Source organism: Rossellomorea sp. QJM3NY_18, from assembly GCF_056173145.1.
This window is the reverse complement of the sequence record NZ_CM149659.1, coordinates 1,529,711-1,587,381: the sequence shown is the minus strand read 5'-3', so window position 1 is coordinate 1,587,381 and position 57,671 is coordinate 1,529,711. Positions and strand designations below refer to the sequence as shown.

General features: G+C 41.9%; 50 protein-coding genes, 1 tRNA gene, 1 pseudogene and 4 riboswitches (1 of these 56 cut by a window edge). Of the genes and pseudogenes, 18 read left to right on the top strand and 34 right to left on the bottom strand.

The window, feature by feature from the left end; all coding sequences use genetic code 11:
* Positions 1-93: 93 nt before the first annotated feature.
* A riboswitch (SAM riboswitch) is annotated at positions 94-196 on the bottom strand.
* A gap of 48 nt (positions 197-244) precedes the next feature.
* Entirely contained in the window at positions 245-1,429 is a 1,185-nt protein-coding gene (locus AC0VXY_RS08145) for an aminotransferase class I/II-fold pyridoxal phosphate-dependent enzyme (RefSeq protein ID WP_475527499.1), read from the bottom strand.
* A gap of 121 nt (positions 1,430-1,550) precedes the next feature.
* Between AC0VXY_RS08145 and AC0VXY_RS08140 the strand changes: the two genes are divergently transcribed.
* From AC0VXY_RS08140 to mtnA, 3 genes are all read left to right on the top strand, one after another.
* A complete protein-coding gene (locus AC0VXY_RS08140; RefSeq protein ID WP_435991726.1) occupies positions 1,551-2,333 on the top strand; it encodes a carbon-nitrogen family hydrolase in 783 nt (260 codons plus the stop codon).
* 93 nt (positions 2,334-2,426) lie between these two features.
* Positions 2,427-2,582: riboswitch (SAM riboswitch) on the top strand.
* 117 nt (positions 2,583-2,699) lie between these two features.
* Positions 2,700-3,884 (top strand): S-methyl-5-thioribose kinase, encoded by a 1,185-nt coding sequence (gene mtnK, locus AC0VXY_RS08135; protein ID WP_475527498.1) that lies wholly within the window; start codon positions 2,700-2,702, stop codon positions 3,882-3,884.
* Positions 3,885-3,899: 15 nt separating this feature from the next.
* The gene (mtnA, locus tag AC0VXY_RS08130) at positions 3,900-4,952 is read left to right on the top strand and encodes an S-methyl-5-thioribose-1-phosphate isomerase (RefSeq protein WP_475527497.1); all 1,053 of its coding nucleotides are present in this window, start codon (positions 3,900-3,902) and stop codon (positions 4,950-4,952) included.
* 524 nt (positions 4,953-5,476) lie between these two features.
* Here the strand turns inward: mtnA and AC0VXY_RS08125 are convergent.
* The 3 genes from AC0VXY_RS08125 to AC0VXY_RS08115 all read right to left on the bottom strand — a co-directional run bounded on the left by AC0VXY_RS08125 (position 5,477) and on the right by AC0VXY_RS08115 (position 9,493).
* Positions 5,477-6,070: a DUF2087 domain-containing protein gene (locus AC0VXY_RS08125; protein ID WP_435994560.1), complete on the bottom strand. Its 594-nt coding sequence runs from the start codon at positions 6,068-6,070 to the stop codon at positions 5,477-5,479.
* A gap of 799 nt (positions 6,071-6,869) precedes the next feature.
* Positions 6,870-7,325, bottom strand: a complete 456-nt coding sequence (locus tag AC0VXY_RS08120; RefSeq protein WP_475527496.1) for a methylated-DNA--[protein]-cysteine S-methyltransferase — start codon at positions 7,323-7,325, stop codon at positions 6,870-6,872.
* A gap of 14 nt (positions 7,326-7,339) precedes the next feature.
* On the bottom strand, positions 7,340-9,493 hold the full coding sequence (locus AC0VXY_RS08115) for a PAS domain S-box protein (RefSeq protein ID WP_435991736.1): 2,154 nt from the start codon (positions 9,491-9,493) through the stop codon (positions 7,340-7,342).
* Between the two features lie 169 nt (positions 9,494-9,662).
* Between AC0VXY_RS08115 and AC0VXY_RS08110 the strand changes: the two genes are divergently transcribed.
* Both AC0VXY_RS08110 and AC0VXY_RS08105 read left to right on the top strand, forming a co-directional pair.
* The gene (locus tag AC0VXY_RS08110; RefSeq protein ID WP_435991738.1) at positions 9,663-10,688 is read left to right on the top strand and encodes an acyltransferase family protein; all 1,026 of its coding nucleotides are present in this window, start codon (positions 9,663-9,665) and stop codon (positions 10,686-10,688) included.
* A 347-nt stretch (positions 10,689-11,035) separates the two neighbouring features.
* The gene (locus AC0VXY_RS08105) at positions 11,036-12,763 is read left to right on the top strand and encodes a B12-binding domain-containing radical SAM protein (RefSeq protein WP_475527495.1); all 1,728 of its coding nucleotides are present in this window, start codon (positions 11,036-11,038) and stop codon (positions 12,761-12,763) included.
* A 29-nt stretch (positions 12,764-12,792) separates the two neighbouring features.
* Here the strand turns inward: AC0VXY_RS08105 and AC0VXY_RS08100 are convergent, their stop codons facing one another.
* Both AC0VXY_RS08100 and AC0VXY_RS08095 read right to left on the bottom strand, forming a co-directional pair.
* Positions 12,793-12,918, bottom strand: coding sequence for a hypothetical protein (locus AC0VXY_RS08100; protein WP_261751324.1), 126 nt, complete (start codon positions 12,916-12,918; stop codon positions 12,793-12,795).
* Positions 12,918-13,076: a hypothetical protein gene (locus AC0VXY_RS08095; RefSeq protein ID WP_435991742.1), complete on the bottom strand. Its 159-nt coding sequence runs from the start codon at positions 13,074-13,076 to the stop codon at positions 12,918-12,920. The genes AC0VXY_RS08100 and AC0VXY_RS08095 overlap by 1 nt, the downstream gene beginning before the upstream one ends.
* Before the next feature lie 282 nt (positions 13,077-13,358).
* Between AC0VXY_RS08095 and AC0VXY_RS08090 the strand changes: the two genes are divergently transcribed.
* Positions 13,359-13,742: a hypothetical protein gene (locus AC0VXY_RS08090; protein ID WP_475527494.1), complete on the top strand. Its 384-nt coding sequence runs from the start codon at positions 13,359-13,361 to the stop codon at positions 13,740-13,742.
* Positions 13,743-14,099: 357 nt separating this feature from the next.
* Here the strand turns inward: AC0VXY_RS08090 and AC0VXY_RS08085 are convergent, their stop codons facing one another.
* Entirely contained in the window at positions 14,100-15,452 is a 1,353-nt protein-coding gene (locus AC0VXY_RS08085) for a TrkH family potassium uptake protein (protein WP_435991744.1), read from the bottom strand.
* Positions 15,453-15,720: 268 nt separating this feature from the next.
* On the opposite strand from AC0VXY_RS08085, the gene AC0VXY_RS08080 reads away from it, so the two are divergent.
* Positions 15,721-15,921 carry an alpha/beta-type small acid-soluble spore protein gene (locus AC0VXY_RS08080; RefSeq protein WP_034763616.1) on the top strand — a complete coding sequence of 67 codons (201 nt, stop codon included), beginning with the start codon at positions 15,721-15,723 and terminating at the stop codon, positions 15,919-15,921.
* A 92-nt stretch (positions 15,922-16,013) separates the two neighbouring features.
* On the opposite strand, the gene AC0VXY_RS08075 is transcribed toward AC0VXY_RS08080, so the two are convergent.
* The 6 genes and pseudogenes from AC0VXY_RS08075 to AC0VXY_RS08050 form a co-directional block, all read right to left on the bottom strand.
* Positions 16,014-17,123, bottom strand: a complete 1,110-nt coding sequence (locus AC0VXY_RS08075; protein WP_435991746.1) for an anti-sigma factor domain-containing protein — start codon at positions 17,121-17,123, stop codon at positions 16,014-16,016.
* Positions 17,120-17,875: an RNA polymerase sigma factor SigI gene (gene sigI, locus AC0VXY_RS08070; protein WP_435991748.1), complete on the bottom strand. Its 756-nt coding sequence runs from the start codon at positions 17,873-17,875 to the stop codon at positions 17,120-17,122. Before sigI ends, AC0VXY_RS08075 begins: the two co-directional genes overlap by 4 nt.
* 310 nt (positions 17,876-18,185) lie before the next feature.
* A complete protein-coding gene (locus AC0VXY_RS08065) occupies positions 18,186-18,971 on the bottom strand; it encodes a TerC family protein (protein ID WP_475527493.1) in 786 nt (261 codons plus the stop codon).
* Positions 18,972-19,071: 100 nt separating this feature from the next.
* Positions 19,072-19,167, bottom strand: a riboswitch (yybP-ykoY riboswitch).
* Positions 19,168-19,229: 62 nt separating this feature from the next.
* Positions 19,230-19,691 (bottom strand): hypothetical protein, encoded by a 462-nt coding sequence (locus AC0VXY_RS08060; RefSeq protein ID WP_435991752.1) that lies wholly within the window; start codon positions 19,689-19,691, stop codon positions 19,230-19,232.
* Positions 19,692-19,894: 203 nt separating this feature from the next.
* Positions 19,895-20,983, bottom strand: a pseudogene (locus AC0VXY_RS08055) (SDR family oxidoreductase).
* 123 nt (positions 20,984-21,106) lie between these two features.
* Positions 21,107-24,196: an efflux RND transporter permease subunit gene (locus AC0VXY_RS08050; protein WP_475527492.1), complete on the bottom strand. Its 3,090-nt coding sequence runs from the start codon at positions 24,194-24,196 to the stop codon at positions 21,107-21,109.
* Positions 24,197-24,392: 196 nt separating this feature from the next.
* Between AC0VXY_RS08050 and AC0VXY_RS08045 the strand changes: the two genes are divergently transcribed.
* Positions 24,393-25,265: a hypothetical protein gene (locus AC0VXY_RS08045; RefSeq protein ID WP_475527491.1), complete on the top strand. Its 873-nt coding sequence runs from the start codon at positions 24,393-24,395 to the stop codon at positions 25,263-25,265.
* Between the two features lie 62 nt (positions 25,266-25,327).
* Here the strand turns inward: AC0VXY_RS08045 and nhaC are convergent, their stop codons facing one another.
* The 4 genes from nhaC to AC0VXY_RS08025 all read right to left on the bottom strand — a co-directional run bounded on the left by nhaC (position 25,328) and on the right by AC0VXY_RS08025 (position 30,617).
* Entirely contained in the window at positions 25,328-26,737 is a 1,410-nt protein-coding gene (gene nhaC / locus AC0VXY_RS08040) for a Na+/H+ antiporter NhaC (protein ID WP_475527490.1), read from the bottom strand.
* A gap of 526 nt (positions 26,738-27,263) precedes the next feature.
* Entirely contained in the window at positions 27,264-28,292 is a 1,029-nt protein-coding gene (locus tag AC0VXY_RS08035) for an EAL domain-containing protein (protein ID WP_475527489.1), read from the bottom strand.
* A 393-nt stretch (positions 28,293-28,685) separates the two neighbouring features.
* Complete coding sequence (locus AC0VXY_RS08030; RefSeq protein WP_475527488.1) at positions 28,686-30,254, bottom strand: peptide chain release factor 3; 1,569 nt, start codon at positions 30,252-30,254, stop codon at positions 28,686-28,688.
* A 129-nt stretch (positions 30,255-30,383) separates the two neighbouring features.
* Positions 30,384-30,617: a YueH family protein gene (locus AC0VXY_RS08025; RefSeq protein ID WP_435991766.1), complete on the bottom strand. Its 234-nt coding sequence runs from the start codon at positions 30,615-30,617 to the stop codon at positions 30,384-30,386.
* Positions 30,618-30,788: 171 nt separating this feature from the next.
* On the opposite strand from AC0VXY_RS08025, the gene AC0VXY_RS08020 reads away from it, so the two are divergent.
* On the top strand, positions 30,789-32,006 hold the full coding sequence (locus AC0VXY_RS08020) for a NupC/NupG family nucleoside CNT transporter (protein WP_435991768.1): 1,218 nt from the start codon (positions 30,789-30,791) through the stop codon (positions 32,004-32,006).
* 28 nt (positions 32,007-32,034) lie between these two features.
* On the opposite strand, the gene AC0VXY_RS08015 is transcribed toward AC0VXY_RS08020, so the two are convergent.
* From AC0VXY_RS08015 to AC0VXY_RS07995, 5 genes are all read right to left on the bottom strand, one after another.
* On the bottom strand, positions 32,035-33,117 hold the full coding sequence (locus AC0VXY_RS08015; protein ID WP_475527487.1) for a GGDEF domain-containing protein: 1,083 nt from the start codon (positions 33,115-33,117) through the stop codon (positions 32,035-32,037).
* Between the two features lie 124 nt (positions 33,118-33,241).
* Positions 33,242-34,717: a UDP-N-acetylmuramoyl-L-alanyl-D-glutamate--2,6-diaminopimelate ligase gene (locus AC0VXY_RS08010; protein WP_475527486.1), complete on the bottom strand. Its 1,476-nt coding sequence runs from the start codon at positions 34,715-34,717 to the stop codon at positions 33,242-33,244.
* 187 nt (positions 34,718-34,904) lie between these two features.
* On the bottom strand, positions 34,905-35,960 hold the full coding sequence (locus AC0VXY_RS08005) for a M42 family metallopeptidase (RefSeq protein WP_435991774.1): 1,056 nt from the start codon (positions 35,958-35,960) through the stop codon (positions 34,905-34,907).
* Between the two features lie 139 nt (positions 35,961-36,099).
* Positions 36,100-36,912, bottom strand: a complete 813-nt coding sequence (locus tag AC0VXY_RS08000) for a YihY/virulence factor BrkB family protein (protein ID WP_475527485.1) — start codon at positions 36,910-36,912, stop codon at positions 36,100-36,102.
* A 110-nt stretch (positions 36,913-37,022) separates the two neighbouring features.
* Positions 37,023-37,598: a GNAT family N-acetyltransferase gene (locus AC0VXY_RS07995; RefSeq protein WP_475527484.1), complete on the bottom strand. Its 576-nt coding sequence runs from the start codon at positions 37,596-37,598 to the stop codon at positions 37,023-37,025.
* A gap of 206 nt (positions 37,599-37,804) precedes the next feature.
* Here AC0VXY_RS07995 and kynA point away from each other — a divergent pair, with 206 nt between their 5' ends.
* The 3 genes from kynA (at position 37,805) to AC0VXY_RS07980 (ending at position 39,642) form a co-directional block, all read left to right on the top strand.
* On the top strand, positions 37,805-38,644 hold the full coding sequence (gene kynA, locus AC0VXY_RS07990) for a tryptophan 2,3-dioxygenase (protein ID WP_475527483.1): 840 nt from the start codon (positions 37,805-37,807) through the stop codon (positions 38,642-38,644).
* A 249-nt stretch (positions 38,645-38,893) separates the two neighbouring features.
* A complete protein-coding gene (locus tag AC0VXY_RS07985; protein WP_034763568.1) occupies positions 38,894-39,094 on the top strand; it encodes a cold-shock protein in 201 nt (66 codons plus the stop codon).
* 104 nt (positions 39,095-39,198) lie between these two features.
* The gene (locus tag AC0VXY_RS07980) at positions 39,199-39,642 is read left to right on the top strand and encodes an SACOL1771 family peroxiredoxin (RefSeq protein ID WP_435991783.1); all 444 of its coding nucleotides are present in this window, start codon (positions 39,199-39,201) and stop codon (positions 39,640-39,642) included.
* Between the two features lie 39 nt (positions 39,643-39,681).
* On the opposite strand, the gene AC0VXY_RS07975 is transcribed toward AC0VXY_RS07980, so the two are convergent.
* Positions 39,682-39,984, bottom strand: coding sequence for a DUF3243 domain-containing protein (locus AC0VXY_RS07975; RefSeq protein WP_475527839.1), 303 nt, complete (start codon positions 39,982-39,984; stop codon positions 39,682-39,684).
* A gap of 210 nt (positions 39,985-40,194) precedes the next feature.
* Here AC0VXY_RS07975 and AC0VXY_RS07970 point away from each other — a divergent pair, with 210 nt between their 5' ends.
* The gene (locus AC0VXY_RS07970; protein WP_435991787.1) at positions 40,195-40,932 is read left to right on the top strand and encodes an SDR family oxidoreductase; all 738 of its coding nucleotides are present in this window, start codon (positions 40,195-40,197) and stop codon (positions 40,930-40,932) included.
* Between the two features lie 21 nt (positions 40,933-40,953).
* Positions 40,954-42,420, top strand: coding sequence for an aldehyde dehydrogenase family protein (locus tag AC0VXY_RS07965; protein ID WP_435991789.1), 1,467 nt, complete (start codon positions 40,954-40,956; stop codon positions 42,418-42,420).
* Positions 42,421-42,461: 41 nt separating this feature from the next.
* Here the strand turns inward: AC0VXY_RS07965 and AC0VXY_RS07960 are convergent, their stop codons facing one another.
* Positions 42,462-43,499 (bottom strand): ribonucleotide-diphosphate reductase subunit beta, encoded by a 1,038-nt coding sequence (locus tag AC0VXY_RS07960; protein ID WP_435991791.1) that lies wholly within the window; start codon positions 43,497-43,499, stop codon positions 42,462-42,464.
* Positions 43,500-43,518: 19 nt separating this feature from the next.
* Positions 43,519-45,756: a ribonucleoside-diphosphate reductase subunit alpha gene (locus AC0VXY_RS07955; RefSeq protein WP_475527482.1), complete on the bottom strand. Its 2,238-nt coding sequence runs from the start codon at positions 45,754-45,756 to the stop codon at positions 43,519-43,521.
* A 144-nt stretch (positions 45,757-45,900) separates the two neighbouring features.
* Positions 45,901-46,080: riboswitch (cobalamin riboswitch) on the bottom strand.
* Between the two features lie 571 nt (positions 46,081-46,651).
* Between AC0VXY_RS07955 and AC0VXY_RS07950 the strand changes: the two genes are divergently transcribed.
* Both AC0VXY_RS07950 and AC0VXY_RS07945 read left to right on the top strand, forming a co-directional pair.
* Positions 46,652-47,422: a SurA N-terminal domain-containing protein gene (locus tag AC0VXY_RS07950; protein WP_475527481.1), complete on the top strand. Its 771-nt coding sequence runs from the start codon at positions 46,652-46,654 to the stop codon at positions 47,420-47,422.
* Between the two features lie 122 nt (positions 47,423-47,544).
* A complete protein-coding gene (locus AC0VXY_RS07945) occupies positions 47,545-47,706 on the top strand; it encodes a hypothetical protein (RefSeq protein ID WP_200908406.1) in 162 nt (53 codons plus the stop codon).
* 35 nt (positions 47,707-47,741) lie between these two features.
* Here the strand turns inward: AC0VXY_RS07945 and gndA are convergent, their stop codons facing one another.
* Entirely contained in the window at positions 47,742-49,154 is a 1,413-nt protein-coding gene (gene gndA / locus AC0VXY_RS07940) for an NADP-dependent phosphogluconate dehydrogenase (protein WP_475527480.1), read from the bottom strand.
* A gap of 163 nt (positions 49,155-49,317) precedes the next feature.
* Here gndA and AC0VXY_RS07935 point away from each other — a divergent pair, with 163 nt between their 5' ends.
* Positions 49,318-50,172: a MurR/RpiR family transcriptional regulator gene (locus tag AC0VXY_RS07935; RefSeq protein ID WP_435991800.1), complete on the top strand. Its 855-nt coding sequence runs from the start codon at positions 49,318-49,320 to the stop codon at positions 50,170-50,172.
* A gap of 42 nt (positions 50,173-50,214) precedes the next feature.
* Here AC0VXY_RS07935 and AC0VXY_RS07930 read toward each other — a convergent pair whose 3' ends face one another.
* From AC0VXY_RS07930 to AC0VXY_RS07915, 4 genes are all read right to left on the bottom strand, one after another.
* Positions 50,215-51,369: a thiolase family protein gene (locus AC0VXY_RS07930; RefSeq protein ID WP_475527479.1), complete on the bottom strand. Its 1,155-nt coding sequence runs from the start codon at positions 51,367-51,369 to the stop codon at positions 50,215-50,217.
* Positions 51,370-51,383: 14 nt separating this feature from the next.
* Positions 51,384-52,529 (bottom strand): acyl-CoA dehydrogenase family protein, encoded by a 1,146-nt coding sequence (locus tag AC0VXY_RS07925; protein WP_475527478.1) that lies wholly within the window; start codon positions 52,527-52,529, stop codon positions 51,384-51,386.
* Positions 52,530-52,619: 90 nt separating this feature from the next.
* Positions 52,620-53,387 (bottom strand): 3-hydroxyacyl-CoA dehydrogenase, encoded by a 768-nt coding sequence (locus AC0VXY_RS07920; RefSeq protein WP_475527477.1) that lies wholly within the window; start codon positions 53,385-53,387, stop codon positions 52,620-52,622.
* A 182-nt stretch (positions 53,388-53,569) separates the two neighbouring features.
* Positions 53,570-53,770, bottom strand: coding sequence for a cold-shock protein (locus AC0VXY_RS07915; RefSeq protein WP_034763533.1), 201 nt, complete (start codon positions 53,768-53,770; stop codon positions 53,570-53,572).
* Positions 53,771-54,143: 373 nt separating this feature from the next.
* On the opposite strand from AC0VXY_RS07915, the gene AC0VXY_RS07910 reads away from it, so the two are divergent.
* The gene (locus AC0VXY_RS07910; RefSeq protein ID WP_167562135.1) at positions 54,144-54,317 is read left to right on the top strand and encodes a hypothetical protein; all 174 of its coding nucleotides are present in this window, start codon (positions 54,144-54,146) and stop codon (positions 54,315-54,317) included.
* Between the two features lie 147 nt (positions 54,318-54,464).
* Here AC0VXY_RS07910 and AC0VXY_RS07905 read toward each other — a convergent pair.
* The 4 genes from AC0VXY_RS07905 to AC0VXY_RS07890 all read right to left on the bottom strand — a co-directional run.
* Positions 54,465-54,536 (bottom strand) — tRNA-Val (locus AC0VXY_RS07905).
* Between the two features lie 432 nt (positions 54,537-54,968).
* Positions 54,969-56,954, bottom strand: a complete 1,986-nt coding sequence (locus AC0VXY_RS07900; RefSeq protein ID WP_435991809.1) for a TRAP transporter permease — start codon at positions 56,952-56,954, stop codon at positions 54,969-54,971.
* Positions 56,941-57,462, bottom strand: a complete 522-nt coding sequence (locus AC0VXY_RS07895; protein ID WP_475527476.1) for a DUF1850 domain-containing protein — start codon at positions 57,460-57,462, stop codon at positions 56,941-56,943. The genes AC0VXY_RS07900 and AC0VXY_RS07895 overlap by 14 nt, the downstream gene beginning before the upstream one ends.
* A gap of 122 nt (positions 57,463-57,584) precedes the next feature.
* Positions 57,585-57,671: the 3' portion of a TAXI family TRAP transporter solute-binding subunit gene (locus AC0VXY_RS07890; RefSeq protein WP_475527475.1), read on the bottom strand. 909 nt of this gene lie beyond the right edge of the window; only the last 87 of its 996 coding nucleotides appear in the window; the start codon falls outside the window, past its right edge; the stop codon is at positions 57,585-57,587.

The window sequence follows — 57,671 nt, the reverse complement described above, 5'->3', positions numbered from 1 at the left end:
CTATGTAAAAACAATTTTCAACGGTTTGATTTCAGCAAGTTGCAAACAAAAAAAACCTCTTCCAGATAAGAAGAGGTTTATATTCGGCACTCTTTCTTATCTGTCAGCTTTATAGCTGCAAGAATTAGCACCGTGCTTAAATAAGTCGGTTGCCGGGCTTCATCGGGCTGGTCCCTCCGCCTGCTCTTGATAAGAATTTCATTCTATTAATTCAGTTGGATTATTGCACCAATTTCAACATATGTCAATCCCTTTTGTGAAATAATTCTAAACTTTCTATACGGGAAATCGCCTCTTTTATCCGTTCATTTGTAGTTAAAAGACCGACACGCACATACCCTTCTCCGTATTCACCAAAGCCTACACCAGGAGCAACGGCCACTTTGACTTTTTCAAGTAAATAGGTTGAGAACTCAACAGAAGTGAACCCTTCCGGCACCTTAAGCCAGGCAAAAAAGGAACCTTGCGGAGCTTTTACATCCCACCCTATTGCCTGGAGACCCGAGATCAGGAGTTGTCTTCGTTCTTCATATGTTGCAACCAGTTCCGTTACGCAATCCTGAGAACTCAGTATGGCCGTAGTGGCTGCTTCTTGAATCGCTCCGAACAGGCTTACGTAAAGGTGATCCTGGAGGAGGTTGATTGCTTCAATGACACTCTTATTCCCAACGGCAAAGCCGACTCTCCAGCCTGCCATATTATAGGTTTTCGATAATGTATATATCTCAATCCCGACATCCTTTGCACCTTCCGTCTCTAGAAAACTCACAGGCTTCTGTCCATCGAAACCGATCGCCCCATAAGCAAAGTCATGCACCACACAAATATCATGTTTTAACGCAAGTTCCACCGTGTCCTCAAAAAAGGATTTTGTGGCTGTCGCACCTGTTGGATTATTGGGGTAGTTGAGGAACATTAACTTTACCCTTTCCAATTCTTCACGGGAATGCACCCGATAGTCCGGGAGAAACCCATTTTCCTCTTTCAACGGCATCTTGATCATACTTGCTTCTGCCAATGCCACCCCCGATACATAATCCGGATAACCGGGATCAGGGACTAATACTCCGTCGCCGGGGTTCAATAAACATTGAGGGATTTCCACTAAACCCGCTTTTCCTCCGAAGAGAACCGCTACTTCGGTTTCTGGATCTATCTCCACACCGTATTCGCGGAAATAGAAGGCAGCGATTGCCTCTTTAAAGCTCGATAAACCACGAAATGGTGGATATTTGTGATTGGAAGGAGATTGAGCCGCTTCCGTTAATTTTTCCACAATATGTGAAGGCGTCGGCTGATCTGGATTTCCCTGCCCCAAATTAATGACGTCATGCCCCTCATTCACAACAGCATTCACTGTCCCTGCGAGGGAAGCGAAAAATTGTTCCGGTAATAATTCCAAGCGTTTTGCTTTTTCAAAGTGTTTCATACAATCACCCACTCATTTTTTTGAAAATTAATTACTTTCAAATTCTAGTCACAAATGATATAACGGAACATACAGAATGTAAAGGAATAATTGACAAAAAGTACATAACGAGGTGAAGGTAATGATTCAAAAGGTTGGTCTCGCCCAGATGGATATCGTGTTTGGAAAACCTGCAGAAAACAAAGTTAAAGTGGAACAGTGGGTAAAAAAAGCAAAGGAAGAAGGGTGCGGTACCGTCGTTCTTCCTGAGCTGTGGACGACAGGTTATGATCTTACACGGATAGATGAGATCGCAGATGAAGAAGCCGAAGACTCTTCCTCCTTCCTGACTTCACTTTCAAAAAAATATTCCATTCACATCGTTGGTGGTTCTGTTGCCAATAAATCAAAAGATGGGGTAAGGAATACACTATTGGTGGCGGATGCTAATGGTGTGTTGGTGAAACAGTATTCAAAGCTTCACTTATTCAAACTAATGAATGAACATCATTATTTACTTCCTGGACAGGAAGACGGGGCGTTCTCTCTTGATGATAACAGGATGGCAGGACTTATTTGTTACGATATACGTTTTCCTGAATGGTTCAGGAAACATGTCATGATGGGAGCGAAGATCGTCTTTGTGGTGGCTGAATGGCCGGCGGCAAGAATTGATCACTGGCAGACTCTCTTAAGGGCACGTGCAATTGAAAATCAATGTTTTGTGCTCGCATGCAACCGTGTGGGGAGTGACCCTGGTAACGAATTCGGCGGCACCTCCCTTATCATCGACCCATGGGGTGAAATCCTTGCAAAAGGAACCCAAAGTGAACAGCTGGTCTCTGCTGAAATCAATTTGCAGGAAGTAGAAAAGGTCCGTAAACAAATTCCGATCTTTCAAGATCGGAGACCGGACTTTTATTAGAAATTACTAAAAAACCGTTGACATGGAAAATACTTCAATGGTACCATTCAATTCAAATGAACATTCAGAATTTTAATTTAATAGCACACGCAACTCTTATCAAGAGCTGGCTGAGGGATTTGGCCCTATGAAGCCCAGCAACCGACCGTAATACCGTTGTAAAACGGGGCGCAGTATGCGCCGGATGATCAATCCAGTAAGGCACGGTGCTAATTCCAACAGAAAGATAGTCTTTCTGGGAGATAAGAGGCGAAGAAGATGACTCTTCAAGCCTCTTTCGAACATGGAAAGAGGCTTTTCTTATGCCACGGAAAAGCCTCCCTAACACCCCTACTTTCATAAGGGTGCACTAAAGGAGGAAAGAAAATGGCAATCACTAAACTCAATAAGTATCAACCACTGACGGAACAGTCGGCCATCGCTATGGCCGTACATTTAGGAATCTTTGAAGATGGTTCACTTTTAACATGTGAAGAAATCGGGGATGGGAACTTGAATCTGGTTTTTCATGTAGTTGAAAGGGATACAGATAAAGGAATCATCATCAAACAGGCCCTACCCTATGCAAAGGTTGTAGGTGAAAGCTGGCCACTTACGATCGAACGGGCAAGAATTGAAGCGGGTGCCCTACTCCTTCAGCGCTCATTTGTAGGAGACCTCGTCCCGGAAGTGTATCATTCTGATCCCTCCCTCGCCGTCACAGTGATGGAGGATTTAAGCAACCTCACAATCGCTCGTACCGGCTTGATCAATGGGAATAAGTACCCCCGATTATCTGATGACATTGGTACATTTCTTGCAAATACACTGTATTTCACATCTGATTATGCCCTTCATCCATTTAAGAAAAAGGAGTATGTGAAGGAATTTTCCAATCCTGAACTATGCAAAATCACAGAGGACCTGGTATTCACGGATCCATTTTTTAACAGTGAAACGAATGAGTTTGAGGAGGAATTATCCGGGGATGTGCAACAATTATGGGATGATTTCACTTTAAAGCTTGAGGTGGCGAAGCTCAAAAAGAGTTTCTTAACAGAAGGGGAAGCCCTGCTTCATGGAGACCTCCATACGGGCAGTATCTTTGTGGATGACCAACACACAAAAGTCATCGACCCGGAATTTGCTTTTTATGGACCGATCGGTTTCGATATCGGTCAGTTTATTGCAAACCTTATTTTCCAAGTGATCGCGAGTCCAGGTGAAAAGGAACCCGTCCTCCACCATATCGAGAATACTTGGAACGTCTTCTCTGCTACGTTCTCCAGACATTGGAAGGAAAGTGGCGGCGCTTACACAAAGGTGAGTGGGTACCTTGAGTATGTATTGGAGAAGAGCTTTCAGGACAGCATCGGTTTTGCAGGATGCGAGTGCATAAGAAGGACGATCGGTCTTGCACACGTGGATGACCTCGAGAGCATCGAAGATAAAGAACAAAGATTAAAGACCAAACGGGCATGCCTCAACCTTGGAAAAAAACTGATTGTAAATCGGAAACACATTCTTTCCATTGAAGAGCTTTTGACTTTAGTACGGTCACATTCTGAATAATTAAAGGAGATACTCATGACACATACACCAACCATTCCAACTTCACTCGAGTGGCGTGAAGATCATTTACTGATTCTTAATCAACAAAAGCTGCCGAACACTGTGGAATATCTAACGCTAACGAACATTACAGACTATTACGAAGCCATCGTTTCACTTAAAGTGAGAGGTGCCCCGGCAATCGGGATCACAGCTGCCTATGGATTGGCTCATGCTGCTTGCCATTATGAAACAGACAATCTGACAGAATTCAATAACCTTTTCAGGAGGGATAAAGAATATCTCGCTGACTCGAGGCCGACGGCAGTCAACCTGGTCTGGGCATTGAATCGGTTGGAACAAGTTCTTGCCCTTGCACAATCCGTTAATGAAGCCAAGACCAACCTGCTTCATACTGCCATCCAGATCCACACTGAGGATGAGGAAGTATGCAGGATGATCGGCGAATACGCATTGGATGTATTAGATAACAAGAGGAAAATTATGACCATCTGTAATGCGGGATCTATTGCAACGAGTAAATATGGAACGGCACTTGCTCCCTTTCACCTAGGCCGGGAAAGGGGATTAGGGTTTCACGTATACGCCTGTGAAACACGCCCGGTCCTTCAGGGCGCACGACTTACTGCATGGGAGCTTCAGCAATCAGGTGTCGAAGTGACCCTCATTACTGACAGCATGGCCGCCCATACTATAAAAGAAAAAGGTGTGGAGGCCGTGATCGTCGGTGCAGACCGGATTTCTGCGAATGGGGATACCGCGAACAAAATCGGTACGTCCATGCTTTCAATCCTATGTCACCATTACAATATTCCATTTTACGTGGCTGCCCCTTCTTCGACTTTCGATCTCACCTCTAGAAACGGCGATGATATCCTGATTGAAGAAAGGGGCCCAGACGAAATCACGACGATGGCTGGCTCAATGATCGCACCCGAACATGTTCCTGTTTATAATCCAGCCTTTGATGTGACTTCTCATGAGTTGATCACAGGCATCATCACAGAAAAGGGCGTGCTGTATCCTCGTTTTCAAGAAAGCATCCAACTGACCATGAACCTATCATAATCATGTTGAAAGAGGGTGGGACGAAAGTATTTAGTTGAAAGAAAATCCGAATGATCATTCGAAATTCTTTTTTGAAAATCGAAATCGTTCGGATTTTTCATTGGATGTTACTCTATTAGTGGCAGTGACCTTAACCGTTACTTATATAAATACTCTTTCTAAACAGATGTGAATGATTCATTCTGCTTCGACACACCCCAAATGATCGAAAATGAAAAAACTACAGTCTGTGTACGAATAACACCTATCTTGGTGAATGACCCTTTGTTATCATTGCTAAAGCACATTCAGTATATATAGCAGGATCTAGCTTTTGATTGGAGTGCAAGACGAAGACTCCTACGGGAAAAGCGGAATAGGTGAGACCCCACAGGAGCGAAAAGCGACGAGGAGGCTCGCCTTCCGCCCGAGGAAAGCGAAGTCTTGCACGGAAATCAAAAGCGGTGTAGCAAGCAATCCTAACTAATTTATGATTGTTCGCCTTTAGAAGAAATGGATTTAGTTATGTCCCAGCCTCGTTCTTTTTAATCTGAAAGTTTAGTAGATGCCCACATTTCTTTCGGATTCACCTCATAGATGCCGTTTTCCCGATACATGAACTGGTGGATGATGAACTCTCTCCTCAAGGTGGCGAAATCTTCATGAAATTGGAGAATGTACTCATTCAACTCTTTTTCCTTATACTTTTCACCCACCTTCAGACCTTCCACGAGATGTTCAAGAATGAATAATTTTTTCTTTTGCTGGGCGGGAATACTTTTGATCCGTCCATTTTTCTCCAGAAAATTATTCTTCACTTTCTGTTTTTCTTTCACTAACTTCTCTGACATCGTCCTCTCCCCTTTCTCTTCTTGAGCAAACCTGTGAAGAACATCCCCGTGATGACTTAATACTTTTTTATTCAAATAGTAGTAAACCGTGTTCTTCTCTCTCCGTGAATAAACAAGATTGCACTCTTTCAGTTTCGTTAAATGGTGGGAGATCGTTGGCGCAGTAAGTCCCAGCTTTCCGGCTATGGCTCCCACATGCAAACTCTCTTCTGCCAATAAATAAACAATCTTGATACGGGTCGGGTCCCCCATCGTCTTATGAAACGCTATCTGCTTACTTAATTGCAACATTACTCCCCCTATCTTTTTCGACTTATATCTAATTAGATGATAATCTAAACAGATTGAATTATCAATTATTATTTTCAGAACCCCCCCCATAATTGTGTCACAAAAAATAAAAACGAGGCTGTGACAAAAGTATTTAGGCAAAAGAAAATCCGAACAATCATTCGAAATTCTTTTTTGAAAATCGAAATTGTTCGGATTGATCATTTGACTGTATACGTAATTGTTACTTTTGGATGTAGTAAGTAGTGGTTGATTTCCGCTCCAGGTGCTCGCTTTCCGCGGGGCGTGAGTTGAGCACCTTCCGCTCCAATCAACTTCCAAGCGTAAGGTTTCACTATAACAATGTAATGTCGAAATTGCTTCACCTATTGCATACATCAACTCTTATCTCTTAGTTGCAGTGACCGTAAGCGTTAATTATATAAATTCTCTTTCTAACTTGATGTGAATGACTCATTTTGCTTCGACAGACCCAAAATAATCGAACATTCGAAAACTATAGTCTGTGTACGAATAACAAAAACCTTGATGAATGACCCTTTTATTATTATTGCTAAAGCATTCAGTATATATAGCCGGATCTAGCTTTTGATTGGAGTGCAAGACGAAGACTCCTACGGGAAAAGCGGAATAGGTGAGACCCCGCAGGAACGACAGTGACGAGGAGGCTCGCCTTCCGCCCGAGGAAAGCGAAGTCTTGCACGGAAATCAAAAGCGGTGTAGCGAGTGACCCACGAATTTTTAATTATTCGTCTTTAAAGGAAATGGATTTATTTATGCCCCAGTCTCGTTCCTATTATCGCTCTAATGATAGTAACGTTTCTTTTTTATCAATTTGCTTCCCTGCATAACCGGTGAGCATCTTATTTTTCCCAATGACACGATGGCAAGGGATAATGACGGGAAAACGGTTGGCTTTATTCGCCTGTCCCACAGCTCGAACCGCTTTCGGTCTTTGTATGGCTTGTGCCACATCCTGATACGACCAGGTTTCGCCATAAGGTATTTTCTGCAGGATATTCCATACTTCCTTTTGAAACAAGGTCCCTTCGATTTTCAAAGGAAGATCAAATGCTCTTCTATCACCTTTAAAAAATTCCTGGATCTGTTCCTTTGCTCTAGTCAAAATGGGATGATCCGTTTCGATGTAAGCTTCTTCCTCAACAAACTGCACAGAAAGCAATTGGGTGGGATCGGCAATGAGCTTCAAATTCCCAATGGGACTATCGATTATAATCGCATGAATGGTCATTATACAGGACTCCTTTATGATTTAGGCAGATAGATATGGAAAACGGTTCCCTGTCCAACAATGCTTTCAACCTGAACGCTGCCTTTATGTTCTTTAATAATCTTAAAGCTTACCATAAGTCCAAGTCCAGTCCCTCTTTCTTTTGTTGTATAAAAAGGTTCGCCGAGCTTCTTGATTTTATCCTTTGAGATTCCGCCTCCCTGGTCCTTAATCTCGATATGGATCAACCCGTCCTCTGTCTCACCGATGCTGATGGAAATCACTCCTCCATCCGACATGACTTCAATCGCATTCTTAATGACATTAATGAATACCTGTTTTAACTGATTGGGTTCAGCTACTATGGTAGGAAGGTCTTCCTGATACCTTTCCGCATACTGAACATTATGCATGACAGCCTGTGCACTCAGTAATTCAACCGTATCTTTCATGATCCTGATTAAATTCGTCTCCTGGTATTGGATTGCCTGAGGTTTGGCCAATACGAGAAACTCCGTGATGATTGACTCGATACGCTGGAATTCAGAAGTGATCACATTAAAGTACATCTCGTGATCTTCCCCGACGCTGTTTTCAAGCAATTGAATGAATCCTTTTAGTGCAGTCATCGGGTTTCTGATCTCATGAGCGATCCCTGCAGCAAGCTCACCTACCACACTTAATGTGTCAGATTTTCTTAATTGTTCCTGCATCTCAATTTGATCGGTAATGTCCCGGATGATGGTCAAATTCAAGTTAGAGAGCAAATTATATTTCGAAGATAATTCAACGTATTGAATTCTGTCCCTGGATGATGTCAGCGCTTTTAAAAATGTCGCCTGACCTTCCTCCTTCAATTGATGCAGATAATCGTCATAAGCTTCTTCACCCGGCTCAATATTCAATATTTCCCGTACGTCTTTACCAATAAGTTGATCTTTATCCAACTTAATGATGTTACTCACTTCGGGATTCGCATCAACAACGACATAATTGTGATTGGTCAGAAGCAATCCATCCAATGAACCTTCGAATATCTTCCGGAACCTTTCCTCACTCTCCCGCAGCTCCTTTTCCATTTGATATCGTTCACTTACATTACGGAATATGGTCATATTATAACCATCTACGGAATGAAGCTTCGAGGTGAATTCCAAATGTTTCAGCTGATTGTTCGGCATGAGAAACAACACCTCATCCCTTACAGCCCCGCTTCTGTATAATTGTTCCATGACCAGATCGAACTTCTGGCTTTCCAAAGGATAAACGAAATCCCTGATTTTTTTGGAGAGAAGCTCTGAAAGTGTGCATTCGAATATTTTCAGTGCTGAAGAGTTCGCTTTAAGTACCCTTCCGTCCTGATCCCATAATACAATGGCGTCAATCGCTTCTTCAAACAATCCTTTGAACAATTCTTCATTTCGCTTCAGTTGGATCTCCATCTGCCTTTTTTCCGTTACATCTCTAAGAATGGCCATATGGAGCTTATGATGGACGTACGGACTTGTCGTAAATTCCACGATTGAAATACTTTGTGATTTCTTGATTGGAATTTCACCACGGGCTTTTTTATTTTGAGAAATCAATTCTTTGATTTTATCAACTCTATAATGGGCATTTTTCGGAATGAAGGAGCTGATATTCCTCTTGGTGATTTCATCCTTATCAAGCCCCACTTGCAAACTGAATGCATGATTCACATCATTGATATTCCCCTCAATGTCAAATAACACGATCCCCTCTGAAGCATTCTGGAAAATGTTCGATAGTAAATGTACATTTAAATGATCTTTCCGTTCCTTCTCCTTCAGTTCCGTTACATCCTTAAAGTATAAATAAGCGTTAGGTGAAATGGTCGATTTTTTCAGCAAAAGTTCGACGTGAATGATTTTCTTCTCATTTGCATTCATCAGGGTTTCGTCTTCCATTGTTTTTCCCGTTTCCATTACTTCCTTATAATGGGCCACTATAGGCGCGGGCACTGAAGAGAAAAATGAGCTGAAGAGCTTCCCTACAACATTCTCATTATTTGTTTCCAGGGTTTCATATGCTTCGGGGTTGGCATAAACGATTTTCAACTCTTTATTGATCACAAACATCGGCATAGGTGAAGCTGAGCAAATCTCCCTATCGACAGGATGACATAATTCCTTCTTTTGCTCTTCTTTCACTTTACTACTATTAGTCATTTCCTCATCCCCTTACTAATTTAAAAGACGACCATTGGCTTAAATCCTACAGAATCCGCATAGCTCCCCGCACTTCTGGTGATAATTAACAGTGAAAATCATGTTTTGCTCATTGTATCCTAGGGTAAGAATGAATTAGGATTAAACTTTTCTAAAAGATGGTGAAGATATGAAACAGCGCAACTATTACTTCGACAATGCCAAATTCATTTTGATCTTTTTAGTGGTATTTGGGCATGTCATCCGTTCCTATATCGAAAGCGACCCCTTTATCCTTTCGTTGTATAAAACGATTTACACCTTCCACATGCCGGCCTTCATCCTTGTGGCAGGGTTCTTCGCGAAAGGATTCTATAAAAAAGGGTATATCCAGAAACTTGCAAAAAAATTGATACTTCCCTACATTTTGTTTCAATTGATCTATACGGTCTACTATCATTTTCTTTATCAAAAATCAACATTCGAGGTGAATCCACTGAACCCTCACTGGTCACTGTGGTTCCTTATCAGCCTTTTTTGCTGGAACGCACTGCTTTATGTTTTCATTAAGTGGTTTAAATTCAGACCTGGAATCGGCTTGACAGTGGCTTTTTCACTTGGACTGCTTGTAGGATACGCTGATGTAATCTCAAATTTTTTAAGCTTGTCCCGAACATTTGTGTTCTTTCCAATATTCCTGATGGGGTACTACATGGAGAAGGATCACTTCGAATATTTTAAAACGGGTAAAGCCCGTTTAGTGGCAGGTTCATTATTTGTAATCGTATTTTTGGGGATGTATTTTATCCCTGAATTCTCAGACAAATGGTTGCTTGGTTCCAAGCCTTACGGAGATTTTGAATGGAACAACGTAATCAGCATGGGTGTCAGGGCAGCTGTTTACTTATTAAACGTCGTGATGATTTTCAGCTTTTTTACATTTGTTCCTACAAAGAGACAGTTTTTCACCAAATGGGGGGAAAATACTCTCTATGTTTATTTGCTCCACGGTTTTCTCATTCGGTTATTCCGTGAAAGCCATCTAAAGGATACGATTGACCCTAACACCAGTCTGTTACTGTTACTCGGGGTATCTTTTGTACTGACGATGATATTTTCAACTAAATTCTTTACCAGCATCACACAACCTATCATCGAGTTTAGATCAACCAGGTTGCAGAAACTGCTTTCCAAAAGGGAAATGAATACAAGATAAACCTCACTAGAAAGGGCTGACCCCATTGTATTTACGGGTCAGTCCCTTTTTCATGATAAACTATTCGCTTAGGTTGAGCATACGAGCATCCGAATCACCATTCAACGCAATTTTCAAAAAACATATATTACCTTATATTATTCGCACCTTTTCCTAAAATTCCTTCTAATAGTTACAATAAATTTAAATTCATTTCAGACAAACATTGAGCTTTTTCGCAAGCTTAGATAAAATGATAGTCAGGTTGGTTTATTATGTTGTACGAACAACTTGCCATAGATAATAATTTGGTTACTGAAAGTTATTTGACTGAGAGTCAAACGGACTTAGAATAAAGGAGATTATGAATGAAGAAAGTCGTCTTAAGTACGTTAAATGCAAAATACATTCACACGAATTTAGCTATTCGCTGTCTAAAGGCCTATGCAGAGCCCGAACATGAAATTGAGCTCTCTGAGTACACGATAAAGGATCCAACGCTTAATATCGTTACCGACTTATTTTCTAAAAAGCCGGACATCATCGGATTCAGCTGCTACATCTGGAATATCGAAGAAACGATCAAAGTCATTCAGATTCTTCGGAAAATCATGCCTGAGGTAACGATCATCCTCGGAGGTCCCGAAGTGACATATGATGTTCCATATTGGCTGGAGCGCCTTGAAGACGTTGACTTTATCGTCATTGGGGAAGGTGAGGAATCCTTCAAACAGTTATTGGATCAGCTTGATGGTGATAAAGATTGGTCGAAGGTACATGGAGTGGCTTATTTAGCTGATGGAAAGCCTGTCATCAAACCGCAGCAAAATAAAATTGATTTAAGGGATGTTCCTTCCCCTTTCCGTTTTCAGGAAGATTTGCAAGAGCTCGGAAAAAGGGTGACTTATATCGAGACAAGCAGGGGCTGTCCATTCCGTTGCCAATTCTGTCTTTCTTCTATTGAAGTTGGTGTACGCTACTTTGATCGTGAAAAGGTTAAGGAAGATATCCGATTCCTTATGAAACATGGAGCGAAGACCATTAAGTTTGTGGATCGAACCTTTAATATAAGTCGAAGCTACGCAATGGAAATGTTCCAATTTCTTATTGACGAGCACGTGCCGGGCACCGTCTTTCAATTTGAAATCACGGCAGACATCATGCGTCCCGAGGTGATTGAATTCCTCAATGAACATGCACCACGGGGGCTATTCCGTTTTGAGATAGGCATCCAATCAACCAACGATGAAACAAATGATCTGGTCATGAGAAAACAAAATTATAAAAAGCTCACGAGAACCGTCACAATGGTGAAAGAAGGTAAAAAAATCGACCAGCATCTGGATTTGATCGCAGGTCTCCCTGAAGAGGATTACCATTCATTCCGTAAAACGTTCAATGATGTGTTTGAAATGAGACCAGAAGAGTTACAGTTAGGATTTCTTAAGATGTTGCGCGGGACCGGCCTGAGAATTCGCGCAAATGATCATCAATATACGTTTATGGATCATTCTCCTTATGAAATCTTAGGGAATAACGTATTGTCTTTCGAAGATATCGTTCGGATCAAACAAGTGGAAGACGTACTGGAGAAATATTGGAACGATCACCGCATGGATCGAACGATTGAATACCTGGTTACTGAATGCTTTGACACCCCATTTGATTTCTTCCAGCAGTTTGGTTCCTATTGGGAAAATCGGGGATGGTCCCGGATCGGCCATCAGTTAGAAGATCTGTTCAAACGACTGCATGAATTCTTGTCCAATGAAACAAGCTTTCAAATTTCAGTCATTGAAGGTCTCATGAAACTCGACTATTTAGACAATCAAAAGTATAAACCAAGAAAACCGTGGTGGACGCATGAGCTAACGAAAGAAGAGCGATCTGCCATTTATCAAAATCTTTTAGCACAACCAACCATCGCAGGCGAGGCATTTGCCAATCTGAAATTAAATGAAAAAGAGTTGTATAAGCATACACTCCTTGAAACGATCCGTTCAAAAGAAGGTCAGGATCAATACGTCCTTGCCTACTTTGAACCCTCAACTGGTCAATCAACCGTATTCGAGTTTGCCCGTCAACTTGTTCAATGATAAAGAAGAAAAAATGTTAAGCGAATCGCTTAACATTTTTTCTTCTTTTCTTCTGTCTTTGGTTGTTTTTGGGTCACTTCCATTATTTTGGCTGCATTAACATCCCCAAATTCCTGACCGAATTCTTCACGGAAAGATTGTTTTTTATCTTTCATCAGCCTCTCCCTTTTTTACCTTTTGACGAATTTCTATTCTTTCCTTTTGCCGGATCCTCTCCTTGAGAAAATTCAGCAGAAAATTCAGCCTCCTGCTTATTCTTAAGCGGTGTTTGATTATTTTTCTCAGCCGCATCATACTGTGCTTTACGTTTCATTTATGACTCATCTCCTTTGACCTTATTTTCCCCACCTCCCCCTTTTCCATTCTTCTAAAAATAGGCATTCACTCAACTGAATAAATCAAAATTCACTCCGGAAACTAAAGAAAAGTGCGAATGAGGATAGGATATGAGGACATGATACTAATTTTTCTGCTGGCGTACGCTTTTTTAGGGTGGAGGTTTGGCAATTGGAAGGATTTTTACAGATATTATCCCACTTTATTATTTTTCTTTATGGGGGATTTACTGTCACAATTTCTATTATTTGATTATTCCATGTGGGAGTTCCGCACTGTCACCCCCTTTGGGGACTCTCTTCATTTGAATCACACAATTATTTCATTGAGCAAAATGGCGATTCAATATACAGTCACAATCGCCATTTTTATCGGGAGACTTCCGACGGGTTTATGGGGGAGGGTTGGTTGGATCTTGTTATGGACAGGTATCTATGGTTTGACAGAAGGCCTTTCCCACCTCATGGGGATGATGACATACCACAACGGATGGCATTTCGGTTGGGATCTTCTTTTTAATCTGATGATGTTCACAGTAATGATCGTCCATCATAAATACCCGGTATTAGGATGGATCATCTCCATCCCCATCATCCTATTCCTTATGATCCACTTTGACGTGCCCTATTCCGCATTAAAATGATAATATTCTTTTCAAGCTTAACAAGACAAAATAAGAGGCTGGAAAAAGTGTTTATCTAAAAGAAAATCCGAACGCTCATTCGAAATTCTTTTTGAAAATCGAAATCGTTCGGATTGGAGGTTTACATAAATATTGTTCTTTTTGGATGTAGTATTTAGTGGTTGATTTCCGCTCCAGGTGCTCGCTTTCCGCGGGGCTGGCGGTGAGCCGCCTCGGGCTAAAGCCCTGTGGGGTCTCACCTGTCCAGCATTTCCCGCAGGAGTCGAGCAGCGATGTAACAAGTGATCCTAACTAATTTTTTTTGATTGCTTGTCTTTAGTGGGAATGAATTAAGTTATGTCCCAGAATCTTTGTCCATTACCCAATAATGACCCGTTCTTTAGGATAGTGATATTTAGCTGTTTTTTCTTTTCCGCCAATCATGAAGAGGAAGGAAAGGATCCCCACTCGACCAATAAACATTAACACGATGATGACGCATTTTCCGATGGAGGAAAGTTCAGATGTGATTCCCATGGATAATCCTGTCGTTCCGAACGCGGAAGCAACTTCAAAGACAATCTCCATAATGGAATGGTCCTCTGTGAAAGTGAGGATGATGACAGATAGGAAACAGATAAAAATGGCCATCATCGTCACGACAAGGGATTTGATAACATCCTGATGATGAATTTCCCTTTTGAATATCTTAATGGTTTGATTCCCCTTTGCAAAATGGAACAAGAATAAAATATTCAGGGCGAATGTCGTCGTCCTGATCCCTCCACCAACCGAGCTTGGTGAAGCCCCGATGAACATAAGAGCACTCATGACCAATAAGGTGGGAGTAGAAAAATCAGCCACATTCATGGTGGCAAGTCCCCCATTCCTCGTCGTAGCCGATTGGAAAAACGAATAGAAAAATGACTCATGCCACTCCATACCATCAAAAAAGCGGTTATATTCAAAGAGAAAGATGACCAATGTCCCGAATAACATTAATCCAAAGAACGTAACCGTAGTTATCTTTGAATATAAAGAAAAGTGGTGTTTGTTTCTCTTCTTGCTCATTAGATAATCCTTCGTCTCAATCAGTACGGGAAATCCAATTGCTCCGAGTGTCAATAAAATGATGGTGATGAACTGGACAAAGTAGTCATTCGCATAAGGAATGAGTGACTGACCTGTAATATCGAAGCCCGCATTCGTCGTGGCACTGACAGATGCAAATAGTCCATGGATAAAAGCCTGCTGCCACGTGGGATAATACCCTATGAAATAGACACCTAAAATGAAAGCGCCCACGATTTCAATGAAGATGATCAGTAATAAGATCTGTTTTAATAAACTCACGAGTCCAGCCAGGCTTGTCTGGTTTTGATCCGTCATGATGAGGCGGCGCTCTTTCAAGCCGATCTTCTTTCCTACAATCAACCAGAAAAACGTACCGAGTGTCATGATTCCAATCCCACCGAATTGGAGAACAAACATTAAAATGAAGATTCCCGTTGTATTGAATGTGTCGACCGTGCTCACAACGGTAAGCCCTGTGACGCTCACAGCGCTTACCGCTGTAAAGATCGCATCCAGGAAACTCCACTCTGCCCCGGATTTATGAGCAATGGGAAGACTGAGTAGTACGGTCGCAATCGTCACCGCCAGAAGATAATACGTTACGATCACTTGTGCAGGAGTTAATTTATTTAAATTCAATCTAAGCTTATACCACATGTGTGTAATTCCCTTTCAACGTTATTTCCTTTTCTATCTTAAAGAATAAAACCGAAGAATGAAAGGAAAAATGAATAATTTCTTTTTATGTTTATTCTTCCTTTAATATAAGCCTCCTAAACGAACAAGTGTGGTGGTTCATATTATTTCTAAGCAAACAATACAATTTCGGCGAAATATTACCATTCATGTTCATGATGATAATACAAATAATATAGCTACTGAAACATTCATTGTTTCAAGTATCCTGGTAAGGAGGAAAACGACTATGGCTAGAAGTTCAAATAAATTACTTGTTCCTGGTGTTGAACAGTACCTTGATCAAGTGAAATATGAAATCGCCCAGGAGTTTGGCGTGACGCTTGGATCCGATACAGTTGCCCGCTCTAATGGATCAGTTGGTGGAGAAATCACGAAACGTCTTGTGAAACAAGCTCAATCTCAATTAACTGGACAACAAACTAAATAACTTGGCACCGGGGTAGCTGGCATGTACCAGCTACCCTTTTTCGTTCTCAATAACAAAGACCCATTCAGTTGAATGAGCCTTTGCCTATTTTTTTAGTCTTTTTTATTTTCTTTTCTGTTTTCATGATTATGTTTCTTTTCTTCATTTCTATTTTGCTGATCATTATGCTTATCATTGTTTCGATGGTCCCCTTGATCATTACGTGGAGAATGATCATGCCCTCTATTAGGTTTGTCATTACCTCTGTTTCCATTATTACCATTTGAGGAGTTCCCAGGTTGTGATTTCTCAGGTTTTCCCCTCTCCCCTTTTTTTTCGGGTTGAGGCTTTTGCGGATGGTCAGGGTTTTTCTGAGGTCTTTGAGTTTTTTCTGCATTTTGTTTCTTCTCTTTTACTGGTGGATTCACCTTTTGCTTCGCTGCTTTGACTTTTTCATCTATAATAGCTTTCTTTTGCTTCTCTTTTTCTTGAACTTCTTTTTCTTCTTTGTTCAATTCTTTTTCTACAGGCTCAGTTGTTCGGTCGAAGTCCTTTTGCTCTGTTTCACGAATAAGGGAGCCTGCAGTCATCCCTTTTTCTGATGCTTTTTCCCTAAACTCCCGGGATGTTTCTTCCATGATGATATTCGTGGAATGATCAGTGCCGTAATCCTCAACAAACTCATTTAATTCGTCCAGTAATTCGGTTTCCCGTTTAGGATCGGAATCATCAATGAAGGAAGAAGTGATGAAAACCTTTTGAATACCCTTTAAGTACCCGAGTTTTTCACTTAAGAGGAAGATTTTCTCCGTCACTTCTCCAACATTTTCATTTTTCCAGTCACTCAGTTCCTTTAAAAGGACCTTGGCATCACCATTATATGGCTTGATATTCAATACCTGCTGATCTTTATTTAATGTTAGTTCCATACTGGGATTGATATCGACTGAAACATAGGCATAAGCCCTATTGTTCTGTAGCACAGTACTTGAGAACAGGGCAATGATGACGACAAGGACTGTTAACAAGGAAGTCGATACTCTCCAATTCCATTTATAAATCGGCTTGGATTTGGCAGTACTTAAGCTCACTGGAAAGAAAGGAATCTCTTCGCCTATCGCATACTGTTGATCGGGCTGCTTTCTTCCTGTAAGAAATTCTCCTTCCGGTGTCATCAAAACCAGGATATCCTGTTTGATTTCCATAATGATCCCTTTTTTCATATCTCTAACCGCCCTTTTAAATAATCCCGTAAATAGACATAATCCCCTATAAGAATAAGAGAAATGGCTATAATATATTTTCTATTTCTCTCAATTGTTTTTCTGGTGACGTTCACCTGTTTTTCTAATTTTTTTATCGGTAATCGTCTTTTTTCTATAAGATAATCTAATAGTTCTTGGGAACTCACTACCTTTTTGGCGATGTCTATGGCATTCAATCTTGCATCTTCATGCTTGGGAGATTGTTCAACCAGATCGTGAAAAGACAACTTGTATTGAACCAGTTGTTCCTGGAAATAAAGAATTTCTTCACGTCTCTTTCTGGCTTCCTCCTGTTTTCCGAATTCCTCAACAGATACAATCTGATCGATCGTTAAACCCGAAGAATCTTCCCCATCTTCAAAGAGGCTCATATCGAAACTGACATCCTGAAACTTCCCATTTTTTCTGATATAATCAATCACTCTCCGCTTGATGATTACTTCAGAGAAACTGATGACAGAAGAGCCCCGTTGATCATTATACTTTAAAATAGCGTCATGAAAGGCAATCAGACCGATGCTGAATTCATCATCACTTTCATAGATGAATCGTTTGCAGACCGATGATACCGTTTTTTTAATAAATGGCTTATAATCTTCGAGAACTATGTTCAATAATTGCTCATCACCATTTTGTATTTGGATCGCCATCTCTTCAAGCGATTGCTTTTTCTTTTGTTTAGCGAGTAGAAATAGTAGAACATTTAGCATCAGTCTCACCCCATCCTGCACACTATTATACTCATATGGTGTTGAATGTAAAAGTGAAAAGGATAGGGTGGGGTTTTTCATATCACCCCGAAATTTCATATTTTTGGCCGATCGATCGCCTTATTAAAGGAGTTACGTTAAAAGAACTCATTTTGAGGGGGTTTTGCAAAATAAAAAATCAAGAAATCTGTTTAAGTGAATACCAGAAGGTGATCAAACACCGGTTACCTCGGTTCCCCCATCAAAACTCCCGTTCATAAACATCAAAAAAGCTAACGGGAAAATTCCACGTTAGCTTTGTATAACGACATTATTCTGCTTTTGCTTTTCTTTCTATTTCTGCTTCTTCCTGTTTTGCTTTTCTTCTTGATAATAAATATCCGCCTACAGATAGCAGGATCAATACGCTCCAAAATACAAGCTTCCACCCTTTTGATTCTGGGAAGTGATGATCCAGGATGGCTACATCAGGATGAGCAAGGGTAAATACGGCAAGTTTCACACCAACCCAGCCAACAATTAAAAAGGCTGCTGATTCCAAGGTAGGGTATTTCTCCAATAATTTCACAAACCAGGTTGCAGCAAACCTCATGATCACCAACCCGATGATGCCGCCTAGGAACATGACAATAAATTGCCCTCCGTCAATACCCCCCACATCAAACCATCCAGTCGGTTGAAGCGTTACGGCCAAAGCAACGGCAGCAAGCATGGAATCAACCGCGAATGCGATATCCGCAAGTTCCACCTTGAGTACAGTAGTCCAGAATCCCGAGCCTTTCGCCGGCTCCTCTTCTACAACCCCGGTGTCTTTCCTTTTCTTCACAAAATGGTGAATGGCCACGTAGAATAAATAAATGGCCCCAATGGCCTGAACCTGCCACACATTGACTAAGAACGAAATGAGAAATAATGCAGCGAACCTAAAGACGAAGGCTCCTAAAAGTCCGTAAAAAAGTGCTTTCTTCCTTTGTTCCACAGGTAAATGTTTGACCATTACGGCCATAACCACCGCATTATCAGCAGCTAATATCCCTTCAAGACCTACCAAAATCAGTAGGACCCATCCATATTCCAATAACATCGAAGCATCCATACCTTTAGTCCCTCCCTATTTACATAGTTAGTTTTCCAATAGGCAAGGAATTTTATAAAAATAAAAAGACCCTTGCCTAAATAAGGCAAAGGTCTTGCTTAGCATACGGATATGCCAACAAAGCCGATGGCATACACCATGAATTGACGACTTTGTTTAGGTATGAAACCTATAGCTACTCCCCTTTGACAGGTAGAAAACGTTCATTTGTATAAATGTATTTTATCTCAAAAACACTTATTCGTAAAGAGAAAAATTTCATTGAACCCGTATCAGGATGGCTCGTACCAAGAGTCCCATCAACACTCCGGGAATCACAAACAAAATCGGAAGGAAAATGGGCCCGATAAATTTTCCAAACAGATACACTTTCGGGGAATACATCAAACCAACCGTTACCATATAAGCAGACATTACAAAGGGTAAAAAACTGTAGTTTTTCTTTTGGGCATCGGCAATTTTATACGCATCCCACATGGCAAACATATATAAACACGGATAGAACATGAGCCACTGGTAATCAATTATCTCAGCTGCTTTATGTGTTTCGCCTAAAAAACTGTACATGATCCCCAGATTGAAGTTACTTTGAATATTGATAATGATCTCAAGAAGTACAAACAACGTTCCCTTAAACCATAAACCGACAAGCAATTGAGGAAAACCCGGAAGCGCAATGCTCCACAGGATTCCTTCTAATTTTGTAATGGATGACTTCATATGCACCCCGTAAAAAAGGAGGAGTGTGGAAATAGGGTACTTTTAAAAGGCTTATGGAAAGGACTGTGTTTGTGTCGGTCAAGGTATGATGTAAGGGAAAATGACATCTTGAAATTCCTCCTAATGTTGCTTCTCCCTTTATTTTCACCATATCTCTCCCAATTATTACGATGATTGCTTGTTAGAATGTTTCCATTCCCCTATTAATCGATCTTCACGTGCAATCGCTCATTAGATGCATGTTCAAGATAAAATTCAACCATTTTTTTGATCTGGCTGGAAAGGGAAGGGCATATAATTGCTGTCCCCTTCAGGTCTTTTCGCACATTTTGGCAATTGAATTTACCTTGGTATGTAAAATAGTCCAATGCTTCCCGTTCGACTTTTAAATAACGTCGTATAAAACGGAAACCAAGTGCCCAATTAGAAAGGGTTATCGGAATACTCCCCATTGGTTTCTTTTTTAACATATGCCATAAAATCTGCTCATACACTTCCTTTACCATCAGTGGTGCTGGATCGGTCAGATGATACGTCTTTCCACTCCCCACCTCCTCATGGCCTAGATAAATGGATGCTTCCACTACATATTCAACGGGTACAATATTTATATAAGAGGTACCCTCACCGAGAAATGGAATCCACGGAAGGAAAGATAATCGCTTAAACATATTCATAATAAAATATGGCCCATCGAACTTCACGGTCTCGCCGGTTTCTGAGTTCCCTTTCACGATACCTGGGCGGATGATCGTGATTGGCAGTTTGTCCTTCAATTTATCCACCAGGACCTCTGCTTCATATTTAGTCCTTTCATAGAAGTTATGAAAACGCTCCGGGTGGATCAATTCATCCTCCATTAGTTCACCTTCACGTTATCCCGCTATAAAAGCAGTGGAAAAATACACATATCTTTTTAATCGAGCTAAGGTTTGACAGAAATCATTGACCTGTCGTGTGCCTTCTACATTTATTTTCTGTGCAAGATTCTGAGGGACTGCGAGATCATAGATGGCTGCTAAGTGCCAAACATATTCCACTTCCTCCTTAATCTTGATGATTTTCTCTTCTGCCATATCAAGATCCGTGCGGGTAATGTCCCCTTCCACAAGGATGATCTCTGCATCTGACAAGAATCTGAGTTTTCGTATTCCATCTTCCGCCTGCTTCCTCATTGAATGAAGGTGAAGTAAGTATACCTTCGATACCTTCTCCTGTTTGAGTAATTCTTCTACAATATTATGACTTAAAAAGCCCGGAAACCCCGTGATAAAATAGATACCTTTTTCCATTTGGATCCTCTCCCTCGCTTGTTACCATTATTTTGATAAAAAAAAGAGCTAACCTTACGACTAAGGTACCTCATCATTTTAGGAGGTGACTGCTTAGCATCCGGTTAACTCTCGTTGTGTGTTCTATTCTTTATATACGTATGTTTCTCTTGGTTTCTTCATTCTTCTCGTCTCTTTATCAAAGAAACTGTACACAATCGGTATGACATAAATGGTCAGTAATGTCGAGCTGATCAGTCCGCCAATGACGGCAATACCCATAGGCTGATTGATTTCGGTACCTTCACCCAGCCCCAGTGCCAGGGGCAATAAGCCGAGTATCGTCGTCAGTGCCGTCATGAAGATCGGTCTTGCCCTGTCCTGCACTGCTTCTACGATGCTGTCAAAGCTGCTCATTCCCGCCTCTTTAAGCTGATTGATATAATCAACGATGACAATAGCATTGTTTACGACGATACCTGCCAGTACAATCACTCCAATGATCGCCGATATGCTGATAGGGGTCTGTGTAATGGCCAGGGCGATTGCTACACCTATTACCATGAGCGGAACAGTAAACATAATGACAAACGGATATTTAAATGACTCGAATTGCGCAGCCATGACCATATAGACAAGCACGATGGCAAGCCCAAGGGCCAGGACCATGTCATCAATGGAATCCTCAAGGAGCTCCCTGTCCCCACTGAATGAAACCAATGTCTCGTTTGGAAGATCCAGTGATTCGATTTTCTCATCTACCGCCTTCGAAATGGCTCCAAGATTGGTTGATGATGAATAGTTGAGTGTGAATTGAACGGCATGCTGCTGATCAATTCTTTGAATGCTGACAGGTCCATCTGCAATTGAAAAGTCGACGACGGAGTTTAACTGAATATACTTCCCTTGTCCATTTGGAATGAGAAGTTTCTTTAAAGAATCAAGATTTTCAGTGATGTTCCTGTCATATTGAACGAGAACATTTATGACGTCAGAAGACTCTGTGACCATTTGGGTAGTCAGGACCCCCCGGGTCACATCTTGAACGAGCGTCCCGATTTGAGCAGGAGCTATTCCTTGTTGAAGAGCTTTCTCCCGGTTTACCTTCATTTGGACTTCTTTCACAGTCTCCATCTGATCTGTTGAAACTTCTGTGACATCTTTCATGCCTTTTAAAGAGGAGAATAACGAATCGACGGACTCCTTCAGACGATTCTGATCCGTATCCCTCAGGTTAAACGTCAAGGTTTGAGGACTGGAACCGGATGTTGACTGTAAATTAAAGGAAACTTCAGCAGATTTATTCACTTTTTGTGCAGCTTTTTCCACTTCAGACTTTACTTCATCCGCAAAGCTGAAAATCGACCTCTCCCGCTCATCGAGAGGTACCATTTTCACATAAATTTCTGCAATATTCCCTTTCCCGCTTCCTCTAAATGATTCTTCCTGGGTTGTACCCACCAGACTTACGAAAACATCGACATCTTTTTCTTTTTCCAACCTGCCTTCAATCGCTTTGACGACTTTATTGGTCTCATCGACGGAAGCTCCATTATCCAATTCGACCCTCATGTTGAAAAACCCTTCATCAGTTGGTGGCAAAAACTGTGTCCCTACCGTCGTAAGGCCCAGCCCGCCACCCACTAATGTAATGAGAGTGATGAACAATACGATGAAACGGTGACGTAGCGCCCATTTAACCGACCGGGCAAATGTCTTTCTGCTCTTAGAACGTCTCCGCTTTGCTTCGATATTTCCTTTTGGTTTCTTCAGCAGTCTGCTTGCGAGCATCGGTATAACCGTCAATGCCACCACAAGTGAGGCCAATAAACTAAAAGAAATCGTCAAGGCGAACTCGGTAAACAATTCTCCCAGTAAACCGGATATAAAAACAACCGGCAGAAATACAGCTACAGTAGTCAAGGTGGAAGCGGTGATGGCTCCCCCCACTTCTTTTGCCCCGATACTTGCAGCTTCCCTCGGATTTTTCCCCAGGGATAAATGACGATAAATATTCTCAATGACTACGATCGCATTATCAACCAACATCCCAATTCCAAGAGCCAGGGCTCCCAATGTCATGATGTTCAATGCGAAATCGGCAAAAAACATAAGAACAAACGTAACAATGACTGAATAAGGAATGGCTACCCCGATGATAAGGGGACTTTTTACATTTTTTAAAAATAAGAAGAGCACGAGCATGGCAAAAGCTCCCCCTATCAGGAGGGAATTGGCGATATTCCCGATGGCTTGAGCGATGTAATCCCCCTGATCGAACAGGATATCAGCTTTGATTGATTTATATTGATCCTGTTTTAAGAGGCGGTCCAGCTCCTTTTGAAACGCTTTCGATACGGAGGCAGTGTTAGCATCTGATTGTTGCAGCACACTGAACAGGATGGCAGATTCTTCGTTTGCGCGTGTGATTGTGTTTGTATCCTGTTTTCTCTGTTCAACTTTCGCTACATCAGAAAGCTTAAGCTTCTTTCCGGTTTGAGGATTCACTTGAAGGACCAATCCCTTTAATTCCTCCACCGACTGGAGCTTGCTTACTACTCTCGTGGTCAATGTTTGTCCATCTGTCTCGATCGTATCTCCGGGAGCGGTCACATTGTTAGCACGGATTGTATTGACCACATCGCCTTGACTCAGACGATTATCTTTCAACGCTTGTTGATTCAATTCAATGACCACTTCGTCCGTTAATGAACCTGAAACATTTACATTTGCGACACCTTCCACTCTTGTCAGTTCCTGTTTCAAATTCTCGGATAGTGTCTTGAGATTGGAATCGTTCCCTTCTTCCCGTAAAGAAAATTGAATGATCGGGAACTGGGCAGGGTCAAATTTGAGAAACCTTGGATTCTCTGCCCCATCCGGAAGTGGAGTCTGGTCGAGGCGTTGCAGGACATCATTTTCAATCTCATCGATGGAAGTGGACCATGAAAATTCAAGGAGAATAAAGTTCGAACCCTCCCTTGAAGTCGATTGAAGGTTCTTCATGCCCGGTAAGGTGGATAGGCTTTCTTCAAGTGGTTTTGTTACCTTCTCCACCACCTCCTCTGGACCCGCTCCAGGATAATTGGTCACCACGACACCTACTGGTGGATTGAGGTCCGGAATGAGTTTCAAAGGGATCCTGAGGAGGGAGACTCCTCCAAGAATAAGGATCAGCAGCATGGTGACAATGGTGAACACCGGTCGTCGTATGGAAAAATCACTAATTTTCAATGAAGTGCTCCCCTTTCTTTATGTATAGCGTTCATTACGTTTTGGAAGGAGTTACTGTTAACTATAGTCTCTTCAGGAAGATCCTTCAATATTAAAACGTCTGTGTATGATAAATATCGATTATTTTTCTATAAAATAAATAATTCCACCTTATCGGTATACACTATTTTTATACTGTAACGTAAGGAGCATTAGAATGGCGAACTGGGTTCCCTTTGTATTCCTTAGCCTTTTCAGCATTTTCGCATTATCTTTGATTGTGATGAGGAATCGTCAAATTTCTGGCCGGATCATCCTATTTTGGCTTTTCATTTCCGGATTGGCCTATGTATTTGAATATGTCATATTTGTATTATTTAACAGCTATACGTATCATCCCCATATTTTATCGAATAATTACAATGACAGCGTCCTGGGATCGATCAGTTCACAGGCATTGTCGGTTCCGATTGCGATAACGTACATTGTATTGTACCGCTTGCCGGCATGGAGGATTGCGGTCATCATCGGTATCTTCTACCTTATAGAAACGTGGTTCACACACACGAATTTATACGAACATCATTGGTGGGAATCGTATTATACAACATTTTTCCTTATCATTTCTGTTATATTAGCCAAGACGTGGTGGAGATTTCTGGAGGAATCTAACAATCATTATGTTCATTTCATCACTTTGTTCTTTGCACTTTCCACCATCTCTCTATCATTTGCCTGGATTCTCTCTTCCCTTCTCAAGTTATATATCATTCCCCTGAATCATTTTTCGAATCCGGTCAAGGATTTGATCGCAGGGAATGCCATGTACATTTGGTTCACGACGTACTTTTATAGTTTAGTTATTTTTTTCAGGAACGGCGATTGGAAATATACATTATGGAGCATCCTTTTTCTCTTGACTGTTGAGGTATTTATGACACAAGAAGGTGTATTATTACTTAACAATCCAGCGATGATCGGCGTACTCCCCCTATTTCATTTATTCATGATTTCTGCAGGAAGCCATTATTACCAGCGTTATTTTGACACATATAGTGAAATGCAACAAAAAGGACTGTCCTCTAAATGAATCATCCTCACACTAAGAGAGTGAATCATACAGATGGACAGTCCTTTTTCATTAGGTGATTGTTATGAATTCGAAATAACAGGGTTGTTCTCCGTTTGCTCTTTCTCGATGGTCCACCCTGTGAAACCATACAGGATGGTGATGACCGGGGAGATCAGGCAGAAGACCGCAAATGGTAGATATTCCATGGTTGAAACCCCTAGTACATCTGTGAGGAATATACCGCACACACTCCATGGAACTAGAGGATTCACCACTGTTCCTGCATCTTCCAATGTCCGGGATAAGGTTTTAGGGTGAAGACCCAATTTCTTGTATTGAGATTGAAATGCTTCCCCGGTCAATAGAATGGATAAGTACTGCTCTCCTACCACCAGATTGATCCCAATCGCTGATAATGCAGTGGAAAGAATCGTCCGTCTTTCAGATTGAATGACAGCAGACACTTTGTGGAGCAGCGCCGGAATGATACCCAGTTTAAATAGTAATCCACCGAGACTCAGTGAGAGAATGACAAGGGAAATCGTAAACATCATGCTGTTCACTCCCCCTCTTGTCAACAGTGAGTCAACGGATTCTACACCAGTCTTCGATGTAAAACCTTCGAATAGCACCTGGAATAATTCATTTACCTTTAACGTCCCGTGGATAAAAGATAAGAACACAGAAACGGCTATGGTGATGGCCAGTGTGAATAATGCAGGCGTCTTATATACAATCAGCACTACCAGCATTACTAAAGGAACTAAACTGTACCAGTGGATAAGGCCGGTCTGCATTAAACCTTCCTGTAACGCATCAAGCTTGGCCAAGTCGACCATACTGGTCCCGGGCGATAGGACACCAAATACAATCAATGTAATGATAAAGGCTGGTACGGTCGTCCATGCCATATTTCGAATATGGGTAAACAGATCCACTTTGACAATGGATGACGCAAGATTGGTTGTATCCGATAAAGGAGACATCTTATCTCCAAAAAAAGCACCTGAAACGATAGCTCCAGCCGTGATTGCCATGGATAACCCCATAGCCTCACCGATTCCGATCAATGCTACACCGATGGTTGCTGCCGTTGTCAGTGAGCTTCCGATTGCTACTCCACTTAAGGATGTAAGTAAAAAGGCAATCGCATAAAAATAATGTGGAGTGACAAACTCAAACCCGTAAAACATCAACGTGGGAATGGTCCCACTGATCAACCAGCTGCTCACAAGCAGTCCAATAAAGAAAAATAATAGAATGGCACCTAATCCACCCTCTGCACCGGCAATCATCCCTTTTTCAATTTCTTTGAACTTCACTTTGCGTATCTGTCCATAAACCATCAAAAAGAAGAGGGAAAGAATGATCGGAATATGAGGGACCGCTCCCACACCTATAATGCTGACACTGATGATTCCCAGCACAGCGAGTAATACTGCGGATGCTTCTGGAACGGACGGTTTATGAACGCTCTGAATGTTTAACATGTTAACACTTCCTTCTGTAAGATTTATTATGTGACCGAAAAGGGATTGTATGACAAAAAGAACCCTCCATCCCTGATAGGGACGAAGAGCTCTCCGCGTTACCACCCTAATTGAAATAAACTAATGACAAGCATAAGATCGACTGATCCCTGGCAATCCATTGGTTTATTTCCACTTCATAAAGGTTGTCTCTTGATAAACCCCCTAAGCCACTTAGAGAATTCATAAACAATGTAATTCAGAAAGAAGCGGACCTGGACTTTCAGCTGACATCCAGTCTCTGTTTGCTGTCGCACTATTTCCTACTGCGTTGTTCAAGACAAAGATATGTGATTGATTTAGTTTAAGGATTCCATTACTCTTTTACCCTTAAACGCTTTTAAGCTTTTATGCACTAAAGTATTTTATAGTAATATAATATCATGCCCTTTGAAATTGTCAAGGAACTATTTTATTCTCCTTCTCCCTTTTAAGGATCCCCTTACATTAAGAATCCCTCCCGTAAATGTTGGGAGGGGCTTGGCGATTAAACGAATTGAGTTCCTGCAAATGGTTCCATCGCTTCTTCTTGTGGTTTTCCTATGAAATAGCCTTGTGCATAGTGGATTCCGATTTCTTTACAGAAAAGCAATTCTTCTTTTCTCTCAATCCCTTCTGCCAGGACCAAAATGTCCAATTCTCCGGCAATCTTCATTACTTTCCGTAAAAACGCCTGATTATCCTCATCACGATCACAGTGATTGATGAAGGATCGATCGATCTTTACATAGTCTGGCTGAAGCAGGCTTAACATTTCAACTGTTGCAAAACCTGAACCTACGTCATCAAGGGCGACTTTCATTCCTTCTCTTTTATACACGTCAAGAACAGACCGCAAATGATCGACATCTTCAATCTTCTCTGTTTCTACCACTTCGAAGACGAGATCTTTAGGATTTACATTGCATTCATTCACAATCTTGAATGTATGGCGCAAACAAAATTCAGGGTTATAAATCGTTGAAGGAAGAAAATTGATAAAACTCTTCGTACCAGGTTCCACTTGGCCCTGCCTGGACTCGATTGCTGATTTCCTCGCCTTCTGATCCAACATGGAATGAAAACCAGTTCGCGAGGCGGCTTCGAACAACTCCCCTGGATTGATGCGTTTACTGCCACTCTCTGAGCGTAAGAGCGATTCATAGCCGAAAAGACTGAAATCGCTAAGATCGATGATAGGTTGAAGATGGCTCTTAAATTCCCCTCCCTGAATCAGCTTTACCATTTCTCTATATTTAATTAAATCCATGAATTCTTCTGCAAGACGGAAGGGACCGGGCTTCTCTGAACAATTAAAACTGCATGTCCATCCTTCCTTCACTAATGTGGTTTCTATTTCTGATAATTTTTCATTCAGCTCATCCAGATTGTCATATGAAAAAACATACAAGCCTTCTTCTGTCCTATCAACTGATCCTGTCAGAGGTAAGTCCAATCTTTTTTCGTTATGTAAAAATAAAAATCCTGCCTCATGATATTCCATCTCTATTCCACAGTTCGCACATGCGTATTGCATACTATCTCTTCCTTCCCCTGTAACGGCAATAAATACTCATACCTACATACTATGACTAAATACCCTATCAGCACCAGTAATATCCCTTTATTTTAGGATAAATTACTCAATGATTGTGAATGTTTCATGAAGCAGCTGTTTCATTTTTTTCTAAAAAGGCTATTTCGCAAAAATTGTCGTCATTTTATGTTCACAAGGATTTGAAGATGCTCTGTCAACTTAGTGTATGGCCCGAGGAGGCTCAACTCACGCCCCGCGGAAAGCGAGCACCTGGAGTGGAAATCAACCGGCATTCGTTATAATGTTTTACCAAAACAGCCAAAAAATAAAGGAAAAATAACCTTATTAAATTGAAAAAGCACTCCTCCAGTTCAGGAGAAGTGCTAAGTGTGCTTACATTAAACTATATAAACGAATATCCGGATTTTTATCATTGAACCATCTCATGGCAAAATCGTTTTCGAAAAGGAAGACGAGATTATCATGTCGATCCTTGACCAGCATGCTCCTGGAGCTTGACATGTTCTCCTTGACATCCTCTTCGTTTTCAATCCACCGGGCAATTTTAGATCCGATCGGTTCCATTTTCACATCAACGTTGTACTCATTCTTCATTCTATGCTCAAATACTTCAAATTGAAGTTGACCAACCGCTCCAAGAATGATATCTTCCGTGCGTGTTTTATAATACTGAATGGCTCCTTCTTGAACAAGCTGAAGGATCCCTTTTTGGAAGTGCTTCTGCTTCATCACGTTCTTGGCTGTGACACGGACAAAAAGTTCAGGCGTAAATTGAGGCAGCTTTTCATACTGAAAACCCTGTTTTCCCTGAACAAGTGTATCACCGATTTGATACGTACCCGTGTCATAAACCCCGATGATATCCCCACTGACCGCTTCATTCACCGTACTCCGATCATCTGCAAGAAATTGAGTGGATTGCGCCAGTTTAATGGACTTTCCTGTACGGGAAAGATTGACCGTCATTCCTCTCTCGAATTGACCTGAGCAAATGCGGACAAAAGCAATCCGGTCCCGGTGAGCAGGGTTCATATTGGCTTGAATCTTGAATACAAACCCGGAGAAATCCTCTGCTGTCGGCTCAATCTCTCCAGCATCGGAATTTCTTGGCTGCGGAGATGGCGCAAACTGTAAGTATGTTTCTAGAAATGTTTGAACCCCGAAGTTCGTTAATGCACTTCCGAAAAAGACTGGAGATAATTCTCCATTCGCTATGCGTTCACGGGAAAACTGGTTTCCAGCTTCATTCAGCAACAAAACATCTTCAAGAGTCTGATTATAGAGGTTGCTTTCTTTAAGAGGGTGTTCGCCCTCAATTTCACCATCGTCATTTAATGGGATAAAGCGATCATCTTCTTCTACTCGAAATTGCTCGATGCGATTATGGAAGCGATCATAGATTCCTAAGAATTCTTTCCCCATTCCTACCGGCCAGTTCATTGGATAAGATTGAATTCCCAATACTTCTTCAAGCTCTTCCAATAACTCAAGTGGTTCACGCCCTTGGCGATCAAGCTTATTGATGAAGGTGAAGATCGGAATACCTCTCATTCGACAAACTTTGAATAGTTTCAAGGTTTGTGCTTCAATCCCTTTCGCTGAATCGATGATCATCACAGCACTGTCAACTGCCATCAATGTTCGATAGGTGTCTTCGGAAAAGTCCTGGTGACCTGGTGTATCCAGGATATTCACCCGATAATCGTCATAATCGAAGGCCATGACAGAAGAAGTGACAGAAATCCCCCTCTGCTTCTCGATTTCCATCCAGTCAGATGTTGCAAACTTACCTGATTTCTTTCCTTTAACTGTTCCAGCGGCGCGAATCGCACCTCCGAATAATAGTAGCTGTTCTGTTAAGGTTGTTTTCCCAGCATCCGGGTGGGAAATGATGGCGAAAGTCCGTCTTGATTGAACTTCCTGTATAAAGTCTATTTTCATTCATAAAATCCTTTCTCGTCATTCTCACTTTCTCATCATATTCGTTCTAAAGTAACAATGCAACAAAGAATGGAGCAAGAAGCCCCCGTTTACCTCTTTCAAGAATAATAAGCGCCGGGTGGATCGTTTTTACATCTCAGTGGTCCATTGGACAATTCGTGAACTTAACGTCTCGGCTGTTTCCTGTGGGATCCTTTCCAGTAATGAATGGAGCAATTTTGATTGGATTTCTTCATCCTGATAAAAGAAGGAATACGACCATTCAATCGCAGGTACAGCTATCAGAAAGAACTCATCCTTCTTGTTTTCATATATATATACTTTTTGTTCCAAGCCTTCCAAAAAATTTTTTCTGATCTTCAATATTGTATCCCCTTTCATGAAAACGCTGTATTTGCGCATACTATTGACGATGTTGTCCGTACAACTTTCGACAAATCTTGCAATTATAGGTTGTCAGACGTCTGAAAGAATTGTAAAATAAAAATCCGAAAGCATCAAGTTCCAATCATACTTATCGAAGAGGTGAAAGAAGTGCAATATTTATGGGGTATCATGGGTATCATTGTCGTTATGGGAATTGCTTTTGCATTTTCTAAGAACAAAAAGCGGGTTAATGTCAGAACAGTCCTTGGAGGACTTGCCATACAGTTATTTTTCGCTTTTATCGTGTTAAAGACTTCTTGGGGACAGGGTGCCCTTAAAGGATTGACCGAAGTGGTTAATGCCATCATCAATTATTCTAACGAGGGGATCACTTTCCTCTTTGGAGGACTTTACACTGAGGAATCAAACATAGCGTTCATTTTTGCATTCAATGTACTTCCTGTCGTTATTTTCTTCTCAGCTTTAATTTCAGTTCTTTATTATCTTAAAATCATGCAATTTTTCATCAAGATTTTAGGCGGCGGTTTGTCTAAACTGTTGGGAACAAGGAAAGCGGAATCATTGTCTGCTGCAGCAAATATCTTTGTCGGACAAACAGAAGCACCTTTAGTGGTAAGACCTTTCTTAGCGAAAATGACTGAATCGGAACTTTTCGCCGTCATGACGGGAGGGTTGGCATCAGTAGCCGGATCTGTCCTTGTTGGTTATTCTCTTTTAGGAGTCCCACTGGAATACTTACTTGCTGCAAGCTTCATGGCTGCACCTGCGGGACTTGTCATGGCCAAGTTATTTGTGCCTGAAACAGACGAATCTCCCGAACCTGAAGTGTTTGAAATGGAAGCGGATTCGGAATCGGCCAACGTGATCGATGCTGCTGCCAATGGTGCAAGCGTAGGTCTGCAACTGGCTTTAAACATTGGAGCTATGCTACTTGCATTCATCGCTCTTGTCGCCATGATCAATGGCTTACTTGGATTTGTGGGCGGATGGTTTGGATTTGACAGCCTTTCTCTTCAGCTTATTCTTGGTTATGTATTTGCACCTCTTGCCTTTGCAATCGGAGTACCATGGCATGAAGCGGTTACAGCAGGGAACTTCATTGGGCAGAAGCTTGTCATTAATGAATTTGTTGCGTATTCAGCTTTCGCTCCGGAAATCGGAAACCTGTCCGATAAAACAGTAGCAATCATTTCATTCGCATTATGTGGATTTGCGAACCTTTCTTCCCTGGGAATATTACTGGGAGGACTCGGGAATCTCGCACCGAATCGCAGAGGAGATATTGCCCGTTTAGGATTAAGAGCAGTCGCTGCAGGGGCACTTGCTTCACTATTGAGTGCTGCCATTGCCGGGATGTTCATTTAATTCATCGTTTCATCAAAGAAGCCACCCACTAGCGGATGGCTTCTTTTTCTTTATAAGTTATAGGATGACCCGGCCTGAACAGTGCATCATTTGCCAGGCAGGTTCTTTTTTTACCCGCTTTCTTGGCCTGATACAATCGTTCGTCGGCAAGTGCGATCAGTCTTTCAGGTTCCAGGGTTTCAGTCGATTGAGACTGACCGAAGCTCATGGAAATGGCGATTGGCTCCAATTCTTTTAACTGTCCATACAATTCCTGAAGAAACCGTTGGATGATATGTTCATCCATAAAGGGTAAGATAAAGACAAATTCTTCTCCACCATATCTGAAGGCCTGCCCCTTGTATGCTCCGGCATGAATAAGAAAGACTTCACCTGTCTTCCGAATGACCTCATCCCCTGCCAAATGGCCGAACTCATCATTCACCTTTTTGAAATCATCTATATCTCCCAGCAATAGGATGAAGGATTCCTTCACTTCCAATTTGCTTCTGAATCTTTCCTGAAACGAACGATGATTAAACAAACCTGATAAATAGTCCTTATGGGCAAGGTGATGGTAGGCTTCTTTTTGGACATAATGAGCCCGCTCTCTTAACATGATTAACGCCCCGAATAACCCGATGATCCATAGAAAAAACAAGTTGGACGTCAAAGTGAAATAATGCTGAAATTGAAGGATATCGACTGTCATAAAGCCCATCACAACATAGCTTACACTGAATACAGACAGGGAGACGAGTGCACCCTTCGTCCTCCAGTAGATCGTCGCGTGCATCACGAATAAAATGGATATCGGATATAGCGGACTATGTATTCCTTGTGATAAAACCATCAGCCAAATCAGTGCCAGAAAATCAAAGACGATACCCGTCTTCAGTATGAATTGAAGACTGTGCTTGTCCTCCCTTGCCCGTATCAATGCAATTTGAGTCACCAGCATATAAATGACTCCTGATACCAATAAATAAGGATAGACCGTTTTGTTCGTTGTAATATTTTCTGAAAATGGAGGCATGTAAAAGATAAGCGTGGCGATCAGGACAAACAGCCATCTCAAAGTGGAAAACAATTTTTCTGTTTCATAATCATTCAAATATAACGAAAACTTCATAGGATTCATTCTCTCATCTTTTAATGTGTACTATAAATTTACCAAAGATTGTGAATTCCGTCTATCATCAAAAAAAAATAAAACAGACCAACACTTGTCGTATTGGTCTGTTCCACTATAGAGATTATTCGGTTATCCCGTACTTCAGATTGCTTTCTTCCGCAGCAATCTGTTTATCACTGTGGGGATATTTTGTATTCTCTATGATTTGATAGTCCTCATGCCCTTTTCCTGCGAAGATGATGATATCTCCCGGTTCACTTACTTCGATAGCATGTTTAACAGCTTCTGCACGATCCCCGATGAGGGCATATCGTTCATGCTGCATTCCTTTTTCCAGGTCACTCAAGATACTATCGTATTCTTCATACCTTGGGTCATCCGTCGTCAGGATGACATAGTCTGCGAGTGAGGCTTTTTCTGCCATTGTCGGACGTTTTGTCTTATCACGGTTTCCACCAGTACCGACCAGGAAGATGATTTTATTCTCCTTAAACGGAAGGACAGACTGAATGGCATTTTCAATGGCATCAGGTGTATGGGCGTAATCGATGTACACAGATAGCGGTGCCTTCATGTCAACCTTCTCCATTCGTCCATTCACTGGAGGCAGGTCACGGATGATTTCCACGAGTCTTGTGATTTCCATCCCCCTTGCATACAGGCATGCCATGGCAGTCAGTACATTATAGACATTGAATTTCCCTAAGAGCTTCATTTCCACCTCAAAGCTTCCTTCCGGTGAATTCAACGTGAATTTCGTCATATCATTGAAATATTCAATATTCACCGCCTTGAAGTCTGCATGGGCGTCAAGTCCGTAACTTATGACTTCATGTGGAGTCATGTAGCTGTAACGGTGATACCATTCATCATCGGCATTCAAGATGACATACTTTGGATTTTGAAGGTCCTGCCCCAACTGGGAGAATAAAAGACCTTTTGCATATCCGTAATGCTCCATCGTTCCATGATAATCCAAGTGATCATGACTTAAGTTTGTGAATGCAACAACATCAAAGTCGATTCCCCATAATCTGCCGAGCGCCAGTCCGTGAGAGGATACTTCCAGGGTGAAGTTTTCAATCCTCCGATCCAGTGCACTTTGCATCATCTGTTGATTCGTTAAATTATCACATGTCGTATTTTCACTCGGCAGCAATTCACCATTCAGATTAAACCCGATCGTTCCGGATAAAGCAGAACTCTGACCGTCTCGTTTAAGAATGGAATGAATCAGATTACTGACCGTGGTCTTTCCATTTGTGCCCGTCACACCGAAAACAGTTAGTTTCTGAGAAGGATAATGGTAATATTTATTCGATAATTGAGCCAGGGCTTTGAATGTATCTTTTACTACAACTAATGCCGCCTTACTTAAATCAATATCAAGCTGCTTTTCAGCTACGATTAAGGTCGCACCTTTTTCAACGGCCATTGCGGCGAAATCATGCCCATCCACTGTGTAACCTCTCGTACATACAAACATAGTGCCTTCTGTCACTTTTCTTGAATCGACGTGAATATCAGTTATTTCGGAAGGCAGTTCACCGTATACCGTTTTTAATTTAATGCTCTCTAACAGATTATATGTAATCATTCTTTTACCTCATTTTAAGTTATTAGTGTTTTTATTTTATCTTATCATCTTAGCTTTGATAAGAGAAATACCTCCTAAAATCAAAACTAATTTTTTCTCACACAAATGTCACCATACCCCGTTTACATTTGCGCAAAACAAAAAAAGTCTTCCATCACCCGGTAAAAGATGATGGAAGACTGCTTGTTCATTCAATGACCATCTTGGATTGAACATAATGCCAAAGCAAATTTTCCGTGTGAAGAATGGAAGATTCATGGGTACGTTCGTAGGCATGGGACGCATCGATCCCTGCACCTATCAATCCATGGACAATATCAAACCCTGCCCGTATGGCAGCGGAGGCATCCGATCCATAGTAGGGATAAATATCCACTTTATATTCAATACCATTCTCTTCAGCCAATGAGACTAAATGCTTGCGCAGTCCATAATGATACGGTCCGCTTGAATCTTTCGCACAAATCGATACGGTAAACTCATCCGTGGATTGACCGTCACCGATCGCACCCATATCGACTGCCAAATATTCAATCGTTTCGTCAGGAATATTCGAATTTCCTCCATATCCGATTTCTTCATTATTTGAAATCAGAAAATGAGTCGTATAAGGAAGCGTGATTTCTTCCAATTGAATGTGGCGTATTAACTGCATGAGCATCCCTACACTCGCTTTATCATCCAGGTGACGGGATTTTATGAACCCGCTTTCTGTAATTTCAGCACGGGGATCAAATGATACGAAATCCCCAACTTCTATTCCCAGCTCTCTTACATCTGTGGCATTCCGGACTTTTTCGTCGATCCGAACTTCTATATTCGTTTCGTCCCGTTTCGCTTCACCTGCATTTTTGTATACATGGACAGAGGTTTGATGCATGAGGATGGTCCCACTGTAGGTCTTACCTGAAGATGTTTCAATTCTGCAGTACTCCCCTTCCACCGCATTCCATCTAAATCCACCAATCATGGATAGTCGTAAGCGTCCGTCACTCTTAATATCCTTGACCATGGCCCCTAATGCATCGACATGTGCCGTCAGCATACGATGTCTCGATGTATCCTCACCAGGCAGGGTGAGGATGAGTGCACCTTTTCGATTCCTTTTCATTTCCACCTGTAAATCCGTGAAATATTCCTCCACAAAATTCATGATCGTATCCGTGTTTCCTGAAGGACTTGGAATTTCTACAAGTTCCTTTATTAATTGAATGGTCTTCTTCGTATCTGGGTATGTATTCATTTGACTCCCTCCCTTCCCATATTATACCGTCAACTGCAACACGACTACAAATGCTGTTTACCGAATATTCCATCGAATGACCGAGGGAAGAGAGTCATTTAGAAACAAGAAATCGCTCGGCACTATAGCCGAGCGATTCCTATTTCAATGTTTTCTCCGCTACACTACCGTTCAACAAGCCCCCGATCAAGAGGATTGTTGAAGATATATAAAACCATACCACCAGCGTGATGACGCTCCCGAGCTGACCATAAAATTGGGAGTAATCATTCAATTTCACATAAGTCCCGTAAAGCCACGATACCCCCTGCCACCCGAATGTCGCAACAAGGGCGCCAGGAATGACATGGAGAAGCGATATCCTTTTACTTGGAACGATCATATAGAGAAAGACAAAGAGAATGAACATAAAGACAGAGCTCAATCCCCACTTGCCGATCACCCAGGCCTGACTCCACTCGCCGTTAATTTTGCCTTCTGTAAATCGTGCATGACGGACATACTCCTCGACAACCGGTACAATGAGGGAAAACGAAATGAGGATCATGAAGCCGACGGTCAATAAGAGATCATATAACAATGCGATTAAAAAGGGTTTCTTCCTTTCAATCCTATATGCCTGATTCAACGAACGTACCATCGATTGGACCGCCATCGAAGAAAGCCAGAAGGTAAAGAAAATGGAAACCGACAATACGTCCCCTCTCTGGTCATAAAGAATGCGTTCAATATTATCCTGGATGATGGCGTATGATTTATCAGGTGCAAAAGGTTTGATCAAGAGCAGCACATTGGTCTCAGATATGGGCAGATAACTGATTAATGAAAACACGAAAATCAAAAATGGAAAAATAGATAATAATAAGTAGTAGGCCAACTGTGCTGAATGATCGAAAAAGCGTTCCTTGAAAAATCGAACGATCACCGTCTTAATATGATGTATGATAAGCATGGTTTAACTCCTAAGCAGGAAAAGATACTCATATTTTCCCCTTTAAGATACGATTTAATCCTATATGAACCGCTTAACTTACTTCAAGAGTGTTCCAAAAAGACAAAATTTCATTTAAGTTCATGGTCCATGCACCCACCTGCCTCTTTATGCCACTCATCTTCTAGTACTCCGTAAAGAAGGGAGTCTCTCCACCCATCTTTCAGCTTCATATGATGACGGATCCTGCCCTCGAGCGTCATCCCGATCTTGACTAACACCCGTTGGGAAGAAGCGTTTCTAGGATCACAGGTTGCTGAAATCCTGTGTAGTTTTAAATTTCCGAACCCTTTATCTAACAGCGCTCGCCCTACAAGGGTCCCTATTCCTTGCCCCCAATAGTCAGGATGCAGTATATAACCGATTTCCCCCGAACGATGAGTAAAGCTTTTAATGATGATTTCACCAGCACCGATCACTTTATCCACTCTTTCATCGACCAGTGCATGCACATATCTGGTTTTTGGAAAAACTTTTGCTGCGTGGAGGGCGTCTTCCACATAGGCTATTGTGTCATGTTCATTATTGGGGCCCCAATTCTGATATTTGGAAACTGCTGGTAAGGATGCGTACTCATGTACATCCTTCCAATCTTCTTTCTTTAAACTTCTACAATACAAATGGGAAGATAGATAAAACCTTTCCATATCCTTCACCTCAACTCAAATTCTAAAGTGTTTTAATATTACCATAATTCCCTGGCTACAGAATCCTTTTTTCAACTTTGGTACTCTGTTAAAAATCCTTCGAAAAAAATGAAGGAAGGAATTCCCCGTTTCTTTCCAGAAATATATATCAAGGAGAATGAATTGATTGCATCTCTGAATTCACGCACAAGAAAGGGAGAAACTTTATGGTTAACAAGAACGATTCCATGGGGAATGAAGAAGTATATACGGACTTTATCAACAAGATGACGTATGGTGAATATCTGGGGCTTGATACGTTACTAAGCAGTCAAAAGCGTTTATCCGGTCACCACGATGAAATGCTGTTCATCATCATCCATCAAGTCAGTGAGCTATGGATGAAATTGATCCTGCATGAAACCCGGGCAAGCATTGCGTCCATTCAAAAAGGCGAACTGTCACCTGCATTTAAAATGCTTGCCAGGGTTTCAAAGATACAATCCCAGATCATTCATGCATGGGACGTGTTATCGACCCTCACTCCATCAGAGTATGTCCAATTCAGGGACAGCCTTGGTCAAGCCTCCGGGTTCCAATCGTACCAATACAGAATGATTGAATTTTCCCTTGGGTATAAAACAAGGCATGTTCTTGAAATCTACAAAAAAGATCCCGAGTTATTAGCCCAGCTTACCGCTGCCTATGAGGCCCCTTCCCTTTATGATGTTTCCATCCTTGCTTTGGCGGGTGCAGGGTTGCCTATTCATGAAGATGTGAAGAATCGTGATTATACAAAGCCTTACAGTGAAGACCAGTCGGTACTCGAAGCCTGGACGACCGTCTATAAAAATCCTGATCAATATTGGGACCTTTATGAGTTAGCAGAAAAATTAATTGACATTGAGGATTGGCTCCAGCAATGGCGGTTCCGCCATATGAAAACAGTAGAAAGGATTATCGGCCACAAAATGGGTACCGGTGGCTCCAGCGGTGTAGGGTATTTAAAAAAAGTGCTTGACCACCGCTTTTTCCCTGAGCTTTGGAACGTGCGCGCGACCCTTTGATTCAGCTTTTACACATACTCTTTTAAACGTTTATAGAATAAATGTACTATTCACACATTCTTTCAGCCTATTCTTATATACAGGTCATCCTCAGGGTTGCCATAGATAAAATTATCTGATAATATATGTAATAGAATTATTTTTGTTCGGAATGGAAGGATGGACAAAGTTTTTAAAGCTTTTCGCCTTGAAGTTACATGAGCAAGAATAGTAATACATTGTGTGGAGAGCACACGAGGAGGTAACATTATGTTAGAAGGTACAGTTAAATGGTTTAACGCAGAAAAAGGTTTCGGATTCATCGAGCGCGAAGGTGGAGACGACGTGTTCGTACACTTCTCAGCTATTCAAGGCGAAGGATTCAAAACTTTAGAAGAAGGTCAAAAAGTTTCTTTTGAAATCGTTCAAGGAAACCGTGGCGACCAAGCAGCTAACGTTACTAAAGCATAATTTATGCATACCGGAAGACTCTACTCTGTAGAGTCTTTTTTTTTGCCATCCATTCACAAAGTGTATACAATATTCTTAACTTGTTTTCTGGGAGGATACTATGTATGGCAAAACACTCGTTTCATATTTCGACTGAATGGCCGGGTCTCAGGAATGATACAGGTACCTTGAGCTCGGAAAATTTTCATACGAAAATTTCAATCCCACCTGAAATGGATGGGCCCGGGATCGGGACAAACCCTGATGAAATGCTCCTTGGAGCTGCAGCTACATGCTATATCATCACTCTTGCTGCTATGCTGGAAAGAAGCCATATAGAGAAAAAAGATTTATCGATGACTTCTGAAGGAATTGTAGAAGTAGATAAAGGAGTCATCACGTACAAAGAAATCATTCATCGGCCAATCCTGTCACTGGGATCTGTTGCTAGTGAGAAAGAGATTGCACTTTCAAAGAAATTAATGCTGAAAGCTGAACAGTCATGCATGATCACCCGTGCCCTTAAGGGGAATGTAACGGTGAGGGTAGATCCAGAAATACATATGTAGAAAAAAAGGGCTTCCGATTGGATGCCCTTCTTTGTTTGCTCACGATTCTGCGTGAACAAGCTTCACGAGCATGTGAGAAAGCATATGCTGTTCGTCTTTATTTCCCGCTTTCCATAATTCATATAACAGCTTCTCTTCCCTGTTTTTCGGTTCTTCATGAGCTGCAAGATAGTCCCCTACCTTCTGTGCTGCCTTTGCCTGCTGCTCTTCATTCATCCCTAACTTATCTGCTAAGGAAACCTTGTTACCTAAGTATTCTTTGAAATGATCAAAGTTTGAAAGAATGTCCTCTTTTTTGTCCTGAGACATACGATCCATTGTACTGTCTACCTTCGACTCCATCTTTTCCTCTGTAGAATGATTTGCCATATAGCCAACCTCTCCTCTCACTAATCTACTATGTATATTCCCAGCAAAGGTATTACTAAACATTTATTTTCTTTTATTTGGAAAAACGCACTCGACTCTCTATGTATTGTTTATTCACTTCACTTAACGTGTAAACAATAGAGAGGAAATAAGGTTAATGAATTTTAAGGAGGATGAATGAGTATGAGTTCTAAGAAGGTTGCGATTATTACGGGAGCGAGCAGTGGGATCGGTCAGGCTACGGCAAAGGAATTAGCGTCAAAGGATATGACTGTCATGCTTGCAGCGAGACGGGAAGAACGCTTAAAGGAATTAAAAAATGAAATAGAGGAAATGGGCGGAACGGCATTTTACCACGTTACCGACGTGACGAACGTCGAAGAAATGGAACAACTTGCGAAGAAAACGGTAGAAGAAGCCGGCCGGATTGATGTATTGATCAATAATGCAGGTCTCATGCCCCTTTCACTTATAAATAAACGCAAAATCAAAGAATGGGATCAGATGGTTGACGTCAACATTAAAGGGGTACTCTATGGGATATCCGCTGTTCTTCCTTATATGGAAGATCAGAAGTCAGGACATATCATTAACATTTCATCCGTGGCCGGACATAAAGTGATGCCGGGCAGTTCAGTCTACAGTGGAACCAAATACGCCGTCAGGGCAATCACAGAAGGCTTGAGACAGGAAATGAATGCATCGCATAACATTCGTACGACCATCATCTGTCCTGGTGCAGTGGCAACAGAACTGACTGATACCATTACAGACGAAGATATCCTGGCCGCATTCAAGGAACGTGATATGAAACCCCTTGACAGTGAAAATATTGCTAAAGCGATTTCTTATGCAGTTATGCAGCCTGATCATGTAGATGTAAATGAAATTATTGTAAGGCCAACCCAGCAGGATATGTAAACAACAAGGAGGAAAAGGTTTATGAATACACAATTTGACAAACTCTTCATCAATGGTGAATGGCTTGATGGAAGCAGTGAAAATACAATACCGAATCATAATCCTTTTGACCATACTGAAATCGGATCCATTAAAGCTGCCAGTAAAGAAGATCTTGATAGAGCATATCAATCTGCACAGGAAGCACAAAAGTCCTGGGCAAATGAGCTGCCTCAAACAAAGAGGAGCATTATGGAAAAAGCGGTCTCTGTTGTTGAAGAAAATAAGGATCTAATCATAGAATGGCTCATCAAGGAGTCCGGAAGTACGTACATGAAAGCTGCAGGAGAAGTGACTGTCTCCATTAATAGCATGAAAGAAGCTGCTACGTATCCGTATAGAATGGAAGGGAAAATCCTGCCTTCCCAGGTTCCCGGCAAGGAAAACAGGGTATACAGAGCACCCCTTGGAGTCGTAGGCGTCATAAGCCCATGGAATTTCCCCTTCCATTTAGCTGTCCGCTCCATCGCCACTGCCCTGGCTACCGGAAACGGGGTTGTGGTCAAGCCTGCTACACATACCCCTGTCACTGGCGGGTTATTATTTGCAAGTATATTTGAAGCAGCCGGACTTCCGAAAGGGCTCCTTAATGTAGTGGTAGGGAAAGGTTCGGAAATCGGGGATGACATCGTGACTCATCCCATCCCCCGCTTGATTTCCTTTACAGGATCTACTGAAGTGGGACGCCGTATCGGGGAACTTGCAGGGAAAAACCTCAAGAAAACGGCTTTGGAGCTCGGTGGCAATAATGTCTTTATCGTACTTGATGATGCAGACCTCGATCAGGCTGTTGAATCTGCCCTTTTCGGTAAATTCTATCACCAGGGTCAAATATGCATGAGCATCAACCGGATCATGGTTCAACGAGGGATATATGATAAGTTCGTGGATGCCTTCGTTTCCAGGGTGAAAGAATTACAGGTTGGAGATCCCTCGGACAAAAAGACACATATCGGTCCATTGATCGATCAAAATCAAGTAGACCGGATATTGAAAGACATTGAAAGCAGCAAGGAACTGGGCGCTGAAGTGGTCCTTGGAGGAAATGCAGAAAAGAACTTATTATATCCAACGGTTTTGACCCATGTGACAAATTCAATGCCGATTGCAAAGAATGAAATTTTTGGACCTGTGGCAGCCATCATTCCTTTCGAATCCGAAGAAGAAGTTGTAGGGCTAGCTAATGAACACCCATACGGCTTAAGCGGCGCAGTCCATTCTACATCCATCGAAAGAGCGACGAATGTGGCTCATCAAGTGGAAACCGGGATGATTCATATCAATGACGAACCAGTTAATGACGAACCCCATATGCCATTTGGTGGAGAAAAAGATTCAGGGTTGGGACGGTTTAATGGAGAATGGGCCCTAGAAGAATTCACGACTGTGAAATGGGTGGCCGTTCAACATAAGAGAAGGGATTATGGTCCTTTCATTGAAAAAAGATAACAAAAAGCGAGTCATGCCGACTCGCTTTTTTTATGTCCCCATTACAGCTCATCAAATCCATTTGCATCCGATGTTTTAGTATACTGCCTTGATCTTTGTTCAAAGAAATCGGTCTTTCCCCTATCGACTTCCTGATACGCTATGATCCATTTAAGCGGATTCGTTTTGTAGCCGTCGAATGGTTCGTCAAAACCTAATTGCTTCGCTCTTTTATTGGCCATGAATTTTATATAGTCCTCCAAATCACTCATTAAAAGCCCTTCCATATTGGATCCAATGATTTCCCTCCCCCATTCTATTTCGAGGTAGGCTGCCTGTTGGAATGATTCCATCCCGAAAGTACGCAGCTCTTCCGTCTGATAAGAGGGATTTTCATTCAACACTTCTTTAAATATTTTTTCGAACAAGCCGACATGGAGCTGTTCGTCACGATTGATATAATTGATCATCGTGCTGGTTGCGACCATCTTTTGGTTTCTTGCTAAATGATAGAAAAAAGCAAAACCTGAATAGAAGAACAATCCTTCCAGGACGACATCATAAATGATTGACTTTAATAGATTCTGAACAGTCGGTGATTCCACAAACCCTTTATAGCCATTTGTGATAAATTCATTCCTCTTCAACAGAATGGGATCGTTTTTCCAAAAGTCAAACACTTCATTTTGCTCACTTTTTGACACGATGCTGGATAACACATAGCTGTAGGAATGGTTATGCACGACTTCTTGCTGAGCCAGGATGATCATGAGCGCGTTTAAACTCGAATCCGTCAGATAATCTGCCACTTTTCCCGCATAATCGGTTTGAACGCTATCAAGCAGTGCCAGGAGCCCAATGATTTTTAAAAAGGATTCCTGCTCGTTCTTTGATAAAGTCGGGAACTGCTTGATATCTTTAGCCATATTGATTTCAAAAGGGGTCCAGAAATTCCCGAGCATTCTTTTATATTTTGGGTAGGCCCAGGGAAAGCGGACGTCATCCCAGTTTAATATATTGGAGCTTTCCCCGTTTACGATACCCGTTGATTTATTTGGGGCCTGTGAATCAATCAAGACCCGTTGTGTCAATTCTTCCATCTTACCTCTTCCTCCCCTGCTAGCTATGACAACTTTCACATTCTTCAAAATTGGATACGGACGTAGACCTTACATAGTAAGTGGTTTTCAATCCCGACTTCCATGCATCCAGATGAAGATCTAATAATTCTTTAGCCTTGATGTCATTACGTACATACAGATTAAATGAAATCCCTTGATCGATATGCCTCTGTCTCTTTTCGTTCTGTTCCACACTCCAATGTTGATCCACATGATAAGCGGTCTTGTAATACCAGGTCGTTTCCGGGGACAGATCGGGAGCAGTCACAGGAATCTTGTAATCTTTCTTTTCTTCAGAATACTCTAGCCTGAATATCGGATCGATGCTGGCAGAGGAACCTGCAATCATCGAGGTTGAGGAATTGGGTGCAACCGCCATTAAATATCCATTGCGTATCCCTTTGGCTATAATCCCATCCCTCAATTCAATCCATTTCTCACTTGAATATTCCCGTTTAATAAAATATTCTCCCGTGGACCAGTCCGATTCGTCGAAATAAGGATAGCTCCCCTTTTCTTTTGCCAGGTCATGACTTGCTTTTATCGTGTAATAAGCTATCTTTTCATAAAGGGAATCACAATACTCAACCGCTTGCCTGCTTTCCCACTTCAATCCCTTCAAGGCAAGGAGATGATGCCATCCGAATGTTCCCAATCCGATTCCCCTGTACCGTTGATTGGTGATTCGGGCCTGCAGGACGGGAAGATCGTTTAAGTCAATCACATTATCCAGTAATCTTACGCCTATTGCCACCACTCTCTCAAGCTCATCATCCATTATGGTCTTGGCTAAAGAAATGGATGCAAGATTGCAAACGACATAATCTCCCGGAGACTTATACGTGACGATTTTTCCATATTGTATCACTTCTTCCTCCATCACAGTCGCACTCATATTCTGAGCGATTTCCGTACATAAGTTACTGCAATAGATCATCCCTTTATGGGGATTGGCATTCATACGGTTAACGGTATCACGGTAAAACATATACGGAGTCCCCGTTTCGAGCTGAGAAATCATGATCCGCTTGAAGATTTCAATGGCAGGCATCTCTTCCCGTGAAAGGGTTGGGTTGGCGACACATTCCCAATACTTCTCCCGAAAAGAACCAGCCCCTGCTGTTTCGTCGTAGTAGTCTTCCAGGGAAAAGCCCATGACTACCTTCACTTCATGAGGGTCGAATAAATACCAATCCTCTCTCTTCTCCACCTGTTCCATAAACACGTCCGGTAAGGAAACTCCCGTGAAAAGATCATGGGTCCTTTGCCTTTCGTCTCCATTGTTCAACCGGGTATCCAGAAAAGGAAAAATGTCTTTGTGCCATACATCCAAATAAACGGCGATCGCACCTTGACGCTGACCCAGTTGATCGACGGATACCGCCGTATTATTCAGTTGTTTCATCCAGGGTATAACCCCCGAGCTCACTCCTTTAAAGCCTTTTATATCACTTCCTCTGCTACGCACCTTCCCTAAATAAATTCCAAGGCCCCCTCCATTCTTGCTAAGAGTGGAAACGTCAGTATTACTGTCATAAATGCTTCTTAAGTCATCTTCCACTGTATCAATGAAACAGCTGGATAGCTGGCCATGACTTTTTCCTGCATTCGCAAACGTAGGGGTTGCCACGGTCATATACAGATTTGATAGTGCCCAATACGCTTCTTCAATCAACGAGATTCTTTTTTCTTTTTCCTCATTCATGTATAAGGTCATACTAATGACCATAAATCGCTCTTGCGGCAGCTCCAGCACTCTTCCATTATGGGACTTTGTCAAATACCTCTCGGAAAGTGTAACGATCCCTATGTAAGTAAAAAGATGATCCCTGTTGAAGTCCAGTATGGAACCTAAGTAATCCACTTCTTCCTTACTATATGAATCCAGTAGTGCCGGGGAATATAACTGGTCCGCAGTTAAATCTTTCATCACTTGATAAAATGAGCCGGGTAGATTATCTTCTGATTTCCCCCTCGATAAGGAAACTTTTTGATATAAACCCTTGATGTACAAGGATGCAGCCACATAGGTCCAATCCGGTTCAAGTGCCGTGATACGTTCGATCGCTGTCAGGATCATGAAATGATGGAGCTGTTCTTTGGTCCGTTCCTCCTGCTGATTTGTATACTTCGTCATTTTCTCATGGAATTCTGTGAAATCCAGGTTGGGAAACTGTTTGCTAAGGCTATGAAGGATCCCTTCCACTTCTTTTTGCTTTACCATTGTGAATGTCATGATACATTCCTCCCGTTTCTTAGAGTGGGAAGGAGTCAAAAAAAGCCCATCCTTCAAGAAGGACGGGCTTTAAAAAATACGGAGATATAAATAGACTTCTGCCTATTGCAATCCTCGCTTTATCCTCCCAATTCCCGAAGAAGATAACACGTGTTAAATAAGGCAGGTCTCCTGACTCGCGCTTCACCCTACTCTAAGGCCTTCCCATCGATACGACAGTGGCAGTTCCTTATTTCGTCAGCACATACAGTTGCGGGGACAGCTCCGGATTCTCACCAGATTCCCTTTTAAGTCTCATCAGACACCTTATTCACAGGTTATAATCAATATATAGTTATTAAAAAATAAATAGACACCAAATGTTGTGTCCTTAACTATCATATATGATTCAAAATGGATTTTCAAGTAAATCTATTAATTTTTATTTTCTCAAAATGCCCCCTGGAATATGCTTATAATTATTATTTTCCCTGAAAAGGAAAGAAGATGATGGAATAGTGCGTCCAAACGGTCAGTGGTCCGTCCACATTTACTTATATGTGGGTTGAGGTAAGTGGATTCCTTCTCTATAATTCAAATAGAAGGTTGTTTGACAGTATTCTTTGGTCCCCAATATTCTTGATAGGTTGTTTAAATGGAGAAACACTCGATTTAAACAACCTCTTTTTTTGAACGTATGAATGTAATATTCCTCCTGCTTTATCATTTTAAGAGGAATTATACTCCCTATATATTTCAGTGTACTGAAGGAAGAACTGCGTTTCATCCGTATTTCATCCAGATTACAATCAATACTTTTTGACCTAAATACTTTCTTTTTACGCATTTTTCATTTACAATGCCCATTAAGTGATTTTTTTTATAAATCACACCTTAGTTCTGAGAGGAGTCTATTATGAAGAAACTATTAACGACTTTACTAGTGGGATTATTAACAATTGGACTAGCCGCTTGCGGTTCGAATGAGGAGAGCCAAAAAGCTGACGATAAACCAAAAACAGAAGCTTCTGACAAAAAGGCTCAAGAAGATCAAGCGAAAAAGATGGAAGAAATGCAAAAGAAAATGGATAAACAAAAGGTGGAAAAAGATAAGATCGTCGCCATTGTCAACGACGAAAAAATCAAAGGGGAAGATTTCAACAATGTGTTGACTCAATCTCAGATGCAGTATCAACAAATGGGACAGGACCCGACAAATAAGGATGCTGCCAAAAAAATCAAAGATCAAACCATCGATAGCATAGTCGGTCAAACCCTTCTTATGCAACAGGCCGAGGAAAAAGGCTATAAAGCGACGGATGATGAAATCAATAAGCAGCTCGAAGAAGTGAAAAAGCAATACAAAGATGAAAAGCAATTCGAAGAAGCCATGAAGAAAGCCGGATTTACCATGGATGAGCTGAAAACTCAAATTGCTGAGAATATCAAGTACACAAACTACGTTGAAAAAGAAATCAAAGTCGACGAAGTGACAGAAGATGAAATGAAGAAGTTTTATGATCAATATGCCAGTCAACAAGGGCAGGATCAAGCAAAGGATGCACCGAAGTTCGAAGATGTAAAACCACAGATCAAGACACAGCTGGAGCAGCAGAAGAAACAAGAAAAGCTTGTTCAACATGTTGAAGATTTAAAGAAAAATGCTAAAATTGATGTGAAAATCTAACACATGTCTGAAAGCCGCCTTCTTATGGCGGCTTTTTCTTTTTTTCTATCTTCCACAGGAGGTTTTTCTTCCTGTCCCGGGGGTATGGTATAAGAACCGATATTTAAAGGAGGATGAACATCATGACCAAAAGAACAAATCAAAATCCGGAAAACGCCGAGCAGGATCAGGAAAGTATCCTTGATCAGCATGAAAGCGAACAAAATGTTGATCCCATCCCTATCGATGAACTAAAAAAAGACCAGCGCGATGAAAAGAAAAAACACGATACTAAAGACGATTAAAAACGGCCCTGTGAATTTCCACAGGGCCGCTCTTATTATTTTGATAACCAATCTGTATGGAAAGTACCTTCTTTGTCAATGCGCTGATACGTATGGGCTCCGAAATAGTCCCGTTGTGCTTGCAGGAGATTCGCAGGCAGTGATTCAGAACGATAGCTGTCATAATAGGCTAACGCACTGGCGAGACCCGGTACAGGAACACCCAACTTGATGGCTGTTGCCACTACTTCCCTTGCTTCATCCTGATAATTTTCTACAATCTCCTTAAAATATGGATCAAGGAGCAGATTCGTTAAAGCTGGATCACGATCATAGGCATTCTTGATTTCTCCAAGGAATCCGGCACGAATGATGCACCCACCTCTGAAGATCATGGAAATCTCACCCGGTTTAAGATCCCAACCGTATTCATCCGACGCCGATTGAAGCTGCGCGAATCCTTGTGCATAAGAACAAATCTTACTCAAGTATAAGGCCTTTCGGATCATTTCGATGAACTCCTGTTTATTACCTGTAAACTCTTTATTTTTAGGTCCTCTCAGAATCTTGCTCGCCTTCACACGTTCTTCCTTCATAGCTGAAATGAAACGGGCAAAAACAGATTCAGTGATGATAGATAACGGCACTCCTAATTCAAGGGAACTGATGCTCGTCCATTTTCCTGTCCCTTTTTGACCGGCAGTATCCAAGATGACATCGACAAGGGGCTTGCCTGTTTCTTCATCCACCTTCGTAAAGATATCGGCTGTAATTTCAATCAGATAGCTGTCAAGCTCCCCTGCGTTCCATTCTTTGAAAATTTCATGAAGTTCCGTTGCACTTAACCCAAGCACATTCTTCATTAGATAATACGCTTCACAAATGAGCTGCATATCACTGTATTCTATTCCGTTATGAACCATTTTCACGTAATGGCCGGATCCGTCCGGGCCGATATATGTACTGCATGCATCCCCTTTTACCTTGGCAGCGATGGCTGTCAGGAAAGGTTCGACTAAATCATACGCTTCTTTCTGGCCGCTTGGCATAATCGCAGGGCCGTATAATGCACCCTCTTCTCCACCGGAAACTCCTGCTCCAATGAAGTTGATTCCCTTCTCATCCAGTGCCTTATTGCGGCGGATGGTATCTTCAAAGTACGTGTTCCCACCGTCGATGAGGATATCTCCTTTATCCAGATGAGGAAGCAATGAATCAATCGCTTTATCCGTAATATTCCCGGCAGGTACCATGATGAGAATTTTACGCGGCACTTCCAACGATTGAACAAATTCACTTACATCATGTGTTCCAACCAAATTCTTTCCTTGATGCTCGTCCAGTACTTCTTTTACCTTTTCATCAGACACATCATATATAGAAACTGAATAGCCTCTGCTTTCAAAGTTTAAGGCGAGGCTCTTTCCCATCACTCCGACGCCGACGACTCCTATTTGTTGTTTTGTCATTACGATCATTCCTTTCAAGTACGAGTAAATAGATCTCTTCACCGTTATTATTATAATACGAAATAAATTTCCGTGGTGGATTTTTATGAAATAATATTTTTTTATTTTGCGAAATAGGTTAAAATTATTTTCACAGATGTCTTACAGGAGGTATTCTACCACTATGGATGAACAGGCTCAACATTGTTTTCCACGAATCCGGTCCCATTACTCACAATTCAGTGAAAAAGAAAAAATGATTGCTGATTTTATTATTGCTAATCCTGAAAAAATTATCCATTCAACCATCAGTGGCGTGGCAGAAGATCTCGGAATTGCAGATGCCACCGTTTTCCGCTTCTGCAAGCGATTAGGCTTCAAAGGCTACCAGGCGATGAAGATTTCACTCGCCTCTGATCTTGTGGCACCGATCAAGGATATCCACGAGACCATCCATGAAGAGGATTCTGAAGGGGTCATCGCCCAAAAGGTGTTCAGGTCGAATATGAGAAGCCTTGAAGACTCATTGCGCATAATGAAAGAAGAAACATTCCGGCAAGCCGTTCAAGCGATGCTAGATGCTAGGAGGATCGAATTTTATGGTACCGGCGGTTCAGGCTTCATTGCCATGGATGCCCATCACAAGTTTCTCAGAACAGGAATGACCACTAACGCTTATAATGACTCCCACATGCAGCTGATATCCGCTTCTCAACTGACGGAAGAAGATGTGATTGTGTTTATTTCCCACTCAGGGGCCAATAAAGATCTATTGGAAGTGCTGGAGGTTGCGAAGAAAAATCATGTCACTACGATCGGTATCACTCATTTCGCTAAATCTCCCTTGAGCAGCAGGATCGATATTCCGTTATTCACAGTCTCACAGGAAACTGAATACCGCGGGGAAGCCCTTGCGTCAAGAATCAGTCAGCTGAGCATTGTGGATGCCCTCTATGTGAACATCATGAAGAAACGGAAAGACCTATCCAAAACATCCCTGCAAAAAATACGTGATGCCATTTCTATAAAAAAAATATAATAATGAGAGGGACGGACCTTTAAAGGTCCGTCCCTCTCATTATTATACATCCAGTCTTTCAATGATTGTGGCATTGGCCATGCCATGTCCTTCACACATGGTTTGCAGGCCATATCTTCCTCCCGTGCGTTCAAGCTCATGCATCATGCTCACCATGATCCTTGCACCACTGGCCCCTAATGGATGGCCGAGGGCGATTGCCCCTCCATTCGGATTTAACTTGGAAGGATCCGCATCTATCTCCTTCAACCATGCAAGTGCCACTGGGGCAAACGCTTCATTCACTTCAAATATGTCAATATCCTCGACCGTCAGCCTCGCTTTTTGCAGGGCTTTTCGTGTTGCAGGGATGGGCCCCGTTAACATCAGGGTCGGATCAGACCCCACCACCACCCGGGTATGAACCTTGAAACGTGCTTTCAAACCCAATTCGTCGGCTTTTTCTTTCGACATAAGAAGCAGGGCTGCAGCACCATCACTTATTTGACTGGCATTCCCCGCATGAATGACGCCACCATCTTTGAATGCAGGTTTTAATTTCCCCAGTATTTCGATTGACGTTTCTTTTCTAGGTCCTTCATCTTTCGTGAAGAAGAACGGATTTCCGTCTTCATCTTCGACTTTCACACCATAAATTTCACGATCGAAGTGTCCTTCAACCTGGGCCTTTAAAGCTTTTTGATGACTATGATAGGAGAACCGGTCTAACTCTTCACGGGTAAAACCATATTTTTCAGCAATTCGCTCTGCTGATAACCCCTGATGAATGATTTCATGTTTTCCCCTTAACTTTTCACTAAAACCTGCCCCTTGGTAATTAGATCCGATCGGCGTTCTTGTCATGTTCTCTACCCCTCCTGCAATGACGACATCCATATCCCCGGAAAGGATGGCTTGTGAAGCAAAATGAACGGCCTGCTGACTGGATCCACATTGGCGGTCAATGGTTGTTCCGGGCACTTCAATCGGAAAACCCGCTATAAGCGCAGCCACCCTGGCAATATCCCCTGCCTGTTCTCCAGACTGAGTGACACATCCAAGAATGACATCATCGATGCAATCCGGTTCCACCCCCGACTTCTCTACCAATCCTTTAAGTATCTCACCTGCCAAATCGTCAGGTCTCATCCCCATTAACGATCCTTTTCTCCTTCCAACCGCAGAACGGACCCCTTCAACAATGACAACTTCTCTCATCCCACTCTCCCTTTCTATAACCCCAGATTCTTCGCAATGATCACTTTCATGATTTCATTGGTGCCGGCATAAATGCTTGCAACCGGTATATCCCGATATCGCCTTGCAATCGGATATTCTTCCATATAGCCATATCCACCGTGAAGCTGCATGCAATCTGTGGCAATATGACGAGCCATTTCTGTCAGCTTATACTTGGCCATGGATACCTTTGTTACCACATCCATTCCATGCATATGCTCGGCTATCAACCCATCCAAAAAAGCTCTTCCCATTTCAATATCAGTCGCCATTTCTGCCATCTTGAATTGGGTATTCTGAAATTGACTGACTGGTCTTCCAAATGCTTGACGGCTCTTCACGTATTCCATCGTAAGGGAAAACATTTCTTCTGAAGCCGTTTGGGCTGCAATCGCCACGATAAGCCGTTCCTGCTGCAGCTTATTCATCAAATATCGAAAGCCGTTGCCTTCCTCTCCAATCAGATTCTCTTTCGGTACCTTACAATCTTCAAAAATGAGTTCCGCTGTATCCTGACAATGCAATCCGATTTTATCCAGCTTCCGCCCCCTGGAAAACCCTGGAGTATCCCTTTCAATCGCCAACAAGCTGACACCTTTATAGGGCGGTTTACTGCTGAGATCCGTTTTTACAGCCACAATCACTAAATCACCATGTATACCATTGGTTATAAAGGTCTTTTGCCCGTTCACGATATAATGATCTCCATCTGGTAGGGCTGTCGTTTTGATGGCGGCTAAATCAGAACCTGCACCGGGCTCTGTCATGGCAATGGCTGTGATCATCTTTCCGCTCGCACATAAAGGAAGCCACTTCTTTTTCTGTTCATTTGTCCCATATTCCGAAATATAAGGGACTACGATATCATTATGAAGACCTATTCCGATCAAGCCGGATCCAACTCTTTCCAATTCTTCATTAATGATGACAGAAAAGCCCCAATCGACCCCGCTTCCCCCATACTCCTCTTCAAGGTCCGGGCAAAGAAACCCCTGTTTCCCCATCTTCTCCCAAAATGATCTGGGAACTATCCTGTTGTGCTCCCACTCCTCATAATAAGGATAAGCTTCCTTTTGTAGAAATTTCCTCAGAGCCTGACGAAATATACTGTGTTCTTCGGTTAAATAAGGATGTTTCATACGTTTCTCCCTCACTTCATATAGGCGGATAAAGGATAGCGCTTACATTCATAATGAATGAATCTACATTCTCTCCACTGTCTTCACAGGTTATTTAGGCGGCATCCTGATGGCACCGTCCAATCGGATCGTCTCCCCATTCAACATTGGGTTTTCAAGTATGCTTTTCACCAACTGAGCATATTCAGATGGATAACCAAGTCTTTTAGGGAAAGGAACCGTGCTTCCAAGGGATTGTCTTGCCTCTTCTGGAAGGGTGTCAAACATCGGGGTGTGAAATAATCCTGGTGCAATCGTCATGACCCTGATGCCATCCTTTGCAAGTTCCCTGGCAATCGGCAGAGTCATTCCTACAACTCCTCCTTTTGATGCACTATAAGCAGCCTGACCGATTTGGCCGTCAAATGCGGCAACAGACGCGGTATTCACGATCACACCTTTTTCTCCATGCTCATTCGGTATGTTTTGCATCATCTTTTCTGCAGTCATGCGAATGACATTGAAGGTACCGATCAAATTCACTTCAATTACTTTGGAAAATTGCTCAAGGGAATGGATCCCTTTTCTCCCCACGACTTTTCCAGGCGGTGCTATGCCTGCACAATTCACAACTGTATTGATTCCCCCGAATTCTTCCAGAACTCTGTTAAGGGCCTCTTTTACACTTTCTTCATTTGTTACATCCGTTTCATAAAAACGCATGGAGTCCCCATACTCTTCTTTTAAAGTAGAGCTTCTCTTACCATTGAGGTCAAGGATATAAACCTTTCCCCCTTCTTCCATGATTTTTCGTGCCGTCGCTTCCCCCAGTCCGGATGCTCCCCCTGTGATGACGGCAACAGAATCTTTCATCTCCATTCTAATTCCCTCCACTCTGCATGCTTATAGTTTTATTTTAGCGTTGGATGAAGGAAAAAGATATAAAGTTTTAAAAATTCCGTCTATTCATGATAAGAGCAGGCTATCCACTACATGCAAGCATGGATCCATAAAAAAAACAGACTCACGAATGAGTCTGTTTTTGAATGTGTAAAGTTAGATTATGCTTTACGTACGTTAGCTGCTTGTGGTCCACGAGCACCTTGTTCAACGTCGAAAGATACTTCTTGACCTTCGTCAAGAGATTTGAAACCTTCACCTTGAATCGCTGAGAAGTGTACGAATACGTCGTCTCCACCTTCTACTTCGATGAATCCGAAACCTTTTTCTGCGTTAAACCATTTTACTTTACCATTTTCCATGTTTGTTGCCTCCTAAAGTGCGTTACACACAATATATTACTATTCTTGCGATATCAGGTGAAAACCAAATCTTGTTCTTCCCTCGTATACCGGACAAAAATAATTCTTCTATAGAATAACAGGAATGAATCAAATAAGCAAGTTCATGAAGAGGAAGTTTTTAAAGTCAGACCTCTGACATAATTTGATTCCGGCTTCTTTTGCCAGTTATAGCGGAAGGTGAATTCCACTTTTTAACATGAATGCGTTTCCTTTATTCGTCTTTCTGGTCCTTTTGGTGGAACGTGATCGTTTTATCAAGTTTATCACTCATGGGACTCTAAAATGGAGGGTGAACTGTGGTATAATGATTAAATATGAAAGGGAGTGCCCAATGAAATCCACAAAAAACCGGTTCAGTAATGGCTCTATGGTTACCATCAAGGAAACAGGAGAAACAGTGACAATATTAAAATGGCAATACGTTAAGAACATGAAGCGATATTCTTATATCGTAAAGGAACATCCAGGCACATTTTATTTTGAAGAAGAGTTAGAAGTGAACTAAATACTTTCATAATGATTAATATGATTTTGACAAGGACTCTTACCCGAACTCAGCAGAGTCCTTTTTCAATTCAATCGGGTTTCATGAAGATACATAAAAACATAAAAGGAGCCTGCATCCTATAGGATGCAGGCTCCTTTTTATGTATGACCTGTGAGGGATTCGAACCCACGACCCCTTCCCTGTCAAGGAAGTGCTCTCCCACTGAGCTAACAAGTCGCGATGTAAGGTACATATTCTATTATATTAAATTCGAGAAAAATGTCAATGGATTTTTTTATGAAATGCACCTATTCTAGATTTCATGTATAAAAGAACACTCGTTCGCATACAATGTCAATACATTCAACTGAGAGGGGCTTCCTTATGATGAGGATATTAGAGCGATCGTTGATGGATCGATGTCCCATTGAAATCATATACATGACTTCGGAGCTGAAATGTTCAAAAAGGAAAATACTGGTGAAAAAAGTTGAAAAGGACTATATCACAGCCTATTGCTATTTCAGGAGAGATATCCGCAACTTTAGAATTCATGACATCTTAGCTGCTTCTCCTATCCTTTTTCATGCTGACAATATGATATCAAGTCTGGATTATAATAAGTAAGAGGCTGTTAGCCCAGGAATGGGGTAACAGCCTCTTATTGTGTTATGCCGTTGCTCTTGTTGGTGTTTTATCTTCTCTCTTAATAAAGAATTGCAGCGCAAGCATGATACCGAATAAAACCAGACCAATAATGTCTGACATCCCCTCAGGATAAATCAGTAATAATCCGGCTGCTACGCAAAGAAGACGTTCTATGACGAATACTCGTCGATACCAATACCCGATCATACCTGCACCGATCGCCATCATTCCCGTTACGGCCGTAAAGACGACCCAAAGTAATGTTGGAATGGTTGTATCAATCATTAACAGTTCAGGTGATAGAACGAACATATAAGGGATGATAAAGGCGGCGATGGCCAATTTAGCGGAATTGACCCCTGTCCTTATCGGTTCCCCTCCCGATACCCCGGCTGCGGCGAATGCAGCCAGCGCCACTGGAGGCGTGATATCAGCAATGATCCCGAAGTAAAACACGAATAAGTGAGCCGCTAACTCAGGTGCTCCTAATAAGATGATCGCTGGAGCAGCAATGGTGGACGTAATGACATAATTCGCCGTTGTCGGTGAACCCATGCCGAGTACGATCGACGCTATCATCGTGAATATTAATGTAAGGATCAGCTTGCCTTCTGTTGTATTGGTCAGATCACCAGCCAGGTCCACCAGTCCATTTGCAAGGGTCAATCCTAACCCCGTTTTTGTTACAACACCGACGATCATACCGGCGGCTGCTGTCGCCACCGCTACAGACAAGGCAGTTCTGGCACCGTCAACAAGGGCATCCACAGCATCCTTGAAACCGATCCTTGTATCTTTCCGTATCGCACTGATTACGATAGTGGCAACAATCGACCATAGAGCAGCCCGCATGACACTCATCCCGCTTACCAACAAAATGATGACCGTCAGTATCGGAAGCAGCAGATAAATCTTTTTGAATACTTCTTTACGATTGGGCATTTCTTCATCTGATAATCCACGAAGACCGATACGCTTCGCTTCAAAGTGAGTCATGATCCAAATCCCGGTAAAATAAAGGACGGCAGGAATGGAGGCAGCTTTCGCAATATCCCAATAGGAGATCCCTCCGATGAACTCGACCATCAGGAAAGCGGCAGCTCCCATGATCGGCGGCATCAGCTGGCCACCTGTCGACGCAGCAGCCTCTACCCCACCGGCAAACTCTTTACGGTACCCTAGCTTTTTCATCATAGGGATGGTGAAGGAACCCGATGTCACCACGTTTGCTACCGAGCTTCCACTGATCGTCCCTTGAAGGGCACTGGAGAAGATCGCAACCTTAGCTGGGCCTCCAACACGCTTTCCGGCAATGGACACTGCCAAATCATTAAAATATTGTCCGACACCGGTTTTCACCAGAAACGCCCCGAACAAAAGGAACAGGAAGATGAAGGTGGCTGATACATAGAGAGGCGTACCAAGGATCCCTTCACTTGTAAAGAACATCGTTTTAACGATATCGTCCCAGTCATATCCTCTATGAGCAAGGAATCCAGGCATCAATCTGCCATAATACATATAAAGGATGAAGGCAGAAGCAATGATTGTAATCGGTAACCCTACTGCACGACGGGTTGCTTCAAGTACAAGGATCATCGCAGCGAAACCGACATAGAAATCCAGGGAGGTCATTAATCCCACTCGGCTGACGATATCATCCTGCATGATCGGCCAATAAGCACCGATCCCAATCGAGATGACTGAAAGAACAACGTCATACCAGGCGATCTTATCCTTCTTCAAATTCTTCTTCCGGGCAGGGAATAAGAGAAACACTAAAGAAAGGGCGAACCCTAAGTGAACGGATAACAATAATTGCCTAGGGATGAATTGAAAAATGGATGCTACTAATTGAAATAATGAAAATGCTAATAAACCGAAGAATATGATCCATTTGAATATCCCGTGATGGAATTTTCTTGTAGATGATTCGGGATCATATTTCTCAAGTAACTCTTGTTGTTGTTCTGCAGTCAATGATTCAAATTCTTTATCTTTTTCCAACTACAGTCACTCCTTTCCACTGATCATAAATTGATTGTTTCATTAATTGAACCCGAACAACGGAGCCTTTATCAAAATAGTCGGCTAAAGGATATTCATTGCCGTCCATCACTAGGCGGTGATTGGCGACGACCTGTCCGATCCGGATATCAATGTATGGAAACACTTTATCCATATTAGATATTAAATATTTGCCTTCCTTCGTCACTTCAAAGTTTTCATTTCCCTCTGCATTGGCCGGCATCCCAATGGCAGTATCTTCATAGAGTAATTTGGTTTGTTGAATTTGATTAGAAGATGTTTGATGGTAAAATTCTTCTACTTCTGATAGATGAATAGAGTGTGTATAGCGAACCGAAAATGAATGATCGACGGGAAGGCTGAAAAGGACCGGGTCTCCCGTTGTACTTCTCGGTTCTATTACTAAAAATGTTTGTAAGGGTATAAAAAGGATGATTCCGACACTAAGAATAAGGAGAATCGCACCCATGAATGAAAATTTCTTCATCAAGAATTCCCCACCATTCCTGTTTTGTACGTTTTGCTAAAGGCTTGGAATTAGCTTGAACCAAAACAAAAGAATAGACCGTATTAAGCGGCCTATCCCTTCGTCTATCTTCCGGTGTAAAACTATTCCATTGAAATTCCTTTTTCATCAAAGTATTTCTTTGCACCAGGATGTAACTCGATTCCCATACCTTTAAGTCCATCTTCAGC

Excerpts from the sequence above, each read along its gene's own strand:
- AC0VXY_RS08010 (WP_475527486.1), bottom strand. The coding sequence starts at position 34,717 with ATGATTACATATAATCTGTTAGAGAGCATTAAATTAAAAACGGTATAC.
- AC0VXY_RS07915 (WP_034763533.1), bottom strand. The coding sequence starts at position 53,770 with ATGGAAAATGGTAAAGTAAAATGGTTTAACGCAGAAAAAGGTTTCGGA.
- AC0VXY_RS07980 (WP_435991783.1), top strand. The coding sequence starts at position 39,199 with ATGGCAAAACACTCGTTTCATATTTCGACTGAATGGCCGGGTCTCAGG.
- AC0VXY_RS07930 (WP_475527479.1), bottom strand. The coding sequence starts at position 51,369 with ATGAGAGAAGTTGTCATTGTTGAAGGGGTCCGTTCTGCGGTTGGAAGG.
- mtnK (WP_475527498.1), top strand. The coding sequence starts at position 2,700 with ATGGCAATCACTAAACTCAATAAGTATCAACCACTGACGGAACAGTCG.
- AC0VXY_RS08100 (WP_261751324.1), bottom strand. The coding sequence starts at position 12,918 with ATGAAAGATAAAAAACAATCTTTCCGTGAAGAATTCGGTCAGGAATTT.
- AC0VXY_RS08105 (WP_475527495.1), top strand. The coding sequence starts at position 11,036 with ATGAAGAAAGTCGTCTTAAGTACGTTAAATGCAAAATACATTCACACG.
- AC0VXY_RS08140 (WP_435991726.1), top strand. The coding sequence starts at position 1,551 with ATGATTCAAAAGGTTGGTCTCGCCCAGATGGATATCGTGTTTGGAAAA.
- AC0VXY_RS07955 (WP_475527482.1), bottom strand. The coding sequence starts at position 45,756 with ATGACATTCACAATGGTAAAGCAAAAAGAAGTGGAAGGGATCCTTCAT.
- AC0VXY_RS07960 (WP_435991791.1), bottom strand. The coding sequence starts at position 43,499 with ATGGAAGAATTGACACAACGGGTCTTGATTGATTCACAGGCCCCAAAT.
- AC0VXY_RS08000 (WP_475527485.1), bottom strand. The coding sequence starts at position 36,912 with ATGCTTATCATACATCATATTAAGACGGTGATCGTTCGATTTTTCAAG.
- AC0VXY_RS08120 (WP_475527496.1), bottom strand. The coding sequence starts at position 7,325 with ATGACCATTCATGCGATTATAATCGATAGTCCCATTGGGAATTTGAAG.
- AC0VXY_RS07950 (WP_475527481.1), top strand. The coding sequence starts at position 46,652 with ATGAAGAAACTATTAACGACTTTACTAGTGGGATTATTAACAATTGGA.
- AC0VXY_RS08060 (WP_435991752.1), bottom strand. The coding sequence starts at position 19,691 with ATGAAGTCATCCATTACAAAATTAGAAGGAATCCTGTGGAGCATTGCG.
- AC0VXY_RS08065 (WP_475527493.1), bottom strand. The coding sequence starts at position 18,971 with ATGGATGCTTCGATGTTATTGGAATATGGATGGGTCCTACTGATTTTG.
- AC0VXY_RS07970 (WP_435991787.1), top strand. The coding sequence starts at position 40,195 with ATGAGTTCTAAGAAGGTTGCGATTATTACGGGAGCGAGCAGTGGGATC.
- sigI (WP_435991748.1), bottom strand. The coding sequence starts at position 17,875 with ATGCTAAATGTTCTACTATTTCTACTCGCTAAACAAAAGAAAAAGCAA.
- AC0VXY_RS07945 (WP_200908406.1), top strand. The coding sequence starts at position 47,545 with ATGACCAAAAGAACAAATCAAAATCCGGAAAACGCCGAGCAGGATCAG.
- AC0VXY_RS08045 (WP_475527491.1), top strand. The coding sequence starts at position 24,393 with ATGGCGAACTGGGTTCCCTTTGTATTCCTTAGCCTTTTCAGCATTTTC.
- kynA (WP_475527483.1), top strand. The coding sequence starts at position 37,805 with ATGGTTAACAAGAACGATTCCATGGGGAATGAAGAAGTATATACGGAC.
- nhaC (WP_475527490.1), bottom strand. The coding sequence starts at position 26,737 with ATGTTAAACATTCAGAGCGTTCATAAACCGTCCGTTCCAGAAGCATCC.
- AC0VXY_RS08035 (WP_475527489.1), bottom strand. The coding sequence starts at position 28,292 with ATGCAATACGCATGTGCGAACTGTGGAATAGAGATGGAATATCATGAG.
- AC0VXY_RS07910 (WP_167562135.1), top strand. The coding sequence starts at position 54,144 with ATGAAATCCACAAAAAACCGGTTCAGTAATGGCTCTATGGTTACCATC.
- AC0VXY_RS07925 (WP_475527478.1), bottom strand. The coding sequence starts at position 52,529 with ATGAAACATCCTTATTTAACCGAAGAACACAGTATATTTCGTCAGGCT.
- AC0VXY_RS08095 (WP_435991742.1), bottom strand. The coding sequence starts at position 13,076 with ATGAAACGTAAAGCACAGTATGATGCGGCTGAGAAAAATAATCAAACA.
- AC0VXY_RS08030 (WP_475527488.1), bottom strand. The coding sequence starts at position 30,254 with ATGAAAATAGACTTTATACAGGAAGTTCAATCAAGACGGACTTTCGCC.
- AC0VXY_RS07995 (WP_475527484.1), bottom strand. The coding sequence starts at position 37,598 with ATGGAAAGGTTTTATCTATCTTCCCATTTGTATTGTAGAAGTTTAAAG.
- AC0VXY_RS08115 (WP_435991736.1), bottom strand. The coding sequence starts at position 9,493 with ATGACTAATAGTAGTAAAGTGAAAGAAGAGCAAAAGAAGGAATTATGT.
- AC0VXY_RS08145 (WP_475527499.1), bottom strand. The coding sequence starts at position 1,429 with ATGAAACACTTTGAAAAAGCAAAACGCTTGGAATTATTACCGGAACAA.
- AC0VXY_RS08110 (WP_435991738.1), top strand. The coding sequence starts at position 9,663 with ATGAAACAGCGCAACTATTACTTCGACAATGCCAAATTCATTTTGATC.
- AC0VXY_RS07895 (WP_475527476.1), bottom strand. The coding sequence starts at position 57,462 with ATGAAGAAATTTTCATTCATGGGTGCGATTCTCCTTATTCTTAGTGTC.
- AC0VXY_RS08090 (WP_475527494.1), top strand. The coding sequence starts at position 13,359 with ATGTGGGAGTTCCGCACTGTCACCCCCTTTGGGGACTCTCTTCATTTG.
- AC0VXY_RS07985 (WP_034763568.1), top strand. The coding sequence starts at position 38,894 with ATGTTAGAAGGTACAGTTAAATGGTTTAACGCAGAAAAAGGTTTCGGA.
- AC0VXY_RS08015 (WP_475527487.1), bottom strand. The coding sequence starts at position 33,117 with ATGAAGTTTTCGTTATATTTGAATGATTATGAAACAGAAAAATTGTTT.
- AC0VXY_RS07965 (WP_435991789.1), top strand. The coding sequence starts at position 40,954 with ATGAATACACAATTTGACAAACTCTTCATCAATGGTGAATGGCTTGAT.
- AC0VXY_RS08005 (WP_435991774.1), bottom strand. The coding sequence starts at position 35,960 with ATGAATACATACCCAGATACGAAGAAGACCATTCAATTAATAAAGGAA.
- AC0VXY_RS07935 (WP_435991800.1), top strand. The coding sequence starts at position 49,318 with ATGGATGAACAGGCTCAACATTGTTTTCCACGAATCCGGTCCCATTAC.
- AC0VXY_RS07975 (WP_475527839.1), bottom strand. The coding sequence starts at position 39,984 with ATGGAGTCGAAGGTAGACAGTACAATGGATCGTATGTCTCAGGACAAA.
- mtnA (WP_475527497.1), top strand. The coding sequence starts at position 3,900 with ATGACACATACACCAACCATTCCAACTTCACTCGAGTGGCGTGAAGAT.
- AC0VXY_RS08085 (WP_435991744.1), bottom strand. The coding sequence starts at position 15,452 with ATGTGGTATAAGCTTAGATTGAATTTAAATAAATTAACTCCTGCACAA.
- AC0VXY_RS08075 (WP_435991746.1), bottom strand. The coding sequence starts at position 17,123 with ATGAAAAAAGGGATCATTATGGAAATCAAACAGGATATCCTGGTTTTG.
- gndA (WP_475527480.1), bottom strand. The coding sequence starts at position 49,154 with ATGACAAAACAACAAATAGGAGTCGTCGGCGTCGGAGTGATGGGAAAG.
- AC0VXY_RS07920 (WP_475527477.1), bottom strand. The coding sequence starts at position 53,387 with ATGGAGATGAAAGATTCTGTTGCCGTCATCACAGGGGGAGCATCCGGA.
- AC0VXY_RS08080 (WP_034763616.1), top strand. The coding sequence starts at position 15,721 with ATGGCTAGAAGTTCAAATAAATTACTTGTTCCTGGTGTTGAACAGTAC.